This window comes from Rouxiella sp. T17 (assembly GCF_036663475.1).
Classification (GTDB): domain Bacteria; phylum Pseudomonadota; class Gammaproteobacteria; order Enterobacterales; family Enterobacteriaceae; genus Rouxiella.
This window is the reverse complement of record NZ_JAWUEA010000031.1, coordinates 1-57,671: the sequence shown is the minus strand read 5'-3', so window position 1 is coordinate 57,671 and position 57,671 is coordinate 1. Positions and strand designations below refer to the sequence as shown.

The window sequence follows — 57,671 nt, the reverse complement described above, 5'->3', positions numbered from 1 at the left end:
AGCCAAGGTGCAGGCCCATGTCATCGACAAATATTGATCAAGTAATGCCGGCCAAGCTGGCACAGGCGTTGGCAAATTCTCTGTTCCCGGCACTCGACAGCCAGCTGCGTGCTGGTCGTCATATCGGCATCGAAGAGTTGGATAACCACGCTTTCCTGATGGATTATCAGGATGAAATCGAACTATTTTACTCTCGCTACAGCGTAGAATTGATCCGCGCGCCCGAAGGTTTCTTCTATCTTCGTCCGCGATCCACCACGCTTATCCCGCGCTCGGTATTGTCCGAGCTGGACATGATGGTCGGTAAAATCCTTTGCTATCTGTATCTTAGCCCTGAACGTCTGGCCCATGAAGGCATCTTCACCCAGCAGGAGCTGTATGACGAGCTGCTGAGCCTCGCCGATGAAAACAAACTGCTGAAGTTTGTGAATCAGCGCTCGACCGGCTCGGATCTCGACCGGCAAAAATTGCAGGAAAAAGTCAGAACCTCGCTGAATAGACTGCGCCGTCTCGGCATGGTCTATTTTATGGGGCCTGACAGCACCAAATTCAGAATAACCGAAGCCGTATTTCGCTTCGGGGCCGACGTGCGTAGCGGCGATGACGTGCGCGAAGCACAGCTGCGCATGATCCGCGACGGCGAAGCGATGCCAATTGAAAGCAGCCTGTCCCTCAACGACGAAAGCGATGAGAGCGACCCGCAGGCGGGCAATGGGCCAGAAGCTGTAGAGGATGAACAGGAATGATTGAACGCGGTAAATTTCGCTCACTGACGCTGGTTAACTGGAACGGCTTTTTTGCCCGCACCTTTGACCTCGATGCGCTGGTGACTACGCTTTCCGGCGGTAACGGGGCGGGTAAATCCACCACTATGGCTGCCTTCGTGACGGCGCTTATCCCCGATCTGACGTTACTGCATTTCCGTAACACCACCGAAGCGGGCGCCACCTCTGGCTCGCGCGACAAAGGTCTGCACGGCAAGCTGCGCGCCGGGGTCTGTTATTCGACCCTCGACGTGGTCAACTCACGCCATCAGCGCGTGATTGTCGGCGTGCGTTTGCAGCAGGTTGCCGGTCGCGATCGCAAGGTCGACATCAAACCCTTCACCATTCAGGGTCTGCCAACCTCGATGCAACCGACGGAAATTCTTACCGAAACCGTGGGTGAACGTCAGGCGCGCGTGCTCTCCTTGGAGGAGCTGAAAGACCGCGTCGAAGCGATGGAAGGCGTGCAGTTCAAGCAGTTTAACTCCATCACCGACTATCACTCGCTGATGTTCGATTTGGGGATTATCCCGCGCCGTCTGCGCTCAGCCTCCGATCGCAGCAAGTTTTATCGCCTGATCGAAGCCTCGCTCTACGGCGGGATTTCGAGCGCGATCACCCGCTCCTTGCGCGACTATTTGCTGCCGGAAAACAGCGGCGTGCGCAAAGCGTTCCAGGATATGGAAGCCGCGCTGCGTGAAAACCGCATGACGCTGGAGGCGATTCGCGTTACCCAGTCCGATCGCGACCTGTTTAAGCATCTGATTTCAGAAGCCACCTCTTACGTGGCTGCCGACTACATGCGCCACGCCAACGATCGTCGTATTCATCTCGACGGTGCGCTGGTGCTGCGTAACGAGCTGCTGACCAGCCGTAAACAGCTGTCCAGCGAGCAGTATCGCCACGTTGAAATGGCGCGCGAACTGGCCGAGCAGGGCGGTTCTCAAAGCGACCTCGAAACCGATTATCAGGCCGCCAGCGATCACCTGAATCTGGTGCAGACCGCAATGCGCCAGCAGGAGAAAATCGAGCGCTATCAGGTTGATATCGAAGAGTTAACCTATCGCCTCGAAGAGCAGAACGAAGTGGTTGCCGAAGCCAGCGAGCTGCACGCCGAGCACGAAGCGCGCGCCGAAGCCGCCGAGCTGGAAGTCGACGAACTTAAAAGCCAGCTGGCCGATTATCAGCAGGCGCTGGACGTGCAGCAAACCCGCGCAATCCAGTACCAGCAGGCGTTACAGGCCATCGAGCGCGCACGCGAGCTTTGCCAGTTGCCCGATCTAGCACTGGAAAACAGCGAAGAGTGGCTCGAAACCTTCCACGGCCGCGAGCTTGAAGCCACCGACGTGCTGTTGATGCTCGAACAGAAAATGAGCGTCGCGCAGGCGGCGCACAGCCAGTTTGAAAACGCCTATCAGCTGGTGGTGAAAATCGCCGGTGAAGTGAGCCGCAGCGAAGCGTGGCAAACCGCGCGCGACCTGCTGCGCGACTGGTCTTCCCAGCGCCATCAGGCCGATCGCGTCGAGCCGCTGCGCATGCGCCTTTCCGAGCTGGAAAGTCGTCTGCGTGAACAGCAGGATGCCGAGCGCCAGCTGAGTGATTTCTGCAAACGCACTAATCAGGACGTGCAGCCCGAGCAGCTCGACGAACTCCAGCGCGAGCTCGACGTGCAAATCGAAGAGCTGTACGCCGTGGTATCGCAGGCCAGCGAGCGCCGCATGGAAATGCGTCAGGAACTGGAGCAGATTCAGGCGCGTATCCGCGAGCTGACTGCCCGCGCGCCGGTGTGGTTAGGTGCGCAAGACGCGCTGAGCCAGCTGAGCGAGCAGACTAAAGAGCCGCTGGAAACCAGCCAGCAGGTCACCGAGTACATGCAGCAGCTGCTCGAAAGCGAACGCGAGACAACAGTCGAACGTGATGACGTCGCCGCGCGCAAACGCAAAATCGAGAAGCAGATCACCCGACTGAGCCAGCCGAGCGGCGCAGAAGATTCGCGAATGATCGCGCTGGCCGAACGTTTTGGCGGCGTGCTGCTGTCTGAAATTTACGACGACGTCACCCTCGACGACGCGCCGTACTTCTCCGCGCTTTACGGCCCGTCGCGCCATGCCATCGTGGTGCCCGACCTTTCGCTTATCCGTGACCAGCTCGACGGCCTCGACGATTGCCCTGAAGATCTCTACTTAATCGAAGGCGATCCTCAGTCCTTCGATGACAGCGTTTTCGCCGTCGAAGAGATGCAAAACGCGGTGCTGGTGAAAACCGGCGACCGTCAGTGGCGTTACTCGCACTATCCGCAAGTGCCGCTGTTTGGCCGCGCCGCGCGTGAAAATCGCCTTGAAGTGTTGCACAAAGAGCGCGAAACGCTCTCCGAACGCTTTGCGACGCTCTCCTTCGACGTGCAAAAAATTCAGCGTCTGCATCAGGCGTTCAGCCGCTTTATCGGCAGCCATCTTGCCGTCGCTTTCGAAGCCGATCCAGAAGCAGAAATCCGCTCATTGAGCGCCCGTCGTGGCGAGCTTGAGCGTGCGTTGAACGCGCACGAAGGGCAAAATCAGCAGCAGCGCCAGCAGTACGATCAGGCGAAAGAAGCCGCCGCGCTGCTCAATAAATTGCAACCGCGCGTAGGTTTGCTGTGCGATGAAACGCTTCTAGATCGCGTCGAAGAGATTCGTGAAGAGTTCGAAGAAGCTCAGGACGCGGCGCGCTTTATCCAGCAGCACGGCATTTCGCTGGGCAAGCTGGAGCCGCTGGTTTCCGTATTGCAGAGCGACCCCGAGCAGCACGAGCAGCTGAAAGAAGATTACGCGCAGGCGCAGCATGCGCAGCGTCTGGCGAAACAGCAGGCGTTCGCGCTGACCGAAGTGGTACAGCGTCGCGCGCACTTCAGCTATACCGACTCTGCCGGCATGCTGAACGAGAATTCTGACCTCAACGACAAGCTGCGTCATCGTCTTGAAAACGCCGAGGCAGAACGCAGCCGCGCGCGTGAACAAGTGCGCCAGCATCAAACCCAGCTCACCCAGTACAGTCAGGTTTTGGCCTCGCTGAAAAGTTCGTATGAAGCCAAGCGCGACATGCTGAAAGAGCTGAGTCAGGAGCTGCAAGATATCGGCGTGCAGGCTGACCCGAATGCCGAAGCCCGCGCCCGCACCCGTCGCGACGAGCTGCACCAGCTGCTGAGCACCAACCGCAGCCGCTGCAACCAGCTTGAAAAGCAGATCACCTTCTGCGAAGCCGAGATGGACAACTTGCAAAAACGCCTGCGCAAGCTGGAGCGCGATTACCACCAGAGCCGCGAGCAGGTTGTGACGGCCAAGGCTGGTTGGTGCGCGGTGATGCGACTGGTGAAAGACAATGGCGTCGAGCGTCGTCTGCATCGTCGTGAAATGGCCTATTTGAGTGGCGACGAGCTGCGTTCGATGTCGGATAAATCGCTGGGTGCGTTGCGCCTCGCGGTGGCCGATAACGAACATCTGCGCGACGTGCTGCGCCTGTCGGAAGATGCCAAGCGTCCTGAACGTAAAATTCAATTTTATATCGCGGTGTATCAGCATCTGCGCGAACGTATCCGTCAGGATATTATCCGCACCGACGATCCGGTCGAAGCCATCGAACAGATGGAAATCGAGCTCGGACGTCTGACCGAAGAGCTGACCGCGCGCGAACAGCAGCTGGCGATCAGCTCGAAAAGCGCGGCGAATATTATTCGCAAAACCATTCAGCGCGAGCAAAACCGTATTCGCATGCTGAACCAGGGGCTGCAGGCCGTGGCCTTTGGTCAGGTGAAAAGCGTGCGTCTGAACGTTAACGTGCGTGAGGCGCATGCCGGCCTGCTCGACGTGCTTTCCGAGCAGCACGAGCAGCATCAGGACCTGTTTACCAGCAATCGTCTGACCTTCTCCGAAGCGTTGGCGAAGCTCTATCAGCGCCTGAATCCGCAAATTGACATGGGCCAGCGCACGCCGCAAACCATCGGCGAAGAGCTGCTCGATTACCGCAACTATCTCGAGATGGAAGTGGAGGTCAACCGCGGCTCCGACGGCTGGCTGCGTGCCGAAAGTGGCGCGCTGTCGACCGGTGAAGCGATCGGTACCGGCATGTCGATTCTGGTGATGGTGGTGCAGAGTTGGGAAGATGAGTCGAGCCGTCTGCGCGGCAAGGATATTTCGCCTTGTCGTCTGCTGTTCCTCGATGAAGCCGCGCGTCTGGATGCTAAATCTATCGCTACGCTGTTCGAGCTGTGCGACAGATTACAGATGCAGCTGATTATCGCCGCGCCGGAAAATATCAGTCCGGAGAAAGGCACCACCTATAAACTAGTGCGTAAAGTGTTCCAGAATACCGAGCACGTTCACGTCGTGGGCCTGCGCGGTTTTGCGGCGGAACTGCCGGTGGCGGAAAACACTGAAGCAGACAGCGTCGCGGAAGGCTAGACTTGATGCAAGACGCCGATAAGTAATGATCCCGCCCTTTTTTTGCAACATTTATACGCAAAAGAAAGGGCCGGAAAACATTGCTCAATCAAAAGCCTCGACCAAATAATAGTGGTCGGGGTTTTTTTATTGTTACTCGCCGGACAATTATAGAGTCGGGCTGAGCAAACTTAAGATTATGTTTATATAATTAATATATGGGCAGTGTGCTTAGGTCATTATTAATAAAATTTTGTTAGCGATGTCGCTATTTTGGTATTTAAGTGAGGCACGGGATGATGCTTAAGCGTAATGAGTCTCTCAGGGTTTTGATGGCCGGAAGTTTGCTGGCGATCAGTTTTGCGCCCTTCACCCAGAGCTATGCGGCGATGCCGACAATGCCGGTCAAGACCACGACGCTCTCCAGCGTGCAAAGCCTGAACCATTTGCAGGCCGAGCTGCCGAGCCGCGTCAAACCGCTGTTTATGTCTACGCTGGCCTCGCTTTATGCGGCGAATCACATGCAGCCCATGTGGCAGGACAGAGACGCTGTTCATCAGTTCCAGCAGCAACTGGCCGAGGTGGCGATTTCCGGCGTGCAGCCGCAGTTTACCCAATGGGTAAAATGGTTGACCGATCCGGGCATCACCGGAATGGCGCGCGACGTAGTGCTGTCTGACGCGATGCTGGGTTATCTGCAATTTACCAGCGGCGTGGAAGTGAACGGCAGCAACTGGTTGTACAGTTCGACTCCTTATAAAATGAGCACGCCGCCGCTGACCGTGATTAATCAGTGGCAGCTTGCCGTGCGCCGCGGCTCAACCGCGCATTATCTCACTACGCTTGAACCGCAGCATCCGCAGTATAAAAAGATGCACGCCGCGCTGAAAACGTTGCTGGCCGATTCGCAGGCATGGCCGCAGATGAGCAGCCCAATCAGTTTACGTCCGGGGCAGGTGAGTGACGACGTGCCCGCGCTACGACAGATTCTGGCGCGCAGTGCCTCGATGGTTGACGTCGTAGATAATTCGCCGCCTACGCCAACCGCCGAAACCATCGCCCAGAATACCACCAGCAATAACGTTGAAGATTTCTCTGTCGATGAAACCGCAGATAAAACCCAAAAGCCGTCGCCTGCCGTAAGCCCGTCGGCGACCTCCGTGCAAGACGTTTTGCCAACCCCGACGCCTGATAACGCCTCGCCGCCTGCAACCCAGCCGGATCGTATGCTGCCGGTGGCCGTCGCCGATAATATCTACACTCCGCAGCTGGTGGAGGCGGTAAAACGCTTCCAGAAATGGCAGGGTCTTGAGGCCGACGGCGTAATAGGGCCGAGCACGCGTCAGTGGCTTAATGCCTCGCCGCGCACCCGCGCCACGCTGCTGGCGCTTAACATCCAGCGTCTGCGCATTCTGCCGGGCGATGTGAATACCGGCATTATGGTTAACATCCCGAACTATTCGCTGAAATACTATCTCAACGGCAATGAAGTGCTGTCATCGCGCGTAATTGTAGGCCGTCCAAGCCGTAAAACGCCGCTGATGAGCAGCGTGTTAAGCAACGTGGTGCTGAATCCGCCGTGGAACGTGCCGACAACGCTGGTTCGTCAGGACATCGTGCCGAAGGTGATTCGCGACCCGGGTTATTTGCAGAAACACGGCTTTACTCTGCTTTCCGGCTGGAGCAACGACGCGGAGGTTATTGATCCGTCAACGATTAACTGGAGCATGGTGTCGCCGAACAACTTCCCGTATCGCGTGCGTCAACAGGCGGGTGCAATGAGCGCGCTGGGCCGCTATAAATTTAATATGCCAAGCTCGGACGCCATTTATCTGCACGATACGCCGAACCACAATCTGTTCCAGCGCGACGTGCGTGCGCTTAGCTCAGGTTGTGTGCGGGTTAACAAGGCGTCAGAGTTGGCCAACATGCTGTTGAATAATACGGGTTGGAACGATGCGCGAATTTCCTTGACCGTGCAGGGCGGCAGTACCACCTTCGTGCCGATTCGCCATCATATACCGGTAAAATTGTTCTATTTAACAGCATGGGTCGCTGACGATGGTAAGCCGCAGTTCCGCACAGATATTTACAATTATGATTCGACCGTGAGATCGGGTGCACAAATTCTGCCACAGGCAGAAAAACTGCTCTGATAAATGCAGCAATTTTAAGCTGATAAGTGTCTGAAACAGCAAACCGAAAGGGGATCGACAGAGGAATATTGGCACCTTAAGTCCAATTTCGCTCTGTTGACTCCCCCTATCAAGGCGGTTAAGGTTGCGAGGGGTCAAATTCTGGCCTTTATCAAGACCTTCTTTTCAGAATTCGCTATCAGGTAATTGACTGTTCATGGATCAAATAGATAAACATCGTCGTAAATGGCTGACACTGGGCGGTGCAGCTATGGGCGTGGCGCTTCTCCCTAACCGGGCTTTCGCTACGCTGTCGACACCAAGACCCCGCGTTTTGGTGATTAACAACCTCCACACTGGTGAAACCCTCAAAACCGAATTTTTTGACGGCAAGAAATACAACAGGGATGAGTTGGCGCGATTGAATCATTTGTTCCGCGACTATCGTGCCGAACAGGTCAAAAATATCGATCCTCAGCTTTTCGATCACATTTACCGCCTGCAAATTATGCTGGGCACCAACAAGCCGGTTCAGCTGATTTCAGGCTACCGCACGCTGGGGACCAACAATAAGCTGCGCGAGCGCGGTAGCGGCGTCGCGAAACACAGTTACCACACGCTGGGCCAGGCCATGGATTTCCACATTCAAGGCGTTGATTTGGCAAATATCCGCAAAGCGGCATTAAAAATGCGGATGGGTGGTGTAGGATATTATCCACGTAGTGACTTTGTTCACATCGATACCGGACCCGTCAGAAGCTGGGCGTGATCCTGTTGTCGACAGACAATAAATAGCCTGCAACTTTAGCCGTTGCAGGCGCGTGGAGAGTAACTTACATGAAGTATCACATCATTCCGGTGACGGCGTTCGGCCAGAACTGTTCAGTAATCTATTGTTCTAAAACCAATCAGGCAGCCATTGTCGATCCCGGCGGTGAAGCGGAAAAAATTCAGCGTGAAGTCAGCGCGCTTGGCGTTCAGGTGACGCAGGTCTTATTGACCCACGGCCATCTTGATCACGTCGGTGCCGCCGCTGAAATTGCCGCTCACTATCAGGTGCCGATTATTGGCCCGCATAAAGAAGATCAATTTTTGCTGGACGGCCTGCCCGAGCAAAGTCAGCGTTTTGGGTTGGATTACTGCGCGGCGTTTCTGCCAGATACCTGGCTGGAAGAGGGCGATGTGGTGCAGGTCGGAGAAGAGAAATTCTCCGTGCTGGAATGCCCTGGACATACGCCCGGACACATTATCTTTTTCAACGACGCAGCGCGTTTTGCGGTGTCTGGCGATGTGCTATTTAAAGGCGGCGTTGGGCGCAGCGACTTCCCGCGCGGCAGTCATCAAGACTTGATAGCCTCGATTAAAACCAAAATGCTGCCATTAGGCGATGACGTGGTCTTCCTGCCGGGGCACGGGCCAATGTCTACAATCGGCTCTGAAAAACAGTCCAATCCTTTCCTCCTGTCGTAGCTGCGTTAGCGTCAATGCCTTTGGGGAGTCTAGACTCTTCACACAATAAAAAAGCCAGCGATAAGCTGGCTTTTTGTTTTCTTTATAAGGCAAATAACTGACTGGAAATCACAGCACCGCGACGATGGCTTCGCACAGTGGCGTCATATTGTCTAACGTGATGCCTGCCACGTTGATGCGTCCTGAATTCACAGCATAAACGCCAAATTCTGAACGCAGGCGCAGCACCTGCTCTTTGCTCAGGCCGCTGAACGAGAACATGCCGTTTTGCTCAATGATGAAGGAGAAGTCCTGCTTTGCTCCTTTCTCTTTCAGCGTGGTCACAAACAGCTCACGCATCTGGTGGATACGCTGGCGCATGTCGCTGAGTTCCTGTTCCCACAACGCACGCAGCGCTGGATTACCCAGAATAGTCGCAACGACCGCCGCGCCGTGTGCCGGCGGGTTGGAGTAGTTGGTGCGAATCACCGATTTAACCTGGCTAAAGGCGCGATCGGCGGTTTCGGCATCTGCAGTGACCAGCGTGAAGGCCCCGACGCGCTCGTTATACAGGCCGAAGTTCTTGGAGTAAGAGCTGGCGACCAGCAGTTCGTCATGCAGCGCGGCGAAAATACGCAGGCCCTGCGCGTCTTCTTCCAGACCTTTGGCGAAGCCCTGATAGGCGAAATCGAACAGCGGCAGCCAGCCGTTGGCAACGGAAAGATCCGCCAGCTGTTGCCATTGTTCAACGGTAGGATCGATGCCGGTCGGGTTATGGCAGCAGCCGTGGAACAGCACGATGTCACCGGCCTGCGCCTCGCTCAGGCTTTGCAGCATGCCGTCGAAATCCAGCGCGTGCTTTTCGGCGTCGTAGTAGTTGTACTCTTTGACTTCCAGACCGGCGGAGGAGAACACGCCGATGTGATTTGGCCAGCTCGGATTACTCACCCATACGCGCTTGGCGCTGGTTTGCGTGGCGACGAAATCGGCAGCAATGCGCAGCGCACCGGTCCCGCCCGGCGTTTGTGCCGTGCGCGCACGTTTGGCGGCAATAAGGGCATTCTCTGCGCCAAACAGTAGGCCCTGAGTGCAGGCGGCGAAATCAGGCAAACCGTCGATGCTCAGATAGGTTTTGGTGGTTTCATTTTCAAGCAGATAAAGCTCGGCTTTCTTAACACTGGCCAGAACCGGCGTCTTACCTGAAGCGTCTTTGTAAACACCAATTCCGAGATTGATTTTGTCCTGACGATCGTCGGCGCGGAAAAGATCGGTTAGACCCAGGATAGGATCGGCGGGTGCGGCAGTGATTTTTTCAAACATTGAGAAACTTCCATGGCCTGTGAATAACAGAATAGGCACTCAGGTTACCGCCAGAATCCAGCTTTGCCAACCGTTTGCGGAAAAAAGAAAACAGAGTTGTGAGCGGGGCGCCAGCATTAGCCAATCTGATAAATAATGGCGAAAAAATGACGAAAAAGCCGATAAAAAGGCGAAAAAAAAAGCAGAGCCGAAGCCCTGCCTTTTTCATCTTCCCGAGTTGCTCCCGAAGGCGCTAACTCAAGCGGATTAGAACTGGTATACCAGACCCAGTGCAACAACGTCGTCGGTCGCCAGACCCAGTGCGTTGTTGTCGTCCAGACGGTTGATTTTGTAGTCAACGTAGGTGGACATGTTTTTGTTGAAGTAGTAAGTTGCGCCAACTTCATAGTATTTGTACAGGTATGCGTCGCCGATACCTTCGATATCTTTGCCTTTAGACTGCACGTAAGCAACAGAAGGACGCAGACCGAAATCGAACTGGTACTGAGCAATGATTTCTTCGGTGACCGCTTTGTTAGCGAAGCCGCTTTCAGCAACGCCATCAACGTCGCCGGAGATGCGAGCTGCATCGCGGGTTTCAGAGTAGAGTGCAGCAACGTAAACGTTGTTTGCATCATACTTGATGGCGGTGCCCCAGCTGCGTGCCTTGTTCTCGCCGTTGCCGAATGCCAGCTCTTTCTGACCGTCGGTACGGTTGGATTCAGCCCATGAACCTACGATTCCCAGACCAATTGAAGAGGTGTAAGAGGTAGACAGCGCGTAGCCATCACCGTTACCGCGCAGGATTTCGCCATCATCACGGTCGTTTTTGCCTTGGTACTGAACAGCGAAGTCCCAGCCGTCAACCAGACCAAAGAAGTTGGTGTTACGGTAAGTTGCTACGCCAGTAGAACGACCCGCCAGGTAGCCATCGGAGTAACCAGAGTCGCCGCCGTATTCAGGCATCATATCGGTCCAGCCGATAGTGTCGTACATCAGACCGTAGTTACGACCGTAGTCAAATGAACCCCATTGGCCGAATTTCAGACCAGCAAAGCCCAGACGGGTTTTGTTGCCGTCTTGTGCGTCAGAGCCTTCAGAGTTGTTGGCCTGAACGTTGTATTCCCACTGGCCGTAACCGGTGATGTTGTCATTAATCTTGGTTTCGCCTTTGAAGCCGAAACGAACGTAAGACTGGTCGCCATCGCTACCGTCGTCTTTAGAGAAGTAATGCAGGCCGTCGACTTTACCGTAAAGATCCAGCTTGTTGCCGTCTTTGTTATAAATTTCAGCTGCGTTTGCTGCGCCAGCAGCTAACAAGGCTGGGATAACCACTGCAAGAATGTTGCGCTTCATCATTTATTATTACCCTCATTGGTGTTATTTGGACACCTTGCCACTGCCTACAATACTTTACGGAACTATTGTTGAAAGTTTGGTGTCTCCTGTGTCTGAACGCACTATTCCATTGAGGGTGCTCTTAATCTACATCGAAAATGCTACTAAACCCCTAAACTTGTTTCAGTGGGAAAGAATGTGTTACAGGATGTAAAACTTACGGAACTTTGTGACAGGGATCTACGTTTAAAAATGCTAAAGGCCAGCATCGCTGGCCTTTAGTTGTATCTACTAATGTTAAATTAATAACTTTTAATTAATTAGAAGGTTGCACTGCGAGGTGTTCTTGGGAATGGGATAACGTCACGCACGTTTTGCACGCCGGTCACATAGGCGACTAAACGCTCAAAGCCAAGACCGAAACCTGAATGCGGCACGGTGCCGTAACGACGCAGGTCGCGGTACCACCAGTAATCTTCTTTATTCAGGCCCATCTCTTCCAGACGCGCGTCCAGTGCATCAAGGCGCTCTTCACGCTGAGAACCCCCGATAATCTCGCCGATACCCGGCGCCAAAACGTCCATCGCCGCAACGGTTTTTCCGTCATCATTCATACGCATATAGAAAGCTTTGATGTCTTTCGGGTAGTTTTTAACCACTACCGGCGCTTTGAAGTGTTGCTCGGCCAGATAACGCTCATGCTCGGAAGAAAGGTCAACGCCCCATGAAACTTCATTTTCGAATTTCACGCCGCAATTGATAAGGATTTCTACTGCATCGGTATAATCGACCTGCGCGAAATCAGATGTTACAAAACGTTCCAGGCGAGAAACAGCATCTTTGTCTACGCGTTCGGCGAAGAAGGCCATATCATCGGCACGTTCGTTCAAAACAGCCTGGAAGACATACTTAAGCATATTTTCTGCAAGTGAGGCGATGTCATCCAGCGTGGCGAAGGCAACTTCAGGCTCAACCATCCAGAATTCAGCCAGATGGCGGCTGGTGTTTGAGTTTTCAGCGCGGAAAGTCGGGCCGAAGGTGTAAACCTTGGACAGCGCACAGGCGTAAGTTTCGCCGTTCAGCTGGCCCGAAACGGTCAGGAACGCCTCTTTGCCGAAGAAATCTTCGCTGTAATCCACGGCGCCCTTGTCAGTACGCGGCAGGTTTTCCATGTCCAGCGTAGAAACGCGGAACATCTCGCCAGCGCCTTCGGTATCGGAAGCGGTGATCAGCGGGGTAGAGACCCAGAAATAACCGTTTTCGTGATAGAAACGGTGAATCGCCTGCGACAGAGTATTACGCACGCGCGCTACGGCACCAATCAGGTTGGTACGCGGACGCAGGTGAGCCACTTCACGCAAATATTCGATGCTGTGACGTTTTGCCGCCATCGGATAAGTATCAGGATCATCAACCCAGCCCACGACTTTCACGTGCGTTGCCTGAAGTTCAAAGCTCTGGCCTTCGCCCGGCGAAGCCACCACGGTGCCGGTGATTTCAACCGAACAGCCGGTGGTCAGGCGCAGCACGTCTTCCTGATAATTAGGCAGAGAATTATTTACGACGGCCTGTAACGGATTAAAGCAGGAACCGTCATAAACGGCGACGAAGGAGATGCCAGCTTTTGAATCTCTCCGGGTACGCACCCAACCACGCACGGTGACTTCACTGTCAACCGCAGCACGGCCTTGCAGTACGTCGACTACAGGCACAACGCTCATAGATTTCTCTCTTAAATAGTTCTAATGATACCGATGGTTTTAAATTCGAATTAAAAACCTGTTTGAACAGCCACACACCTTTTAAAAGGGTTTTGCTATGTTACTTAGGCTTTTTCAGGACACAAGCAGAAATCGCCCGCTAATCGCAACATTTATCCGCGCGTTGGCAAAACTTTAAGCAGAAAGCAGGAGAGGGCGTGCTAAGAGGGAATTTTTCTTCTTTATAGAGAGAATTTTCTCGTGGCGGGTTCTTGCTGCGACAAAGTCATCTTCGCGTGAGATAGAAAGAGAAAAAGGAAAGAACAGTGGCTCTTTCCTTTTTATTACCGATTATTTTTATTACCGATCACTGCCGCAATTCTGACGTGCGGCGAAAAGCTAGGAGGCTTTCTTCACCAGCGGCAGGTCAAACGCTTTGCGCAGGGCTTTCACGAACGCCTTGTCCTGACAGATGGTTTTGCCCGGGCTGTCCGACAGTTTCGCCACCGGTTTGCCGTTACATTGCACCAGCTTGATCACGATATTCAGCGGTTTGACGCCCGGAATGTTACAGGTCAGACGCGTACCGATACCAAACACCAGATTAATGCGGCTGTGGAAACGACGATATAAATCCAGCGCCTTGTCGAGATCCAGGTTGTCGGAGAACACCAGCGTTTTGCTCATCGGATCAATCTCGAGCTTCTCGAAATGGGCGATAGCTTTTTCGCCCCATTCAAACGGGTCGCCCGAGTCGTGGCGCAGCCCCTGATAGGCGTTGGCAAATTTACTGCCGAAGTCGCGCAGGAAAGCGTCCATGGTGATGCAGTCGGTTAATGCAATGCCGAGCTGGTCAGGATATTCATCGAGCCACGATTGCAGCGCCGCCCGCTGGCTATTTGCCAGCACCGGACTCAGCTGCTGGTGCGCCTGAAACCACTCGTGCGCCTGCGTGCCGACCGGATTAAGCTGCAACTGGTGCGCCAAATCATAGTTGCTGGTGCCGACCAAATACGGGAATTCGGCCTTAAGCGTGCTGACAATCGCCCGCTGCACCGCGCCCGAGAAACGCCGACGCGTACCGAAATCCATCAGCTTGAACGCAGAGAGATCGATATTCTCGGCATCCTGCTTGAACTTCTGCAAATTCTTGCGCAGCTGTTCAACCGCCATCTCTGGCGTGACGTCCGGCGAGCGATGCTGATGCACCACTTCGCTAATGACCGCCAACAGCGGCACTTCCCACATGATCACTTCACGCCACGGACCCGCAATACGAATATGCAGATGACCGTGACGATCGGAAATTTCGACGTGACGCGGGTTATAGCGAAAATCGCGCAGCCATTGCAGGTAGTCCTGACTGAAGAAGGGCAGACCCGAGAGATAGGAAAACTCGTCGTCGGTCAGCGCCAGCTCACTCATCAATGCTACCTGATGGCGGATTTCATCCGCGTATTCGCCCAACAGCTCGTCGCCACGGCAACGGAACTCGGCAACCACATGACTGGTGTTATAACGATGAAAAACGGCCTGCTGCATGTGCAGCTTGTAGGCATCAGTGTCCAGCATCGAACTCAAAATCGGGGAGGCGTATGAAGTCATAGCGCGCGGCATCCTCGTCATATCCTTCGTCCTTGAAATAACAGCGTTAAAGTGGGAAAAGCTGTGATTCAAATGACTTTGAATAGTATTTTTATGGTCTTGATAAAGCGCAAAGTTTGAGAAGTATATCGCATTATCGGGCCAATGAACCCTCATCTGAGCATATTTGCGCGTGCAGGGTCGAGGGCCAAATGTGCCTTCCATAAGAGAGTGGGCCATGGTTTCCGATAAATCTTAACAATTAAATAACCCGTTAAAAATTAATGTCTTTCCTAATATTTGCAGCGAATACAGGAGGTTGATCACGTTTTACAGCGTAATGGGTTTACCCGATAGTTTGAAAGTTGAATAACCAACCGCCGAAATTATTTAGAAACGATGTTAAGAGCGATCGCACAAAATAGTTAAAAAAAGGTGAAAAATTAGGCGTGAATTTTTTTATCTTTGTGCAGCATCGCGGAGAGATAGCCTAAAAGCTCGCCGCTTGACGCTACAGGCCGGTAACAATCTGGGAATTTCTTTCTTCTGTGATAGAGTTTATTTATTCCCGTCACGCGTATTCCATGCACACGCCAAAAGGTTCTTCTATGACTGATCAGTTGCAAACCGAACAACAGAGCGACGCACTCGCGCAGCCGCAAATTAAATATCGCCACGATTATCGTGCTCCTGATTACACCATCACCGACATTGACCTGGATTTCGACCTTGATGCGCAGCTGACCACCGTTACCGCCGTCAGTCAAATCAAGCGTTTAGGTGCCGAAGGTGCCGCGCTGGTGTTAAATGGCGAAGACCTGACGCTTATCAGTATCAAGGTCAATAATCAGGACTGGCCGAACTATCAGGTTCGCGAAAACACACTGGTTATCAACGGCGTGCCCGAAGCTTTCGAGCTGAAAATCGTCAACCAAATTCATCCTGCGAAAAATACCGCGCTGGAAGGACTTTATCTTTCTGGCGACGCGCTATGTACCCAATGTGAAGCCGAAGGTTTCCGCCACATTACCTATTATCTCGACCGACCTGACGTGCTGGCGCGTTTTACCACCCGCATTGTGGCCGATAAAGCGCTCTATCCTTATCTGCTTTCAAACGGCAACAAGGTCGATCAGGGCGAGCTGGACGGCGGACGTCACTGGATCAAATGGGAAGATCCGTTCCCGAAACCGTGCTACCTGTTTGCCGTCGTTGCCGGTGATTTCGACGTATTACGCGACAAATTCATTACTCGTTCAGGCCGTGATATCGCGCTGGAGATCTTCGTCGATCGCGGTAATCTCGATCGCGCCGACTGGGCGATGGAGTCCCTGAAGCAGTCGATGAAATGGGACGAAAGCCGTTTCAATCTCGAATACGACCTCGACATCTTTATGATTGTCGCCGTCGACTTCTTCAACATGGGCGCGATGGAAAATAAAGGCCTCAACGTCTTTAACTCCAAATTTGTGCTGGCGAAAGCCGAAACCGCGACCGATAAAGACTATCTCGGCATTGAAGCCGTGATTGGCCACGAATATTTCCACAACTGGACCGGCAACCGCGTGACCTGCCGCGACTGGTTCCAGCTGAGCCTGAAAGAAGGCCTGACGGTGTTCCGCGATCAGGAGTTCAGCTCCGATTTAGGCTCGCGTTCGGTTAATCGAATCGACAACGTGCGCATCATGCGCGGCGCGCAGTTTGCCGAAGATGCCAGCCCGATGGCGCACCCAATACGCCCTGAGAAAGTCATCGAAATGAACAACTTCTACACCTTAACGGTGTATGAAAAAGGTTCAGAAGTGATCCGCATGCTGCACACGTTGCTGGGCGAGCAGCAGTTCCAGGCCGGAATTAAGCTTTACTTCGAACGCCACGACGGCAGCGCGGCAACCTGCGACGATTTCGTGCAGGCGATGGAAGATGCCTCCAACGTTGACCTTTCACTGTTCCGCCGCTGGTACAGTCAGTCGGGTACGCCGGTTCTGACCGTGCGCGATGATTATGACGTCGAGAAGCAGACCTACACGCTGACGGTAAGCCAGAAAACGCCGCCAACGCCTGACCAGACTGAAAAGCTGCCGCTGCATATTCCGCTGGATATCGAGCTTTATGACCCGCAGGGTGGCGTTATCGAGCTGAAACAGCACGGTGAAAAAGTCAGTAACGTGCTGAACGTGGTTGAAGCCGAACAGACGTTTATCTTTGAAGAAGTGGCCTATCAGCCAACGCCGTCGCTGCTGCGCGAATTCTCCTCGCCGGTGAAGCTCGATTACACCTACGGCGACCACCAGCTGACCTTCCTGATGAAACATGCGACCAACGATTTCTCGCGCTGGGACTCGGCGCAAAGCTTGCTGGCGATTTATATCAAACTGAACGTAGCGCGCCATCAGCAGAAACAGCCGCTGTCGCTGCCACTGCACGTTGCCGACGCCTTCCGCGCCGTGCTGCTTGATGAAACCATCGATCCCGCGCTGGCGGCGCAGATTCTGACGCTGCCGTCTGAAAATGAAATTGCCGAGCTGTTCGAGACTATCGATCCGGAAGCGATTCACGCCGTACACGAGTCCATTACTCGCTGTCTGGCGGTCGAAATGGCCGACGAATTCCTGGCGGTTTATCACGCCAACGCGCTGCCGTCGTATCGCGTGGTGCATGACGATATTGGCAAGCGTTCGCTGCGCAACGTTTGTCTACGCTATCTGGCGTTCGCCGACGCGACGCAGGCCGATCGTCTGGTCAGCGCGCAGTTTGATAAAGCTGACAACATGACTGATTCGCTGGCCGCGATGTCGGCGGCGGTGGCGGCTAATTTGCCAAGTCGCGATCGCCTGCTGGCGGCCTTTGATGAACGCTGGCATCAGGATGGTTTGGTGATGGACAAGTGGTTTATGCTGCAATCCACCAGCCCGGCCGCTGACGTGCTGTCGCAGGTGCGTGCCTTGCTGTCGCATCGCTCGTTCAGCATGGGCAATCCGAACCGGATTCGTTCACTGATTGGCGCGTTTGCGCAGGGTAATCCGTCAGCCTTCCACGCGGCCGACGGCAGCGGTTATGCCTTCCTGACGGAAATGCTGACCGATTTGAACACCCGCAATCCGCAGGTTGCTGCACGAATGATTGAGCCGCTGATTCGTTTGAAACGTTATGACGAAAGCCGTCAGGGCATGATGCGACAGGCGCTGCTGAAACTGAAAGGGCTGGAAAACCTCTCGGGCGACCTGTACGAGAAAATCTCCAAGGCGCTGGATGCCTAATTAGCCGCAAACGCTATGGAATTAAGGTAAACGCCTTAAATCAACACTAACCATCAGCAAGCAAAAGGGCGACAGAGATGTCGCCCTTATTTATGGGGAGATTTTTAACGTGATCTATTTTATTCAAAAAGTAATGGCAGGAATGTTTAACGCTGCGCGACTTTAGCTTCAGTATTGGCAAACTGCGGGCGTAAAACGCGGTCCAGCACCTGTTCTTCCAGCTCGGCAAGGCGCGCTGAGCCACGACGGCGAGGGCGCGGGAGATCGACAATCAGGTCCAGCCCGATTTCGCCTTGTTCAATCAAAATTACCCGGTCGGCGACGGTTACGGCTTCGCTGACGTCATGGGTAACCAGCAAAACGGTAAATCCGTGCTGCTGCCACAGGCGTTCAATCAGCGCCTGCATTTCGATGCGGGTTAAGGCATCCAGCGCGCCGAGAGGTTCGTCAAGCAGCAGCAGGCGAGGGCGGTGGATCAGTGCCCGCGCCAGCGCCACGCGCTGTTTTTGTCCGCCAGACAGCGCGGCCGGCCATTCGTTGGCTCGATCCGCTAAACCCACTTCTTCCAGCGCGGCCTGCGCCGCCGGACGCCAGTTACCTTTCAAGCCAAGCCCGACGTTATCAATCACCTTTTTCCACGGCAGCAGGCGATCGTCCTGAAACATCAGTCTTGTGTCATCTTGGACCTTACTCAGAGGCGCGCTGCCGCTCAGCAGTTCGCCATCGGTGTTTTTTTCCAGACCGGCGAGCAGGCGCAGCAGAGTACTTTTGCCACAGCCGCTGCGGCCAACCACCGCAACAAACTGGCCCGGCGCGATGCGCAGATTAATGTCTTTTAATACCGTACGAGCACCATATTTTTTGACGATATTTGCCAGCGTCACCGGCGTGCCTTGAGGAATTCGAGTCGGTTCACTCATGCGGTTTCTCCGTGTTTTTTCTGATACGCCGGATGCCAGCGCAGCCAGACGCTTTCAAGGCCGCGCGCCAGCATATCGGCCAGCTTGCCGAGAATGGCGTAGAGCACGATGGCGACCACCACGACGTCAGTTTGCAGGAATTCGCGGGCGTTCATGGCTAAATAACCAATGCCTGAATTGGCGGAAATCGTTTCGGCCACGATTAACGTCAACCACATAAAGCCCAGTGCAAAGCGCACGCCGACCATAATCGACGGCAGCGCGCCCGGCAGCACCACCTGAATAAACAGCGGGAAGCCCGACAAACCGTAGCTGCGCGACATCTCCAGCAGCCCGCGGTCAATGTTGCGAATGCCGTGATAAGTATTGAGATAAATCGGGAATAGGGTGCCCAGCGCCACCAGAAAAATCTTGGCGGATTCATCGATACCAAACCATAAAATAACCAGCGGAATCAGCGCCAGATGCGGAATATTGCGCAGCATCTGCATCGAGCTGTCGAGCAGCCGCTCACCCCAGCGCGACAGGCCGGTGATAAAACCGAGCAGCAAACCGATGCTGCCGCCAATCACAAAGCCGGTCAGCGCCCTGAAGGTACTGATTTTTAGGTTCGCCCACAGGTCGCCGGATTTCGCCAGCGTCCAGAATGCCTCAACCACCGCGCTCGGCGCAGGCAGAATGCGGTTCGACAGCAGGCCCGCCTCAACCGCCAGCTGCCAGCCGCCAATCAGCACGACCGGCAGCACCCACGGGCTTAAACGATTTAACCAGCGCTCGGTTCGCGTATTGCTGTGAATTCTCGTGCTCATGCGTCATCCTTAACTTTCAGCGGCAATGCGCTGTGGCGCAAATCCGTGGGCCACCAACTCGCCGCGCGCTTCGATAGGACGATGATTGGCAGGCGATTGGCCCTCATCTTTCGCCAGATCCAGATGCGGGAACAGCAGCTCGCCGACGCGATAAGCTTCTTCAAGATGCGGATAACCCGACAGCACGAAGGTGTCGATGCCGAGGTCGGCGTATTCCTGCATTCTGGCCGCCACGGTTGGACCGTCGCCCACCAGCGCCGTGCCCGCACCGCCGCGCACCAGACCGACACCGGCCCAGAGGTTTGGCGCAATTTCCAGCTTGTCGCGATTACCACCGTGCAGCGCGGCCATGCGATGCTGGCCGACAGAGTCGGTTTTGGCGAATTTTGCCTGCGCTTTGGCGATAGTTTCATCGTCGAGATTGGCAATTAAACGATCCGCCGCCTTCCACGCTTCTTCGGTGGTCTCACGCACAATCACGTGCAGACGAATGCCGAAACGCACGCTACGACCATGCTTGGCAGCTTTGGCGCGCACCTGTTCAATCTTCTCTTTGACCTGTGCCAGCGGCTCGCCCCACGTTAAATAAAGTTCAACCTGTTCACCGGCCAGCTCCTGCGCGGCTTCTGAAGAGCCGCCAAAATAGAGCGGCGGGCGAGGGGTTTGCACCGGAGGATGCAGCAAACTGGCGTTTTTCACGCTGATATGTTTGCCCTCGAAGGTCACGGTTTCTCCTTCCAGCACGCGACGCCAGATGTGGGTAAATTCGGCAGAAGCTTCGTAACGCTCCTCATGATTCAGAAACAGACCTTCGGCCGCCAGCTCGTCAGGATCACCGCCCGTGACCAGATTAAACAGCGCACGGCCATTTGACAGGCGATCCAGCGTTGCCGCCTGACGCGCCGCCAGCGTTGGAGAAATTATCCCGGGGCGCAGCGCGACCAGAAATTTCAGACGCTGCGTGGCCGGAATCAGTGACGCCGCCACCAGCCAGGAGTCCTCGCATGAACGCCCGGTCGGGATCAGTACGCCGCCAAAACCCAGGCGATCGACTGCCTGAGCAATCTGCGTCAGATAACCGTGATCGACGGCGCGTGCGCCTTCGTCGGTGCCGAGATAGTGACCGTCACCGTGAGTCGGTAAAAACCAGAAAACGTTCAAGCTCATGGAATATTCCTTTTATTTCTTCGCGTACCAAGGGGTGCGCGGGAGTTCGTTGAAATTCGATTTACTTCAATTTGTCGGTCACTGTCTTAAAGCGCCGGCGCGTGCCAAATGCGATCTTTTATCTCGACCGGTTTTGGCAGCAGATGATTGGCGTAGAAGAGATCGGCAGTCGCCTGCTGTAATTTTTCGGTGCGCGCGTCGACCGGCGTAATCGGTTCATCCGGCAGATGCGAGAAATAGGTGGTGATAACGGCTTCCGGCAGGCCGGTGGATTTCGCCAGCGCCTGAATACTTTGCTGCGGCTCGGTTTTGATCAGGCTGTTGGCCTTCGACAGCACTTGCAGCACGGCAGAAATAAATTCTGGATTCGCTTGCGTGAATTTTTTCGGTGCGAGATAGAAGGAGCCGGTCTGGTTCAGCGTGGTGCCATCAATCAGCACGCGAGTTCCGCCGTGGCTGGCGGCCGCAGAGTAGTAAGGGTCCCAAATCGCCCACGCGTCGACGTCATGCTGCTGGAAAGCGGCAAGCGCATCGGACGGTGCAAGGTTCACAGGTTTAATATCAGTAAACTTCAGGCCCGCCTGTTCAAGCGCGCGCAGTAAAAGATTGTTGGAACTGGAGCCTTTTTGGAAAGCCACGGTGTGACCTTTCAGGTCGGCAACCGTTTTAATCGGACTGTTTTCCGGCACCAAAATAACTTCGGCTTTTGGCTGTGGCGGCTGGTAGCCCACATAAAGTAGGTCCGCGCCTGCCGCCTGCGCAAACAGCGGCGGCAGGTCACCCGTGCCGCCAAAGTCGATGCTGCCGACATTCAGCGCTTCAAGAATTTGCGGTCCGGCAGGGAATTCCACCCAGCTGATTTTGGTATGCGGGAAACGCTGCTCCAGCAGATGATGGTTTTTCGCCAGAATCAGCCCGATCGAGCCTTTTTGAATCGCCACGCGAAACGCGGCCGGATCTTTCTCCTGCGCCTGTACGGCCTGAATCGCTGAAAGGCCCAGGGTCAGCGCCAGCAAAGGCAGCCAATGTTTAAAAGGGGAGCGGAAACGGAAAAGCGTCTTGTTCATGGTTCGGTCTCCCTGTTAGGCGTGAGCGTGCTGGCGTTTTGCTCGTGCAATGGCGAGCGAATGACGATGGCCCAGAGCCGCGTGGAAGGTTTCCAGCGAATCGTCAAGGCGCGCCTGCAAGCCCGCCTCCAGCTCGGCCGGGAAGCTCTGATATTGTCCAACCAGCTTGTCATCGGCGAACACGCCATAAAGAATTTCTTGTGCTTTCAGCGCGTTAAGTACGGGCTTGAGGGCGTAATCAATCGCCAGCATGTGGCCGGTCGAACCCGCTGTCACAATCGGCAGCACTACTTTATGTTCCAGCGCGCGCTCTGGCAGCAGGTCCAGCAGCGTTTTCAAGGCACCTGAAAACGAGGCTTTATAAACGGGGGTCGCAATCAACAGGCCATCGGCGGTTTCAAGCTGGGCAATCAGTTCTTTAAGCTGCGGGCTGTTAAAATTGGCAAACAGCAAATCGTCGGCGTTAAAATCTTGCAGGCTGTAAGAAACGACTTCGACACCGCGCGCGGCGAGCCACTGGTGGCCCAAAGCGAGCAGGGCGGAAGAACGTGATGGCTGACGAGGACTACCTGCGAGTGATATGACTTTCATTGCGATCCCTTATAACTGTAAGTTATATAACTAACAAATTTGCGTAGAATTTGATTTAAACTAACAGCCCATGCCTTATGTCCGGAAATCACAATTTTAGGATTTAATAGTTCAAAAGTTGATAACGCGGCAAATAACGAGGAATTTTGGGGTTTTTATGTCGATAAGCTGTTTAAAGGAGGAAAATAAAAAGTAAACGTTTGCGTCGGCAGGGGATTTTTCGCGGGAATCCATTCCAATTACCTTTCGCTTAGCCGATAATACCGCCCCGACTGGCCACCAGCCTTTAGCCACCGGGACCCTCAGGAGAATCCATGTATTATCCCTTCGTTAAGAAAGCACTCTTTCAGCTCGATGCAGAACGCGCGCACGAATTAACTTTCCGCCAACTTGGCCGCCTTTCCGGCTCGCCTTTCGAGTTTCTGATCCGCCAATCGGTGCCTTCACGACCTGTAACCTGCATGGGGCTGACTTTTAAAAATCCGCTGGGTTTGGCCGCTGGACTGGATAAAAACGGCGAATGTATTGATGCCTTTGGCGCCATGGGATTTGGATTCGTTGAAGTTGGCACCGTTACGCCGCGCGCGCAGGACGGCAATCCGAAGCCGAGAATGTTTCGTGTCGTAGAAGCGGAAGGGATTATTAATCGCATGGGCTTTAATAATCACGGCGTCGATTACCTGGTCAACAACGTTAAAAATTCACATTTCAACGGCGTGCTGGGTATTAATATCGGCAAGAATAAAGATACGTCGGTTGAAAATGGTAAGGATGACTATTTAATCTGCATGGAAAAGGTGTACGCCTACGCGGGCTATATCACGATTAATATCTCCTCGCCAAACACCCCCGGACTTCGTAGCCTGCAATATGGCGAAGCTCTCGACGACCTGCTGGGTTCTATCAAAAATAAACAGCTCGAGCTTCAGCAGCGTCATCAAAAATATGTGCCTGTCGCGGTAAAAATTGCGCCTGATCTTTCGCAGGAAGAGCTGATTCAAATAGCCGACAGTCTGGTAAGACATAATATGGATGGCGTGATTGCCACCAATACGACCCTTGACCGCACGCTGGTTACCGGTTTGAATCACGGCGACGAGGCGGGTGGATTAAGTGGCCGTCCGGTGCAGCTGCAAAGCACGCAGATAGTTCGCATGCTGGCGGAAGAACTGAAAGGTAAAATCCCGATTGTTGGCGTAGGTGGTATTGATTCATTAACGTCAGCGCGGGAAAAAATGGCGGCGGGCGCCTCTTTAATCCAGATCTATTCCGGCTTTATTTACCGTGGACCGCAATTAATTAAAGATATTCTGATGCATATCTGACGAATATTGACGGCTGTTTTGTAAACATCCTCCGCAAGGGGGTTTATTTTTACATTAGGGTCGTTTATATTTCGTTCAGTGAGTGCAAAGTGTACAACATGACATTATTACTTTTTCAGCCTGTTTATCGAATGACTTGTTTACCGAATGATTGGTTTATCAAGACAAGCCTGCGATTTGTCCTATTTTAATTTGGCCGCTGAAAGTGATAACGTTAGGTGATAATTTTTGTGCATCCCCTTATAATGCGCACCCCTTATTAGTGCCGTTAATAGATAAAGCGGGCGAAGAAATAGGACACCCTCATGCAAATCAAACCAGATGATAATTGGCGTTGGTACTTTGATGCCGAACACGACCGACTTATGTTGGACCTCGCCAATGGCATGATTTTCCGTTCCCGCTTTCCTGCCAAAATGCTCACGCCCGACGCTTTTTGCGAAAACGGTTTCTGCGTCGATGACGCGGCGCTCTATTTCGATTTTGAAGAGCAGTGCAAGAAAACCAGCCTGACGCCAGAACAGCGCGCCGAGCTGGTGCTTAATGCGCTGGTCGCCGAACGTTTTCTCAAGCCGTTGATGCCGAAAAGCTGGCACTTCACGCAGCAGCATCGGCCTTTCCATCCTGAACGCGGCCAGCTGGCAAGCGTGCGGGTGATGGATTCCGGCCAGCAGGCGACGCTGCTGGTGGTTGAATCGGGCGACAACGCGAGCCTTTGCCTGTTGGCGCAGGAGCGGTTAACCGTCGCCGGTCGCGGCATGGTGCTGGGCGACGCCATCAAGGTGATGCACGATCGCCTGATGCCCGTCGCTATCTCTCTCGAAGATATGTACGATCAGGCGATGTAATTTCCAGCATCCTACTCTTTTTACGGTGCTGGCTTTTGCGGCGCTGAGTGTCAAGTTACTGGTTATCGAATTAAACGTTTTACTCTAGAATCAGATCCGACGCGGGCACGCAGCTACAGGTGAGGATCTTCCCCTGTTTGCCGATCGCGCTGGCTTTGAGCGCGTTAACCTCTCCCTCTTTCATCGTCAATTTGCAGCTGCCACAGATTCCGGCGCGGCACGAGTAGGGGATGCGAAAACCCTGCTGCTCCAGCTGTTCTAGTAAAATCTGCTGATTATTACCCGTGAACGTTTTTCCCTGATAGCTGATAGCAACGTCCTGCGCCTGCGTGTCGGGCAGCGCGACGTTTTCTACCACTACGCCGGAAGAGTAGGGCCGCGCGGGTTTGGTAGCGAGCACTTCAACGCTGTCACCGGCGCGAATAATGCCGGTATTGCGCGCAATCATGTTTTGCCCGAAATCGACGTCGCCATCATCGGCGGTTCGGTAGCTTTGCAGCGTTTTTAACGGTTCGCCCGACGGATGCTTTCTGCCGCGTTCGGTGCTGACGGTAGTGAGTACGCAGCGACTGCAAGGTTTTACCAAATCAAAAATAACGCTGCCGACGCGAATCGTCTGCCAGGTATCTTCGGCATAGGCCTGCGCGCCGGTGACCACGAGATTTGGCCGGAACTGTTCCAGCTTGACGCTGGCGGGACAGCGCTGCTTGAGGTCAAACATCGAGGCTTCGTTGAGTAGTAAATAAGGAAAGCCGTCGGCAAAAGAGAGCGGAATTTCAGGCTTATTTTTGACGCGGCGGGTAAGCTCGGGCCCGACCCAGCGCAGCTGCACCTCGCGGTTGAGCAAACCGCTTAGCCAGTCGTTGATCGCTTTCGGCGCAATCAGCGCGGTAAATTGATTGCCCCATACTTCGGTGGGCGCGGGCTGCGGGGCGAAATCGGTGAATTTTACCGCCACGCTCTCGGCGCCGTCAGGACGCGTTAAAATTAAACCATCAGGTAATAAAGAAGGCGTAAACTGAACCAGCTGCGGATACTGACGGGCGGTAAGAAACAGGCCCTGCGGATCGGTCAGCATAAACAGGCGATCAAAAGCCAGCCCGCTCGGGGTGACTTGGGCATGCGACAGTTGCAGGCCGCGCATGGATTTGACGGGGTGAACGTATAATCTCGACAGAGTAACCACTGTGTATTGCCTCCAATGCGGACTTTTTAGGCCACGACGTCGGTTATCCGAGTCCGGCTCTTTTTATAAGAACCAGAGACTTTATGACAAAGCTCTCAACTTAGCTATAATGCGCGACTGATTTGCTCGTCGTTCTTGAAGCTGTAGCTGCGTTGGCTGCGCGCGTGCACCCCAGTCACTTACTTAATGTAAGCTCCTGGGGATACTCTTGCTTGCCGCCTTGCCACAACTTCAATAACTTAGAGCAAACGCTCGTCGGACTGGAACTCCAACGCGATGAGCAAAATTTTTACTTTTACGAAAAGTAAGATGTTTTTTAATGCAAGAAATAACTTCTAGGTGATTACGTCAATATGAACTCTTTGTTTGCCAGCACGGCGCGTGGATTGGAAGAACTATTAAAAAGCGAACTTGAAACGCTGGGTGCACAGGGCTGCAAAGTGGTGCAGGGAGGAGTGCATTTCGAAGGCGACGATCGTCTGATGTATAAAAGTCTGCTCTGGAGCCGACTCGCATCACGCATCCTTCTTCCACTGAATGAATTTAAGGTTCATAGCGATCTCGACCTCTATCTGGGCGTGATGGCGATTGACTGGCCGTCCATTTTTGGGGTTGAAAAAACCTTTGCCGTGCATTTTAGCGGCCTGAACGACGAGATCCGCAACAGCCAATACGGCGCGCTGAAAGTGAAAGATGCGATCGTCGACAGCTTTACCCGCAAAATGGACGAGCGTCCGAACGTGGCGAAGCAGCAGCCGGACATTCGCGTTAACGTGTTCCTGCAACGCGATACCGCCAGCGTCGCGCTCGACCTGAGCGGCGAAGGCCTGCATCAGCGCGGCTACCGTGACCTCGCGGGTCAGGCTCCGTTGAAAGAGAATCTGGCAGCGGCGATCGTGATGCGATCCGGCTGGCAGGCGGGCACGCCGATGGTCGATCCGATGTGTGGTTCAGGCACGCTGCTGATTGAAGCCGCGATGATCGCAGGCGATCGCGCGCCGGGTCTGCATCGTCAGCACTGGGGCTTTACCGCCTGGGAAAAATTCGACGAAGCGCTGTGGCGTGAACTGACGACCGAAGCGCAGGTGCGTACCCGTCGCGCGGTGCAGGAAACTACGTCGCGCTTCTTTGGTTCAGACATCGATCGTCGCGTTATCGAGATGGCGAAATCCAACGCCCGTCGCGCCGGTGTGGCTGAGCTGATTAGCTTTGACGCGTCTGAAGTGGGCAAACTGAAGAATCCGCTGCCGGAAGGTCCGGTCGGTACGATTCTGAGCAACCCACCTTACGGCGAGCGTCTTGAAAGCGAACCGGCGCTGATTGCGCTGCACAATTTGCTCGGTCGCATTGCCAAAACGCAGTTTGGCGGCTGGCAGCTTTCACTGTTCAGCGGCTCGCCGGAATTGCTGAGCTGCCTGCAACTGCGCGCCGAGCGTCAGTTCAAGGCGAAAAACGGTCCGCTGGAATGCGTGCAGAAAAACTATCAGCTGGCTGAAAATCCGCAGGGCGCGGGTGGCGCACAGATTGCCGAAGATTTCGCCAACCGCCTGCGTAAAAACGTTAAGAAATTGGAAAAGTGGGCGAAACAGCAGGGCATTGAATGCTACCGTCTGTATGACGCCGATTTGCCGGAATATAACGTAGCCGTCGACCGCTACGGCAGCAAAATCGTGGTGCAGGAATACGCGCCGCCTAAAACTATCGACGCGCAGAAAGCCCGTCAGCGCCTGTTTGATGTGATCAACGCCACGTTGTCGGTGCTGGATATCTCTTCCAGCCAGCTGATTCTGAAAACCCGTGAACGTCAGAAAGGCACCAGCCAGTATGAGAAGCTGGCGCAGAAGGGCGAGTTCCTGATGGTTGAAGAGTTTAACGCCAAGTTCTGGGTTAACCTGACCGATTATCTCGACACCGGCCTGTTCCTCGACCACCGTATTGCCCGCAAAATGCTGGGCGAGATGAGTCAGGGCAAAGATTTCCTTAATCTGTTTGCCTATACCGGCACAGCAAGCGTTCACGCCGGTCTCGGCGGCGCGCGCAGCACCACCACGGTAGATATGTCGCGTACCTATCTTGAGTGGGCAGAGAAAAACCTGCGGGTTAACGGCCTGACCGGTCGTCAGCATCGCCTGATTCAGGCCGATTGCCTGTCGTGGCTGAGCAACGCCGACGAGCAGTTCGACGTGATCTTTATCGATCCGCCAACCTTCTCCAACTCGAAGCGCATGGCCGAAAGCTTCGACGTTCAGCGTGATCACTTAGCGCTGATGAAAGATTTGAAACGCATTTTGCGCCGTAACGGCACCATTATGTTCTCGAACAACAAACGCGGTTTCCAGATGGATGCAGAAGGCCTGAGCAAACTCGGCCTGAGCGCCAAGGAAATTACCAGCCAAACCCTGTCGCAGGATTTTGCCCGTAACCGCCAAATTCACAACTGCTGGCTGATCACTCACGCTAGCGAGGAAAAATAAAGTCTATGTCGTTAATTAGCATGTCGGGTGCCTGGCTGTCGTACAGCGATGCACCGATTTTAGACAACACCGAATTACATATCGAACCTAACGAGCGCGTCTGTCTGGTGGGCCGTAACGGCGCGGGCAAATCGACGTTGATGAAAATTATCAACCGCGAAGTGCCGCTGGATGATGGTCGAATCGTTTACGAGCAGGACCTGATTGTGGCGCGTCTGCAACAGGATCCGCCGCGTAACGTCGCTGGCACCGTGTTCGATTTCGTTTCCGAAGGCGTGTCCGAACAGGCCGAGCACCTCAAGGCTTACCACGCGATTTCGCATTTGGTCGAAACCGATCCAAGCGAAAAGAACATGAACAAGCTGGCGCAGGTTATGGAGATCCTCGATCACCAGGGCCTGTGGCAGCTTGATAGCCGCATCAGCGAAGTGCTGCTGCAGCTGGGTCTGGACGGCGATACCGAGCTCTCTTCACTTTCGGGTGGCTGGCTGCGTAAAGCGGCGCTGGGCCGCGCGCTGGTCAGCTCGCCAAAAGTCCTGCTGCTCGACGAACCGACCAACCACCTGGATATCGAAAGTATCGCGTGGCTGGAAGAGTTTCTGAAAGAGTTCACCGGCAGCATTATCTTTATCTCGCACGACCGTTCGTTTATCCGCAACATGGCGACGCGCATTGTCGATCTCGATCGCGGCAAGCTGGTCTCTTATCCGGGCAATTACGAGCTCTATTTGACCAGTAAAGAAGAAGCGCTGCGCGTAGAAGATTTGCAGAACGCCGAATTCGATAAAAAGCTGGCGCAGGAAGAAGTGTGGATCCGTCAGGGCATCAAGGCGCGACGCACGCGTAACGAAGGGCGCGTTCGCGCACTGAAAGCGTTGCGTAAAGAGCGTTCCGATCGCCGTGAAGTGATGGGCACCGCGAAAATGCAGGTTGTCGAGGCAGTCAGCTCCGGCAAAATCGTCTTCGAAATGGAAGACGTTAGCTACAGCGTGGGCGGCAAGCAGCTGGTCAGCCACTTTACTGCGCAGGTTATGCGCGGCGACAAGATTGCGCTGGTGGGGCCAAACGGCTGTGGTAAAACCACGCTGCTGAAACTGATGCTGAGCCAGATTGAAGCCGACAGCGGTCGCGTTCACTGCGGCACCAAGCTGGAAGTCGCCTACTTTGACCAGCACCGCGCCGAGCTCGACCCTGAGCGCACGGTGATGGACAACCTTGCCGAAGGCAAGCAGGAAGTGATGGTCAATGGCCGTTCACGTCACGTGCTGGGCTATCTGCAAGACTTCCTGTTCCACCCGAAACGCGCGATGACCCCGGTCAAGGCGCTGTCGGGCGGTGAGCGTAACCGCCTGCTGCTGGCTAAACTGTTCCTGCGTCCAAGCAACCTGTTGATTCTCGATGAACCAACCAATGACCTGGATGTTGAAACGCTTGAGCTGCTGGAAGAGCTGATCGACAGCTATCAGGGCACCGTCATGCTGGTGAGCCACGACCGTGAATTCGTCGACAACTCTGCGACAGAGTGCTGGATTTATGAAGGCAACGGCGTGATCAACAGCTACGTTGGCGGTTATCACGATGCGCATCATCAGCGTAAAACCCAGCGTATTCTGCGTACCTCAGCGCCGGTAGAAACCAAAGCGGCGGCCCCGGCGAAAGCCGAGCCGGTAAAACGCGCTGCGGGTAAAATGAGCTACAATCAACAGCGTGAACTGGAGCAGTTGCCTCAAAAAATCAGCGGGTTGGAAACCCGAATCGAAGACTTGGGCAAACAGATGAGCGACGCTAACTTCTTTACCCGTCCTCATGATGAAACCCAGCAGGTCTTGAATGCCCTCGCCAGCGCCGAGCTCGAATTAGAGCAGGCGTTTGAGCGTTGGGAAGCGCTTGAAGCCCAGAAGAACGGCTAATCTCGCGTCTAGCCTTTGCCGCTTTCCCGATGATGGGAAGGCGGCAAAGCTGTCGTTTTTCTCCCGTGTTCCGCCATTGAGGAGTTGAATGTGTGTTCACACTCTCATGACCCGCACATCCTGTGTCCCCAATGCGATCTGTTGGTGACGCTGCCCGACCTGCAATTTGGCCAAAAGGCCAACTGTCCTCGCTGTAAAACTACGCTGACCATGCGCTGGCAAGAGCCGCACAAACGCCCGGTCGGTTATGCACTTTCTGCGCTGTTTATGCTGCTGTTGTCCAATCTGTTCCCGTTTGTGAACATGAATGTCAAAGGGCTGAGCAGTGAAGTGATGCTGATTCAAATCCCGCAGGTGTTAGTCGACGAAAACTACGCCAGTCTGGCCTCCCTGTTTATGATAGTGGTGCAGCTGATCCCCGCGCTGTGCATGCTGTCGATTATTTTACTCTGTAAGCCGGTGAAGATGCCGCGCCGCTGGAGCGTTCGCCTCGGCTGGCTGCTGTTCCATCTTAAATCCTGGTGCATGGTCGAGATTTTCCTTGCGGGCGTGCTGGTCAGCTTCGTTAAACTGATCGCCTACGGCGACGTGGGAGTAGGGACCAGTTTCGTGCCGTACGTGCTGTTTTGTCTGCTTCAGGTCAGGGCGTTTCAGTGTACCGACCGGCTGTGGCTGTGGCACCAGCTTGAACCTGCGCCGGCGGTGAATCAGCCGCTGAAGATTGGCCAGAGCGGCCTGTCACAGGGCTTGCGTTCGTGCGCGTGCTGCATGGCGATTCTGCCCGCGACCCAGACGCACTGTTCGCGCTGCGGCAGTAAAGGCCACGCGCGTAAAAAGCACAGCCTGCAATGGACGCTGGCGCTGCTTGTCACCTCTTTCATGCTTTATATCCCGGCCAACATGTTGCCCATCATGATTACTCAGGTGCTGGGTTCCAAGATGCCGTCGACTATTTTGGCGGGCGTCGCGCTGCTGTGGGGTGAAGGTTCATACCCGATTGCGGGGGTGATTTTCATCGCCAGTATTATGGTGCCGTCGCTGAAAATGCTCGCCATCGCCTGGCTGTGCTGGGACGCCAACAGCAAGAAGAAAATCGACCGCGAACGGCTGCACGTGGTTTATGAAGTGGTCGAATTTGTCGGCCGCTGGTCGATGATTGACGTATTCGTGATTGCGGTGCTGTCGGCACTGGTCAGAATGGGCCAATTAATGAGTATTTATCCGGATATCGGCGCGCTGCTTTTTGCCACAGTCGTTATCCTCACCATGTTCGCCGCCAATACATTCGATCCCCGTTTGATTTGGGATCGTTCAGGAACCTTTGAACACAAGGAACAACTCGATGTCGGAAAATAAGTCTGCCCACGAGGAAAATCACTCGGGTGTGGCGGAGGTCGGCAAGATTAAACGCTGGTCTCCTGTGTGGATTATTCCGGTACTGACCGCCTTAATCGGTGCCTGGATCCTGTTTTATCACTTTAGCCATCAGGGTCCCGAAGTGACGCTGATTACCTCCTCGGCCGAAGGCATCGAGGCGGGTAAAACAGCCATTAAAAGCCGTAACGTCAACGTCGGGCAGGTCGAAACCGTGAGCCTGAGCGACGACTTGCAGCAGGTCATCATCAAGGCGCGTCTTGATGCGAACATGGCAAAAATGCTCAAAGATGACTCTGTCTTCTGGGTCGTCAAGCCACAGGTTGGTCGTGAAGGTATTTCAGGGCTTGGCACGCTGCTGTCGGGCGCCTACATTCAGCTGCAGGCCGGTTCAAAAGGGGAAGAGAAAGAGCAATACGATCTGCTCGACTCCCCACCGCTGGCCTCGCCGGATGCCAAAGGGGTGCGCGTGGTACTGACGAGCGATCGCGCCGGTCAGCTTAATCCCGGCGACCCGGTGCTGTTCCGCGGTTTCCAGGTCGGTACTGTCGAAACCAGCCACTTTGACCCACAGTCGCGCAAGATTCAGTATCAGCTGTTTGTCCGCGCGCCTTACGACGGGCTGGTCACCAGCAACGTGCGTTTCTGGAAAGAGAGCGGCGTGAATTTCGACATGTCCTCGGCGGGTATCCGCGTTGAGATGGGCTCGCTGACCACGCTGTTTAGCGGCGGCGTGAGCTTCGACGTGCCGGACGGTTGGGAGCAGGGCACGAAAGTCGATAACAGCACCAGTTTTGCGCTGTTTAACGACCAGCGCAGCATTCAGGATTCGCTGTATACCAACCACACCGATTATGTGCTGTTCTTCAGCGATTCGGTGCGCGGACTTCAGCCTGGTGCGCCCGTCGAGTTCCGAGGCATTCGTTTAGGAACCGTGGGTCAGGTGCCTTATCAGTCGATGGGCATGCAGGGCCAGATTGATAATGACTACCGCATTCCGGTGCTTATCCGTATCGAGCCTGAGCGCTTCAACAAGCTGTTGGGCAAGAACTTCAATATGGATGAACGTTTGAAAGAGGCGCTGCAAGGCGGCCTGCGTGCTTCTCTGAAATCGGCCAACCTGCTGACCGGCTCGCTGTATGTCGATTTGGACTTCTATCCAAACGCCAAACCGTGGAAAGGTCCGTACACGCTCAACGGGCAGACACTGTTGCCGACGGTAAGCGGCGGGCTGGCGCAGATTCAGCAGAAACTGATGGCAACGCTGGATAAAATCAACGCACTGCCGCTGAATCCGATGATCAACGAAGCGACCAAAACGCTGGCGCAGAGTCAGAAAACGCTGCAATCGACGCAGAAAACTATCGATTCGCTTAACGCTATCGTGTCGAGCAAAGAGATGAAAAATCTGCCGCAGGATATGCAGAAAACCCTCACGCAGCTTAACCGCAGCATGAAAGGCTTCCAGCCTGGTTCACCGGCCTACAACAAGATGGTCGGCGACATGCAGCGTCTGGATGAAACGCTGCGCGAACTGCAACCCGTGCTTAAAACTCTGAATCAAAAGAGTAACGCACTGGTATTCGCTGCCCCGGGGCAAACTGATCCTCAGCCGAAGAAGGCCAAATGATGATGAAATGGATACCTGTTGTCTTAACGTTGTTTCTGGCTGCCTGTAGCAGCGACGCGAAAAAGACCTACTACCAATTGCCGACCCTGAACCCGTCGGCAACGGTAAGCGCGCCTGTCGTGACGGGCGGTGGACTGACAAATGCGGGTGGCTTAACGCCCGCGAATCAGCCGCGGAGACTGTGGATTTCGCAGGTTAACGTGGCCGATTTCCTTAACAGTTCCAGCTCGGGTCTGGTTTATCAAACCAATGACGTGCAGTACGTGATGGCGGCCAACAATGTGTGGGCCAGCCCGCTGGATCAACAGCTCCAGCAAACGCTGCAAACCTATTTGAGCCGCGATCTGCCGAATTGGGTGGTGTCGAGCCAGCAGGCTTCTGACGACAATCAGGAAGAGATATCGGTGAATGTGACCGGATTCCATGGTCGTCACGATGGCAGGGCCGTGATAAGCGGCTCATGGACGCTGACTAAAGACGGGCAGGCCAGCCAGCACTATTTCAGCACGGTCTTGAAACAGGATGAAGATGGCTATGATGCGTTGGTCAGAACCTTGGCAACCGGCTGGAAGCAGCAGGTCGATGCGATGGCACTGCAAATCACAGGCTCTGTAAATTAGATAAATTATTTTTATCAATGCGATAAAAAATCCCGCTCCTTGATTCGTCAGGGTGCGGGATTTTTTTATGGCGATCAGTCGCCTGAGGATTTGTCCGCGCGATTAGCTAGCGCACAATCTATAAATATAGCGCGAAATTATGACAATGGCGTGAATTTTGCGCATTGACCTTTGGATCAAATGCGACTAATTCTTAGATGTGGACGTAAGTGTGCGCCACTGTTTTCTTTCCACTTGACCTGAATAACGAGGGACACGAGGCATGAAGAGACAAAAACGCGATCGCCTGGAACGGGCACAATCACGTGGTTATCAAGCAGGAATTGGAGGACGTTCGAAAGAGATTTGTCCTTACCAATCGCTAGATGCGCGATCACACTGGCTTGGAGGTTGGCGAGAGGCCATGGAGGTCAGGGCAGTAAACGCTTAATCGGCTCACCCTGATAGGAAAAGGATAACCTCCGCACTATTTAAATTAGAAGCTTAATTTTAATAGCGCGGAGGTTCTTTTTTAGAAAGCGGCGGTGTCTTTGAACAGGCCTACTTTCAGGTCGGTAGCGGTGTAAATCACTTCGCCATCAACCAATACTTCGCCATCTGCAACGCCCATGATCAGTTTACGATTGATCACACGCTTGAAGTTCAGACGGTAAGTGACTTTCTTGGCGGTCGGCAGAACCTGACCGGTGAATTTCACTTCACCCACACCTAGCGCACGGCCTTTGCCTTCGCCGCCCAGCCAGCCCAGATAGAAACCTACCAGCTGCCACATGGCATCGAGACCCAGACAGCCAGGCATCACCGGATCGCCGATGAAATGGCAACCGAAGAACCACAAATCAGGATGGATATCCAATTCGGCTTCAACGTAGCCCTTGTTATGGCTACCGCCGTCTTCGGTCATTTTGACGACGCGGTCCATCATCAACATATTGCCCGACGGCAATGGTGGGCCACCTGCTCCGAAAAGTTCGCTACGGCCTGAGGCTTCGAGGTCTTCTTTCGTATAGGATTCGCGTTTATCTACCATGTTTTTGTAAGCCTTATTTTATTGAAGCACGCATCTTAGCTAACACCTGTACGCTGAACAAGTCCGATCAGCTGCGAGAGAACCAGTTTAACCAGCGCAGCAGCCACGGATAACGCGGACGCTCGAGGGAATTAACCTGTGCAATCCGCTCCTGAATCAGCGCCAACAGGTTAGGCGATTCGTCATTTTCTTCAATAGAAGTATAGGGTAAGCCGATAAGCAAAGGTAATGCATCGGCAGCGTTATCGACCGACCAGAGGTGGAATTTCCCTTCCCGCACGGCTTCAATGACTTGAGCATGCAGACAAAGATTTCTTACGTTGGCGGTCGGAATTATCACGCCTTGCTTACCTGTTAGCTCACGGCGCTGGCAAACTTCAAAGAAACCTTCGATTTTTTCATTCACGCCGCCGATAGGCTGCACGTTACCAAACTGGTCGACAGAACCGGTCACGGCAATTTGCTGGGTGATCGGCTGTTGAGAAAGGGCGCTAATCAGCGCGCTGAGCTCGGCCAGCGAGGCGCTGTCGCCATCAACCTCGCCATAGGATTGCTCAAACACCGTCGAGGCAGAGAAGGGCAGGGGTTGATCCAGCTCCAGCTCGGAGACCAGGAAGGCCTGCAAAATCATCATGCCTTTAGCATGCAGATTGCCACCCAGCTCGGCCTTTCTCTCAACGTCGTTGAATTCGCCGTCGCCGGTGTGCACCACGCAGGTAATACGCGAAGGTTCACCAAAGGCGCGTGGATGGCCCGGATATTCCAGCACGGACAGCGCATTAATCTGACCGATGACTTCACCTTCGGTCTCAATCATGATTTGGCCGAGCTCGATTTCGTCCTGCATGCGCTCCTGCAAATAGCTTTCACGCCATGCACGGGTTGAAATCGCGGCGTCGAAGGCCTTGGCAGTCAGGGCCGGTTCGTCATTATAAAGCTCGGCTTCAACCAGTTGGGCAGAAATCCAGGAAGGATCCAGCGGCAGGCAGCCCTGATCGCTGCTAAAGCGTACGGCGGCTCTCAGCAGTTCAGGCCACGCATCAACCGAAAGACGAGGGATTTCAAGCTCATCAGCCAAAGTATTGACATAGGCACACCACTTTTCCATGTCTTCGGTGTCGGTCAGCGGCAGGTCGGCTTCGAATTCGCCATAGAAGGCGGTATCGAGCAGTTCTGGCTCCATCTCGTTTAATTCACCGAGAGACACGCGATCGCCTACCAGAATCAGTTTGACGTCCAGCGGCATGGAAGGAATGCTGACCGGCAGCGGGCGACTTTCATCGGGAGAAACCCAGTGATAACGCTCGCTGGTGATCATTTGCTTGAGACGCAGCCACAGCAGCGGCTGTGCCAGCAAAGCGCGCACTGACAGCAGCAGCACGCCGCCATTGACCTGATGAATCAATCCGGGTTGCAGTTCAATCTGATCTTTGAAGATGCGCACGCAGCCAAACAGCTGTTCGGCTTCGATCCATTCTTGATACAAACCGCTCGATGTACCACTGAAAGGCGCGTCGGCGTCCTGTGCAGGAAACACCTGAACGTTGCGACCTTCAATCTGATACTGACAGCCAGCCAGCTCGTCGGTTTCGGGCAGCAGCGCATTGACGGCATCGGCCAGACGCTGGAGGTAATCACGGCTCTCCTGGCCTTTGATGGTCATAAAACGCTGACGCGAATTAGGGTGACAAAACAGGGACAGTCCATTCTCGAGACGAGGCTGAATCACGGAAAAATCGACCGGGGCCAACTGATCCGCTGTAGCAAAAATTGTCTGGTATGGCGTGGAATCCGGCAGTAAGAGCTGCCAATCGAGTCGGTTATTGGTCAATGTGTTAGCTGTAGTCTTCAAAAGGGAAAGGGCGATTATACAAGAATAAGCCGCGCTGGATACAAGCAGAGTGGTTCATTATATCGAGAGTTGTGACATTATTGAGTGTCTGGGTAAAAAATAAGCGCTGAAATCCTAAGCACGTAGTGAGATTAGTAGAGTAAAAAGTGACATAAAGCTGTTATGCTTATTAACGTTACGTGGTCACAGAAGAGCTTGCGATGAAATATCAGCAACTGGAAAACCTTGAGAGCGGTTGGAAATGGAAGTATCTGGTAAAAAAACACCGCGAAGGTGAAAAAATTACCCGCCATATCGAGAATAGTGCAGCGCAGGATGCCGTTGACCAACTGCTAAAACTCGAAAACGAGCCCGTAAAAGTCCTCGACTGGATTGATAAGCACTTAAGCAAGACTTTGGATAATCGTCTGAAGCAGACTATTCGTGCGCGACGTAAACGTCACTTTAATTCAGAGCACCAGCACACGCGCAAAAAATCGATCGACCTTGAATTTTTAGTCTGGCAACGTCTGGCCGCTCTGGCGCAGCGTCGCGGATCAACACTTTCCGATACGATCGTTCAATTGCTGGAAGATGCCGAGCGTAAAGAAAAATACGCCAGCCAAATGTCTTCCCTGAAACAAGATCTCCAGCAGATCCTTGATAATAAAGAAAGTTAACACCTCTTCTTTTCAGGCAGGCGGCAACGCCTGTTTTGTCATACCACGCTTGTTTTACCCCACCTGTATTTTTATCAGCCAAAAAAAAACCCCGCAAAGCGGGGTTTTTGAAGTCAGGTCTATCAAAAGATAGTGGTATTACTTAGCCCTGTGGCTGAGTAACAACGTCTTTGATACCTTTAACTTCGATTTCTACGCGACGGTTAGGTGCGAAGTTTTCGATCTGAGCTTTAGTAGCACGGCCTGATTTGTAACCGAAGTTACCGGTAATCAGGTTAGTTTCACCGCGACCCTGTGCAGAGATCTTGTTAGAAGGGATACCTTTAGATACCAGGTAATCCACTACTGATTGAGCGCGTTGCTCAGACAGTTTCTGGTTAGATGCTTCTGAACCGACTGGGTCAGTGTAGCCCAGAACAACAACTGAACCGTCTTTCGGATCCAGTGAGCTCAGTTGGGTGTACAGCTGATCCAGAGCCTGACGGCCTTCTGGTTTCAGTGAAGCTTTGCCGAAGGTGAACAGAACGTCAGATTTCAGAGTGAACTTGTGAGTCTGTACAACTGGGGCTGGAGCTGGGGTCGGTGCCATAGGTGCTGGAGCATCGTCTTGACCGAAACGGTAAGAAACACCCACAGACAGCATTGCGTTATCAGGACGTGCGCCAACAGTAGCAGCGTCACCGATGTTGTTAACCCACTGGTAATCCAAACGGGTTGCCCAGTTTTTGGTTACTGCGTATTCGAAACCAACTGCAGCCAGTGGAGAAACACCGTTGTCGTTGTCGCTTACGCGGTTGCCGTTGCCAAAGTTGCCTTTAGCATCTGCACGCCAAACCATACCACCCAGACGAGTGTAGATGTCCAGATCGTCAGTCAGTGGGTAGCTCAGTTTAGCAGCCAGCTGGATGCCTTGTGCTTTGAATGCGCCATTGTTTACGCTGCCTTTATAAGGCATACGGCCGAGCCAGTCGTAACCGCCTTCGAAGCCCAGGAATGGATTTACCTGATAACCTACGAACGCACCAGCGCCCAGTTGGCTTTCATGGGTAGGGCCATTACCAATACCGTCGTAAGCATTAGCAAAACCAGTATCGTGATACTGGGACCAGCCCAATTTCGCACCGGTGTACCAGGTGTTATCTTTCGGGGCGGCTTGCGCTACGGTAGCGAAACCTGCCAGTGCCACTGCTAATGCGATAGCTGTCTTTTTCATTTATGCGCCTCGTTATCATCCAAATAGGCAATTGAGCTTTAAGCTTTAAGCCCTTGGTTAAATTCCTTCGTCCAAGTTATTGCTTCACTTAGGTACTTGCCACTTTTCGTAGGCATTATAAGAGCAACCTTGGCGAACTAAAGTCTACAACGTGGCGAGAAACTTACAAGCTTGAAGTGATAAGGCAACGGAAAAAAAGGGAAAAATGTACACATTTTTTAACATCAAAGCCAAAAAGTTGACGAAACTATGTGTTTTTTCACCTCCAAAAGACCCAGTTTTACTGGGTAAATTGGGTTTTTCAGCACAAAAAACTAAAAAGGCCCAATAATTCGTCGGATTACTCCTAAATTGATTTAATGGTACACAGAGGAGTGAATTTTTACGGCAGGGGGTTGTCCGTCGACACAAAAGGGGCTGATCTGGGGCTTCATGATGAAGCCGTAAGAGCCACCCACTTCGGCTGCAACCTGCAATCTTTTACGGTCTGTATCATTCAATTCAGGCAGCCATCCGAGCACCACACTGTAATTTCCGGTCAATAAGGCGCGTTCCATAGCGTCGACGGAAGCAATGCCTTGAAGCTGACTCACCTGAACTATTTTATCAACCGGCAGTCCGGACTGCGCTAACCAGCGACGGCTCAACTTTTGGGTGGGAGTGAGCCACAGCAGCCAGCGAGACTGCTCACCCAAATGGTGCAGCAGCGGCAAAAGCAACTGAGTTAATGCAGGCTGATTTTCACTATAGACGAACTCGCTGAGTAAGCCACTGTTAGCGGTGGAATTTTGGCACTTTGGGCCCGCATTAGGGGTTATGGAGTGCTGGCTAAAATGAGGGTGCTGACGATGATGAGTTCGCATAGTGTTGTTCCACCAGTGAGTTACTGTATGGATATACAGTACTGCTACTGTGGTGAGAGATCAACCTAAATTTTCCAAGACGTCTCGCAATTCTCACTGTAACTCGACAGCAAACGGACTTTACGTTAGGTGGCTTCCCCCGCTTTGCGTATTTTGCTGGTAGCGTTTCACGTTACTTCTCTTCGGCAGTTTATGCGCATAAGCGATAAGGAAATCAACATGTTAAAAGATACTCAAGAAATGGTCGATCAGACGACAGAACTTCTCCTGCCATTGGGGCCTGTTCACAGCCGACCTCAGTTTGGCGGCTACAGCCTCTCTTCGCGCGGGGCAATGTTTGCCATCGTTTCCGAAGGGGAACTCTATCTGCGGGCGACGCAGGACAACGAAAATAGGATGAGAGCGCTGTCGATGCAGCAGTTCGTTTATTACAAACGGGGAATGGATATTTTGTTGCGCTATTTTCGAGTGAACGAGGCGTTGTGGCAAGAACCAGATCAGCTCATCGCGTTGGCCGATGAATCAATCAGGGGAATGGAAAATGAAAAGGCGGCCCGTAACGATCAGCCGCGCAGATTGAAAGACCTGCCGAACATTAATCTGACGCTGGAGCGCATACTGTGGCAAATCGGGGTGAAAGACTCGGCCGAGCTGCGCAATCAGGGGGCGATTAGTACCTACGTGAAGATCTGCACGTTAAAGAAGGAGCTGGGTCTCGGGACGCTGCTGGCGCTTGAAGGAGCGATTCTAGGCTTTCACAAATCTGTTTTACCTCCTCAGTCGCACACCCAGCTGCTTACTTGGTTCAATAATTTTCAGCAGGATGAGAGAGGGATAATCGTGTAACGCGGGGCCAGCAGGAAATATCTCCCGCTGGCCCAACGAAAATTAGACCGCGAGTGGAGCCTCTGAAGGCGCAATTTTGCTGTTGAGGCTGGTAAGTTCCGGCAGATGCTCCATTAATAGCCTGATCTGCTGTAAAACCAGCTGCTCTTTAGTATCGGAAGCCGAGGTTTTGGCCTCGATTTGTGCAGAAAGCGTCGGCAGCGTGATATGAAGGTGCGCAGGCTGGTGGTGATTCAGCGCATTATCAATGAAGTGCGTCGCGTCACTGAGCAGGCCGAGCATTTCCGTATCTTCAAGCTTTTCACGATGCGCGCCGAGCGCCGAAATATAGCTGAGCATGGTGTGATTCAGACACAGCAGGCGGAAGGCGGCATCAAGCGTCTCGGCATCGTTATCTTTTTCGGAGGTCATGTTTGAAACCACCGAAGCCAGCTCGGCATCGCAATTATGCGCATCGCGGCGTGCTATCCGATAAGTCAGCCCATTATCTTTGCCGAAATGATACTGCTGCACCACGGCGTCAAGATAGCGGCAGTTAGCTTGAAACGTTTTATCAACCACCACCGGCAATTGGCGAAAGCGCCAGTCTGGCCAGAGATAACTTACGGCAAACCAGGCAATCAAACAGCCAATCAGCGTGTCGATAATGCGCGGCAGTGCGACCTCGAAGCCTTGTCCCATCAGGTTAAACAGCAGCAGCGCCAACAGCGTGATAAACATGGTGGCCTGCGCGTACTGAATATTACGAAAGGCAAAGAACAACATGCCGCAGATAACAATCAAGATCAGCTGGCCTTCGAGCGAAGGAATGAAATAAAGGATTGGAATGCCGAGCGCCACGCCAGCCAGCGTGCCCACGACTCGCAATGCCAAACGTCGCCGCGTGGCGCTGTAATTAGGCTGGCAGACAAACAGGCTAGTCAGCAAAATCCAGTATCCGTGGTCCAATCCGCTGAATTTAATGAACATATAGCCCGTTAACAGCACGGCCGACATGCGCACGGCATGGCGAAACAGCGCCGATTTCGGCGTGATATGGCGGGAAATTCGCAGCCAGATATCCTGAAACCCGTTGATTTTATCATCGGCAAAAGTGTTTGGACCTGCGTCTTCCGACAACGCCTGTTCCGATTCGATATTTGACAGCTGGGCATCGATAGCCCGCAGATTTTTGAGCAGATGACGCAGAGCTTTTATCAGACTGCTTTCCGGTTCAAGCGCCGTTTCGCGCTCGATAGCTTCGCCGAGCCGGAGAAATGCGCGTTCAAACAGCGGGTTATGTTGGTAACTCTGGCGATAAAGAATACATTGCGAAAGCTGCTGGCAGGCCGTCGATTGCATACTCATCAGTCGTTGCAAGCGAAACAGGATATCCGTCTGATGAAAACGGGCGTGCAGTTTTTGGTATTGCACGTGAATCGAGCTGGCCCGCTCGTGAATATCCTGCGCGACAAAGTAATATTGCAGCGTTCTGCGGGTGCCTTTTTGGCCGCGATCCCCTTTTAAGCGGCTTTGCAACGCCGTTTTGGTTTCGTTTAGCGTCGTTACCAACTGGCCGTTAGCCATCGCTAAGTTAATGAGCTGCCTGGAATTATTGTCTTCCTGATCGGGATCGAACATGTTGGATTTGGCATCAAGATAGGTTGCCAAACGCTGATAGCAGCGGGAAATATGTTCCTGCAATGGCTGAATCGGCAGCACCAGATGGCCAACCAAGGTCAGCAGGTAGTACCACAGCGCGCCAACAATCAGTAATACCGACTGTTCGTACCACACCTGATAAACATTATTAATGCCGAGCATGGTATAGATGGCAATCAGCAGCGCGCCGAAGGCAATCGTGGCGTAGCGCTGCCCCAACGCGCCCAATAAAATAAAGCCGCAGCTCGACAGGGTAAGGCCCACGGCAAACAGCCACGGATACGGGAACAGCAGCACCACCGAAACCGAGGCGATGAAAAAAGAAACCAGCGTAATCAGCAGATTACGCAGTCTTCCGGCCAGGCGATCGTCAAGGTCGCTCAGTCCCGCGGCCACCACGCCCAAGGTGAGCGGGATGGTCAGCTTAGGTTCGGAAAGCAACCATGGCGCGACAACGGTCCCCGCAAGGGCGATAAAAATGCGCATGCTGTACAGCAGATTGCTGTTATAGGCATAGCGCCGTAGGCCGGTTGCAATTGAGAGCACGTAAAAACTCCAGCAATAAAGTGAACAATATTATTCAATCAGATAAATAATCAAATCAGGCTATTAGCGAATTCGCCCACCGTTTCTCAGACGTGCTGCACTCGCTTCGCGCGCCTGCTTTGCCAGCTCGACCGAAACCACGCGGCGTCCAACGGGCCACAGGGCAATCGCGGCAATTTTAAAATTGGCAATGCCAACGGGAATACCAATAATGCTGATACATTGCACAATACCCGTGGCAATATGCGAAAGACACAGCCACCAGCCGAAAAACACCAGCCAGAAAATATTCAGCAGCGTTCCGCCGCCAGAGAGCACGGCATTGCGTCTTTCAGGATAAAGTTCATCGACGTGGATGGCCTCGTTGCCAAAAGGCAGAAACGACAGGCGGGTAATCTCCCAGCAGGAGCGGGTCAGAGGCAGGGTAAAAATCAGCACGATGCTCACCAGCGTGGCAAATAGCCAGGCCAGCGTAGTGAAAAATCCGCCCAGAACGAAATTTAGAATATTCAAGATAGTACGCATAAAAAGTCCCGTCTTTGATTTAAGCTTTCCAACGCCATTGCGTTACGTTAATCCTACTCTCCTGTATTCTACCTTGTTTTTGATACTGGAGCGCCACTGCCGATCGCAGGTAAACTGCATTGGGCTCTCGCTCATAAAATTAAAAAATATGGCGCATTAACATGGAACTGAAATCGACATCAATTGGCAAACATCTGGCACAGCATCCTTACAATCGGGTGCGGCTTCTTAACGCAGGCGTCGAAGTCAGTGGCAGTAAGCATCAATACCTTATTCCTTTTAACCAGCTTATGCAGATTCGCTGCAAACGAGGCATCGTCTGGGGCGAGCTGGAGTTTGAGCTGCCTGACCAGAAAGTGGTGCGTCTTCACGGCACCGAATGGCAGGAAACGCAGCAATTTTATCAGCACCTGCTGAAAATATGGCAAAGCTGGAGCCTTGAAATGAGTGAGGTCAGCGCCGGCGTTTTACAGCAGCAGATTGAAAAAATCACCCGAATTGAACAGCAGGATCAGTGGTTTAAGCGTAGCCGTCTCGCCGACGTACAACAGCAGATCCAGACCGCTTTTGAGGCGATTCCGGTGCCCGTTGAACGTTTAAGCGAATTTGAAAACTGCCGTGATGATTACGCGATCTGCCTGCGCTGGTTAAAGCAGGGCGCGCAAAGCGTGGTGCAGCGTAATCAGGAGTGGACCGATAACGTCATCGCCGACAACCGTGATTTCTTTGATAGCGTTGAAACGACGCCGCTCAACAGCAGCCAATGTCGCGCCGTAGTTAATGGTGAAGATTCGGTGCTGGTGCTCGCGGGCGCGGGCAGCGGCAAAACCTCCGTGCTGGTGGCGCGCGCAGGCTGGCTGTTACGGCGTCAGGAAGCGTTGCCGGAGCAGATTTTACTGCTGGCTTTTGGTCGTCAGGCCGCCGATGAAATGAACCTGCGCATTAAATCCCGCCTGCAGGTTGAAGGTATCAAAGCCAAGACTTTTCACGCTCTGGCGCTGCACATTATTCAGGAAGGCAGCAAGAAAACGCCAAAAATCAGCAAGCTGGAAACCGACAGCAAGGCGCGTCGACAACTGTTGGTGAAAGCCTGGCAGCAGCAGTGTGCCGAGAAAAAAGCGCAGGCCAGCGGCTGGCGGCAGTGGCTCACCGATGAGCTTGAGTGGGAAGTGCCGGAAGGTGATTTTTGGAAAAACAAGGCGTTGGCCGAAAGGCTTGGCGGGCGACTGGAACGCTGGTTGGGATTAATGCGCAGTCACGGCGGCAGTCAGGCCGAAATGATTGAGCAGGCGACGGATGAGACGCGTGAGCTCTTTCAAAAACGCGTTCGTTTGATGGCGCCTTTACTCAAAGCGTGGAAAGCCAAACTCAAAGAAGAGGACGCCGTCGACTTTTCCGGTTTGATCCATCAAGCGATTAATATTCTTGATAAAGGCCGCTTTATCAGCCCGTGGAAACACATTCTGGTTGATGAATTCCAAGACATTTCGCCACAGCGCGCCCAGCTACTCGCGGCGCTGCGCAAGCAAAATAGCCAAACCTGCCTGTTTGCCGTCGGCGATGACTGGCAGGCCATTTACCGGTTTAGCGGCGCTGAACTGCAATTAACCACCGCGTTTGCCGAGAATTTTGGTGAAGGCGCACAGTGCGCGCTCGACACGACCTATCGTTTTAACGATCGCATCGGCGAGATTGCCAACCGTTTTATTCTGCAAAATCCGCATCAGTTAACTAAGCCGTTGAACAGCCTGACTAAGGGCAATAAAAAGAACGTGGTGATTCTGCCCGACGATCAGCTCGAAAAATTACTCGATAAGTTAAGCGGTTTTGCCGAGGATGACGACAAGATTCTGGTGTTATCGCGCTATCATCATCTTCGCCCCGACGCGCTGCAAAAAGCCGCCACGCGCTGGCCTAAACTGAACCTTGAATTTATGACCATTCATGCCAGCAAAGGTCAGCAGGCAGAATATGTAATAATTGTCGGGCTACACGAGGGTAACGACGGATTCCCGGCCGCCGCGCGTGAATCGGTAATGGAGGATGTTTTATTGCCCGAGCCGGAAGATTTTGCCGACGCCGAAGAGCGCCGCCTGCTGTATGTCGCGATGACCCGCGCGCGACATCAGGTATGGTTGATGCAAGATAAATCCCGACCGTCGATTTTTGTAGAACAGCTCGAAGCTCTCGGCGTGCCTTCCCAGCGCAAGCCCTGATCTTTCGCTAAGCCCATCATGTAGCAAAAGATTTGCACGGCTAATCCCGCGGCGTCTTTAAACCCCCGCGAGATTAGCCGTGCAAAACTTACTTCAAACGCTCTTGCAGATAACGCTGATAGTCAGGAATGCTGACCTCGACATCCTGTTTAAACAGCGGCGACTGAATCAAAAAGTCGGCGGTAGAACGATTATTAGCCACCGGAATATTCCACACCGTCGCCAGTCTTAGCAACGCTTTAACGTCCGGGTCGTGCGGCACGGCGTTTAACGGATCCCAGAAGAAGATCAGCACGTCAATTTTCCCTTCAGAAATCAACGCGCCCACCTGCTGGTCGCCGCCCATCGGCCCGCTGAGCATGCTAATCACCGGCAGGCCGGTATTTCTTTGCACCAGATTTCCGGTAGTGCCCGTCGCGTAAAGCGTATGTTCGCCAAGCTGCGCCTTGTTGGCCTCGACCCAGCTCAGTAAATTGCTTTTACAGTGGTCGTGAGCAACCAACGCAATATGTTTTAGTTTTTTGATTGTGCGGGTGGTGTATTCCATCAGCCTGACCTTTAAAAAGAGGAGGCTAATAGATTACTTAAACTCGGATTTTGTGGAAAGCGTTTCAACGATAAACGGCGCGGTCAGTGAGAGAAGAGTGATGGCGGTCAGTTTACTGGGCGAGTATTTCACGCGGCGCGACGTTGGAAGAGGCGCTGGGCTGCAAAATTGACCAGAGAGAAAGCGACAGCGAGGCGCTGGTGTCATCACCTAAACTCGCCTGCGCTGAACCACCGTGCGCAAAACTCGACAGCACGGCACTTTTTTTGCTCAGCGCAAAAGCGGGAATTGATGCAGCGTGGCCCGAAAGATTGTAGCGCGTCATCGCGGCTTCAAAATTTTGCGGATGACTGACTTTAATTTCCGACAGCCAGTCCTGGCGATAGCTCACCTGATGACCTTTTTCATCCAGCAGGGTGATGTTCATTTTCTTGCTGAATTCGCGGCCGTCTTGAAAAGTCGCTAGCGCGGGCAGGCTGATACTGACGGCGTGCATATTTTGTGCATTAAACGCGACGATAATTGCGGGCGAATGATAAGCCTCATTTCCGCTGTTCTCGGCAGGCAGATTTTTACTGATTTGAAACAGCAGCTGATGCTGACCGGCATCAAGCTCGAGGCTGTCCGCGCCTTTTAAAATAGGGCCTGAAACTTGGCGGCCGTCGACCACCAGCAGATCGATCTCTGGCGATAGCTTCAGGCTTAACGCGTAAGCAGGGGCTATCAGGCTTGCCATTAAAATACCGGCAAGCATAAAACCAAGATTCATCATTCGCTCCAGACCTCCATTACTGACTGGCTCATTATTCAATAATGCTAAAGGTGTGTCAAAGTTTTACAAAATGTATTTTATCGCTCGCGATTGAAACACCTGTGAGTTTGAGAAGCGCATTTAAAATCGGTTGGATTAGGCAGACTGAATTACACTTAACGTGAACTCTACAAAAGGGGATAACACCGTGCACGATAGCGAAATTTCTCAAATACTAAAAAAAATCAAAACGATAGCGTTAGTAGGGGCCAGCGATAATCCTTCACGGCCAAGTTATGGCGTAATGAAATATCTCTTGGATGAGGGTTACGAGGTGACGCCGGTAAGCCCAAAATTGGCGGGGCAAACGTTGTTAGGTCAAAAGGTCGTCGCGACGTTGGCGGATATTAACCATCCTGTGGATATGGTCGACGTTTTCCGAAATCCTGAGGCAGCTTACGGCGTAGCGCAGGAGGCTATCGCTATCGGCGCAAAAGTGTTGTGGCTGCAAATTGGCGTGATCAATGAACAGGCCGCCGTGCTGGCGAAAAATGCGGGGATGCAGGTGGTGATGGACCGATGTCCGAAAATCGAAATTCCAAGGCTTGGATTAAGCGCGTAGCGCTGGACGGGGTAATTCAAATTTAACGATACGTAGTTAACGTAGTTAAAATTCAGCCAAACGTCGCGAACCAAAATAGTGAAAGACAGTGAAGTTCAGACGAAAAAAAACCGGTCTGCGAGGACCGGTTTTAAAACGCTTGAGCGGGCGATTAGTTTCGCAGGCGTGGCGCCTGCAATTGGCTGCGAACGGATTCTGCCAGTTCGTCCATCGAGCTCTGCTCGGGATGCGGCACGCGGGCTTCATGATCAATCTGAATTTCGGCCAAATAAGTATGAACCGGTTCGCCGTCATCATCTTCCATGACGACGTGATACCACGGCGCGGCGCGCATCTGATCGTCTGCATCAATTTCGGTGGCGGCAGGCTTGTCGAGTGAATATTCTGCATCCACATCAATTACGACCCCAAGAGAACCTAGCATCCGATGGCGAACTTGCTGACCAATGCCGAATTTACTGGTGACCCCATATTTGCTTGCAAGCATTATGACCTCCTCAAAATTGCTACTTAATAGAGGATATGGGGTCAAACGGTCACTTTTCAAGCCCTATCGCTTTCAATTTACTGAATCAAGCCGTCACTAAACAGGCAAAGCCTTTCAAATACAGGCCTTCCGGATAAGCACCGGTCACCGGGTGATCGGCGGCCTGACGGAACTGCTCGACGAACTGAATTTCGCGATGGGCGTCGAGCGCGGCGTCAGCCAGGATCTTTTGGAACAGATCGGTCGACAGCAGGCCAGAGCATGAGAAGCTCAGCAAAATCCCGCCCGGACGCAGCAGCTGCAATGCCAACATGTTGATATCTTTATAGCCACGGCAGGCGCTCGCCAGCTGACTTTTATTTTCGATGAACTTCGGCGGGTCCATGACAATCATGTCGAACTGTTCGCCTTCGGCACGATATTTACGCAGCAGCTGGAACACGTCGTCACGCACGAAATCGACTTTCGACAAATCAAGCTTGTTAAGCTCGACGTTCTTTTTAGCGATATCCAGCGCATCCTGCGAAGTATCGACGTTGGTCACTTTTTCACAGCCACCCATCAGCGCGGAAATCGCAAAAGCGCCGGTATAAGAGAAGCAGTTCAACACTTTACGACCCGCAGCGTAATTACGCGCGGCGAGACGGCTGTCGCGCTGGTCTAGGTAGAAACCTGTTTTATGGCCACCTTTGATATCCACCAGCAGACTCATGCCGTGCTCTTGAATCGGCAGCAAATCCGGTGGCGTTTCGCCCACGATCAGACCCTGCGTCAGCTCGAGGCCCTCTTTTTTACGCACGGCAACGTCTGAACGATCGTAAATTGCGCATTCTGGATAGCAATGTTGCAGGGCGGTCAGCAGCGCGGCACGCTGATATTCAGCACCGGCAGAGAGCAGCTGAAGCACCAGGAAATTCTGGAAGCGGTCGATGGTGATACCCGGTAAACCGTCGGATTCACCGGCAATCAGGCGATAACCATCCAGGCCGTCGCGCTCGGCAACATAGTCACGCCAAAGCTGTGCCTGCTGCAAACGACGAATGAAGAATTCGATATTAATGTCTTCATCTTGCTTGAAGGTCCAGACGCGGGCGCGGATTTGCGACTCAGGTGAATACGCGGCGCGAGCCAGCCATTTTCCCTGATTGTCTACAATATCAATAGTCTCGCCGGAATGTGCCTTTCCTTCGACGCGAAGAACCGCCCCGGAAAATACCCACGGGTGGCGACGAAGAAGAGATTTTTCACGGCCTTTGGCCAGATACAAACGTGCAGTCATATAATTAGGTTCTGTCGGTGTGGAGACAAAAAAGAGCGACATTGTCCGAGCAAGAGAGTGAGATTGCAACGTATCAAATCGCTATGAGGAGATAATTATGCCAAAAACCAGTATAGCCGCGTATGTTTACGGACGCGTACAGGGCGTAGGCTTTCGCTATGCCACGCAGCAAAAGGCCAAACAGCTCGGATTAACGGGTTATACCCGAAATCTTGACGATGGCAGCGTCGAAGTCGTGGCCTGCGGCGAGCAAAACGTTATTGATAATTTGCTCGACTGGCTCAAGCAAGGCGGGCCGCAACATGCCAAAGTCGACAAAGTGCTGAGCGAGCCGAAAGCCGCGGCAGAATATGACGGTTTCAGCATCCGCCATTAATCGTCATATTTAAAACGGGCTATTAATGGGGACGAGCCGGTTAAATACACTTAACCGGCTTCGGCAAACCGGCAATTTTGGTCGCCTGCTTAGCGGGACCTTCCGGGAACAGGCGATAGAGATAGCGGCTATTGCCTTTCTCTTCGCCATATTTCTGTGCCATCGCCTTTACCAGCATGCGAATAGCAGGCGAGGTATTGAACTCCAGATAGAAGGCGCGGACAAAATTCACGACCTCCCAATGGGCATCGCTCAAGGTTATCCCTTCTTCGGCGGCAAGAATCGGCGCTAGCGCTTCATGCCAGTCGGCGCTGTTTTTGAGATAACCTTTGGCGTCGGTTTCAATAACCTGGCCGTTGAACTGCAACATATAACCTCTGAAATCTTGAAAGCAGGGGGCAAGTTTAGCAAAAAAGCGTCTTCAGCCAAATAAAAAGCCCCGCCAATGGCAGGGCTTCGAATTTTCTATAGAGGCAATTAATTACTGCGTGACAGGCCTAAGATGCTAAGCAGGCTGACGAAAACGTTGTACAGCGACACGTAAAGGCTGACCGTTGCGCGGATATAGTTGGTTTCGCCACCGTGAATAATATTGCTGGTCTCCCACAAAATTGCGCCCGCCGAGAACAGAATAAACAGGCAGCTAATTGCCAGCGACAGCGCCGGTATTTGCAGGAACAGGTTAGCAATAACCGCGACCAGCAGCACCACAAAGCCCGCCATCATCATACCCGACAGGAATGACATGTCTTTGCGTGTCGTTAAGACATAGGCCGAACAGCAGAAGAACACCAGCGCCGTGCCGCCGAGGGCCAGCATAATGATGTCACCCGCGCCGGCAGCCAGTAGAGAGCTTAGCATCGGACCCAGCGTGTATCCCATAAAACCGGTCAGTGCGAAGGCGCATAAAATACCGGCAGGGCGATCGGCCATGCGAAACGTCAGGAACATCAAGCCGTAAAAACTAACAATCGTCAGTAACATGCCCGGAGAAGGCAGCATTAACACGGTACTGGCGGCGGCGGTAATAGCAGAAACGCCCAACGTCAGCGCCAGCATGAAATAAGTGTTACGCAGCACGCGGTGGGTGCTCAGTAGCGAGCCTGCACGTGAAGCGGAAGAGGCAACGGTACGGTTCATTTTTTATAATCTCGCTTGTCGACAAAAGTGAAGTCGGTGAAAAAGCATTCAGAGTAGGATAATAGATAGTTGCCACGGGTGATTAAAGTGGGTTTACCCATCTTTACCACTACAGCCTGTTCTTTACCGAAAATGAATAAGTAGAATCGAGATAAGATGATTTTTGATGAACCGGAGGCTATAAGACTCCCTTTTTGGCGACAAAAACGGCAATTAATCGCTGAAAGGCTACTTTTACAGCAAATGAATAAAATCCGGCTTTACAACCGGATCGCCTATGTTTATAGTGCGTTCCGTTGCGGAGGGGTGGCCGAGCGGCTGAAGGCACCGGTCTTGAAAACCGGCGATGGGAAACCATTCGAGAGTTCGAATCTCTCCTCCTCCGCCATAAACAACACAAGAAAGCTGCTAAGCAATTAGCGGCTTTTTTTGTATCTGCAATTTGGGAGTCGCTCATTTTTTGACGCCATAAAATGAAAAGCCAGCCCTAAGGCTGGCTTAGTGATAATACGGGTGCGCCTGTATCCTTGCCTCGCAACATCTAGGTTTCATAACAAAATAGCGGGAGCGAACCCCCGCCATTGAGTTTGCTTCTTACTGTTAAGAATTGCAGGTCATCAACGCTATGACCTTCATTGTTGGACTTGTGATGTGTAATTCACAAAGCGTATCCCTTGTCATCCACGTAAACAGTAAAACGGTTACGAAGAAACCCATCACAATGATAACAGTGAGTTTTGATAGCATAGTCTGACCTCTTGGTTCTTGCCTTTCGGCAGGTAAGAGGCTAACCTGACGTTGTCTGGCGTCAAGAAGGCCTCGATTTGAATAACTTCATTTCGGGGCTTTTCTCTTTCTGCCGTCACATCTCTTCTACAACATTTACCTTGCTGAACTACCTAATCACTTCGATAAAACACTCAGGTAAAACACCTCGGTAAAAAGCGTCGCGCTCGGACAAAAAGATCCAGAGCACCCAGACGCAGTCTACCCTCCTTCGCTTTCTCGGCCTATAAAATAATCATTTAATTCATACGTTTAATGATTTAAAACGCTGTGGATTTATTCTGTTATTCGTCTAATTTCAGCTTAATTTCAAGAGGCGCGAGGCATTTTGCCACGCGACGGCGTTACGTTCGGCATCAGTAATCTGCGCCGTTTTGATCCATTGCGTGGCTATCTCGGTTTTCTCAAACGGATAATCGATTGAGAACATCACGTTTTGTTCGCCTAATGAATCCAAAGCACAGCGCAACGCGGGATCTGAACAGACGCCCGAGGTGGTAATGACGATATTTTTGCGCGCGTAATAGGAGGGCGGATGCTGAAGCGTATATTTCAGATTTGCAGTTTCAATTCGGCTGTCGAGGCGCCACAGCTGAATCGGCAAGGTTTCGCCCATGTGCCCAAGAATAATTTTTGCACCCGGGAATCGATCAAAGGTGCCGCTAAAGATAAGCCTCAATGCATGGCTACAGGTCTCAACCGCCCAGCTCCAGACGGGCCCCCACATTTCGGGGTGATTGGCGTACATGTGTGAATAGTCGGGCGGATTGCCAGGATGAATATAAATCGGCACGTCGAGCGCCTGCACTCTTTCCCAAAACACGTCATAACGGCGATCGTCGAGATAGAGCCCGTCCGTTTCGCCATTAATCATCGCGCCCTGCATCTTAAGATGTTTTACACAGCGCTCTAGTTCGTCCGCGGCGGCTTTAGGATCTTGCATCGCGAGATGCGCAAATCCACCGTAACGTTTCGGGTTATGCTGCATCTCTTTGCCAAGCCGATCGTTCGCGTATCTCGCCAAACGAACCGCTTTCGCCACGTCAGGCTCAACCTGAACGCCCGGGCCTGACAGCGACAGCACGGCAAAATCGACGCCGTTTTTATCCATCACGTCTAAACGACCCTGCCCGAAATCCGACAAAATTGGCACGACTTTATCGAAGAGAGAAGGGCGGATATTCTGTCGCGTCTCGCCGAGATAGCCGACAAATTCCGGCAGCATAAAATGTTCTTCCAACGCGACAATTCGCTTTGGTGGCAATATCGCCGCCTCTTTGGCGTCAAGCATCGCGGCCTGAGCCACGCCGGAAACGGCCATCATCGCGCTTCCTCCCGTGGCAGCGGCCGTAGCGGCCACGGCGGCGTGGCGTAGAAAATCTCTTCTGTTGGTCATGAGGCATTCCTGTTTAAGACGTTAAATTTTATTCGGAAACGCTATTTAAGAAACGATATGTGTTTCTTAAATAAATATACGCCGCCTTAGGCAAGGTGCGAGGATCAATAAGTAAACGGATGTAAACGATACAGGGGAGGATTTTAGCGAGGCAGGCCAAGCAAAGGCGTCATGAGTGTCAGAACTTCTATTACGCGAGGGCGGATATCCAGTTCGGGAACCACAGGCAGCAGGCCAAGTGCAATGTCACGCAGCGTCGGCGCGATGATCAGCGCTTGCAGGTGTTTGGCGCCATTATCCGGCCAGCTTGCAATAATAAATCCGCGTGAGCGCTGGGCGATGAGCCACGAATCCAGCAGCTTGCCCGCGTTATCGATGCCGCTTTCGCGATACAAGGTGAGAAAATGGGTTTTATTTGCCGAATCGCTTTGTAGAAATTTAAACAACGCGATAGCGCGGTCGGAAAGCGCGCGCGCGGCCAAATCCACAAAAAATTGTTCAAGAATCGGTGCTACTTCGGCGGCGTGCTGCGGCGTGGGTAAGGTATATAACGTAAACGTCGAAGACCAGGCGAGAATGATGCTTTCGAGCAGCGCATTCCGATTGCTGTAGAAACGATAAAAGGTTTTTTTGGCCACGCCGGCAGTGCGCGAGATTTCATCTACCGAAAGCGTATCGAAATCTTTTTCTTGCAGCAGCAGAAAAGCGGCATTGTGGATTTTATCGATTAATTCTTCTTCCGGAACGGCAGGGCGGCCACGACCGGCAGGCAAAGTGCCTGATATTTTTGACGAAGCGTTCACAACACCTCCTTTTGGCTTGAGCCGCCATTGTAAGTTCCGTGGGCAACGTTAGGCAATGTTGTTTAACTGTCTCAATAGGTTGACGATTTTTTTTACAGCCTTTGACTGCAAAAGCGTCAATTTTTATGCCAAGTAAAATAAATCGCAAAAAAATTGAATTTACGCCTGTTTTTCAAGCAAATGAACAACACGATGCTTTACAACCGGATCGCCTAAGTTTATAGTGCGTTCCGTTGCGGAGGGGTGGCCGAGCGGCTGAAGGCACCGGTCTTGAAAACCGGCGATGGGAAACCATTCGAGAGTTCGAATCTCTCCTCCTCCGCCATAAACAACACAAGAAAGCTGCTAAGCAATTAGCGGCTTTTTTTGTGTCTGTAATTTGGGAATCATCAAGTCAACTCAACTCTTCTCTCTAGTCGCGCTTATTTCTTTTTAGCTGGCATGGCTTGTGAATTGAGGGTTGGTGAATTGATAGCTTGCGAATGTTGCGCGGCCTGATGCCATAGCACGACGCTGCCTTCCGAATGTCCCGTTACCGGATCGGTTTCAGGCAAAGGTACTTTCGCCACCGCCGCCGCGCGTTCTTTCAGCTTTGCCGGCTCGTCGTGACACAAATCTGCCTTCACGTTTGGCGGATAAGCGCCCACCATCATAAAGTTTTCATCGGCTGAGATCTGTTTGTGGCCCACGCCTGCAGGCAGCAGGATCACATCCCCCACATTGACCTCCAGGATCACCCCTTTTTCTCCGCCCAGTTGAATTTTGGCCGCGCCCGCAAACACGCCCAGCGCTTCGGGGGTGTTACTGTGAAAATGGGTAAACGTGTACACGCCGTAGCGCCACTGTGGCGGCCAGCCGTTGGTAGTAAACAGATGTTCCAGATAATCGGCGTTATCGACCGCATCGGGTGGAATAACGCGATGGTAAATCAATACCGGCAGCGGGCTGTTCGGCACACCGCCCTGCGCTTTATCAATTCGCATGACTTCCATCGCTACCTCTCTTGGCTCGGCAAAACTCCATCGCGATAACGCCATCAGCGGAACACAACCGAGCAGGGTACAAAAGCGACGTCTATCCAGCTGCATGGGCACTGCTCCTTGTCCACGGGGGAGTTTGGCGTGGTGAGATACTCGATGCGCAAGGCACCAAAGTGGAATAAACCTGAGCGATCGGCAAATCTCTCAATGGTTTACCTTCATCAGGTATAGATCATAAAACGAGTAATATCACGTAAAAAAGCGTGCGGGCTGGTGGGTTTTTAGGCGTTATCAGGTTGAGAACGCTAGGAAAATCCCTAATTTGTGGCTCAACCTACAAATAAAAGTTATATAAAGTTGATTAATGACCATTTTCTTCTAGCCTTAGAAGGACATAAAGCACTTCGGGAGGAGAAGTCATGAATAAGAAAATGTTGGTTATAGTTGCTACAGCGGTATCAGTTCTTGCAGGTTGTCAGACTTACGATCGCGCCGCCAGCTACGTTAAAGAGCCGGTAGTCAGCGACGTTAAAGTCGGCATGACGCGTGCACAGGTTCGCGCCGTTGCAGGTCCACCATCTACCGAAGCAACCCTTATCCACGCGAAAGGGACTTGCCAGACTTATGCCGTTGCCCCACGTGATGGCAAAGCACAGACCTATTTCGTAAGCTACAACGATATGGGTAAAGTGATGAACAAAGGTTACCAGACCTGTTCAGATTACGATAAAGATCCACAGGCCGGTAGCTAATCTGCCTGTTCTGTAAGCCATTGTTTATAAATGAATAGCTTATAAATGATTGGCTTTATAGATGAAAAAAACCTGCTCATGTGGCAGGTTTTTTTATGGCTGATAATGGCTCATTGCAGCTTTATCAGGCCGCTTTGGTCACGATACGCACGCCGACTTTACTGACCCGCTTGCCGTCCATTTCGGCGATGGTCCAGGTTAGGCCGTCCCATTCAATATGGTCACCAATAACCGGCTCGCCGCCAAGTAGCTGAATCACAAAGTTACCTAAGGTCAGTGACTTATCAATGCTTTCGTCGAGATTCAGGCCATAGACCTGCGAAATAGCTTCGAGCGGCGCATCGGCTTCGAGAATAAAGTCACCGAAGAAGCGATCGTCCATCACCACGGCATTTGAATCGCTAAACAGCTTGCCTAGCTCCGGTAAATCTTTCTCCTGCCCGATAACGCAGAGAATGTCGCCCTCTTTCAAGCGCGTGCTGCCCGTCGGATGCAGCATGACCGTGCCGCGAAACAGCGCCGCAATCCGCGTTTCTTTAGGCATTTGCAGGTCACGTAGCGCCGCACCCACGCACCATTTCTCTGATCCTAGCTGATAAATAAAGTGTTCCCATTGGGTATAAATGTCGATATCCAGCCCAACGCGAGAGATTGGCGTTGGCGCGGGCGGAATAATCACCTTGGCTTTTTTCGCCGCGAAACCCAGCGAGGTGCCTTGCAGCAGCAGGGAAACCAGCACGATAAAGAACGCGACGTTAAAGTAAAGATGCGCCTGAGGAAGCCCGGCCATCATGGGGAACACGGCCAGAATAATCGGCACGGCACCACGCAGGCCGACCCACGAGATAAAGAAGCGTTCGCGCAGGGTAAAGTTGCGGAAGGGCAGCAGGCCGACGAACACGGAAAGCGGGCGGGCAAACAGAATCATCCACAGCGACAGCGCCAACGCCGAGAGTGCGATAGGCAGCAGATCGCTGGGCGTGAGCAGCAGTCCGAGCACCAAAAACATCGCAATCTGGGCAAGCCACGCCAAACCGTCGAAGGTCTGCATAATGCCGTGTTTATTGCGCACCGGCAGGTTACCCAGCATCAGTCCACAGAGATAAACCGCCAGAATGCCGCTGCCGTCGAGGCCTACGGTGGCCGCGTAAACGAGCAGGCCGCCGCTGAATGCCAGCAGCGGATAAAGCCCCGTCGGCAGCGTGACGCGATTGATCATCTGCTGCAACAGCCAGCCGCCGCCCAAGCCAAACGCAATGCCCAGACCAAATTGGCGAATAACGTCGATCAGGAACATCCAGCTGAGGCCGTGCTCGCCTTTGGCAATCATGTCGATCAGGGTAATGGTCAGGAAGACTGCCATCGGGTCATTGCTGCCCGATTCGATTTCCAGCGTCGCACTGACGCGTTCGTTTAAACCTTTGCCACCTATTAGCGAGAACACGGCGGCGGCGTCGGTGGAGCCGATAATCGCGCCTATCAGTAATCCCTGCATCAGATTGATGTGAAACAGCCATGCGGCGGCTAAACCGGTAAGGCCCGCCGTGATTAATACGCCGACGGTTGCCAGCGACAGCGCGGGCCACAGGGCAACGCGGAAAGAGGAGGCGCGGGTGCGCATTCCGCCGTCGAGCAAAATAACGGCGAGCGCAAGGTTACTGACCAGATAGGCGGCGGGATAGTTATCGAAGGCGATGCCACCGATACCATCTACGCCCGCCAGCATGCCGATGGCAAGAAAGATAACCAGAATGGGGATGCCAAGGCGTGAAGAGAGCGAGCTAAGTAGAATACTTGCTGCTACCAACAGAGCGCCGATAAAAAAAAGTGTGTTGATAGTACTCGCATCCAAGGGGGCGTTCTCCTGTCTAAACTACGGCTGTAATGCAGTAACTGTGCCAATTACTATAATGCTAATTTAACAGGAAATAGTGAAAGGCGCTGGCGAAACTGCGGATTTTTATTGACCCATAACCCAAGCTAATCAGTTGAAGCTTTTTTAAAGCTAAATCTGATTGATAGGGACAATCTGACGGATAAAATCCTTAGAAACGCTATGCTTATTAGTCATGAGTAGAATGACATTTATTCAACGACAACCGCGTCACGAAAGGAGAATGACTATGGCCGAATTCACCGGGATCCACCGTGAAGTCTTGCAGGACGGCACTATCAAGCACGTATTGGTGCGCGACGAGCAGGGCAACGAGATTATGAAAGCCGCGAAGGACTACATTTCAGAGGGGATCCGCCCACAACTGGAGGACCTACCCGAGGTGGAGACGGGATCGGAATACCCGCAGGATGCCAAAAACTAGTTTTTGAATTTTTAGATTTTGAAAATCTGAAGGCAAACTTTTTAAGTCTTTAAATTCAATTTTATATTCAAGTTCAAGTTCAAGTTCAACTGCATGCGCTTCGCTTACTGCGCGGCGGCGCAGACCGCCCAAAAGGTATGCCAAGGTGCACTGAACCCCAAAACTTGGACACCTGTTT

49 protein-coding genes and 2 tRNA genes (1 of these 51 running past the window's edge) are annotated in these 57,671 nt (G+C 52.9%); 24 read left to right on the top strand and 27 right to left on the bottom strand.

Going from position 1 to position 57,671, the window contains the following annotated elements; all coding sequences use genetic code 11:
* The 6 genes from mukF to SC206_RS11325 all read left to right on the top strand — a co-directional run.
* Positions 1 to 37, top strand: partial view of a chromosome partition protein MukF gene (gene mukF, locus SC206_RS11350; RefSeq protein ID WP_332737248.1) — the 3' portion only. Its footprint begins 1,289 nt before the window's first position; 37 of the gene's 1,326 nt are visible here — the last part of the coding sequence; the start codon falls outside the window, past its left edge; it ends in the stop codon at positions 35 to 37.
* Entirely contained in the window at positions 18 to 746 is a 729-nt protein-coding gene (gene mukE, locus SC206_RS11345; RefSeq protein WP_332737246.1) for a chromosome partition protein MukE, read from the top strand. The genes mukF and mukE overlap by 20 nt, the downstream gene beginning before the upstream one ends.
* A complete protein-coding gene (gene mukB / locus SC206_RS11340; RefSeq protein ID WP_332737244.1) occupies positions 743 to 5,200 on the top strand; it encodes a chromosome partition protein MukB in 4,458 nt (1,485 codons plus the stop codon). Before mukE ends, mukB begins: the two co-directional genes overlap by 4 nt.
* A gap of 275 nt (positions 5,201 to 5,475) precedes the next feature.
* Entirely contained in the window at positions 5,476 to 7,335 is a 1,860-nt protein-coding gene (ldtD, locus tag SC206_RS11335) for a L,D-transpeptidase (protein WP_332737242.1), read from the top strand.
* Positions 7,336 to 7,531: 196 nt separating this feature from the next.
* Complete coding sequence (locus SC206_RS11330; protein ID WP_332737239.1) at positions 7,532 to 8,083, top strand: YcbK family protein; 552 nt, start codon at positions 7,532 to 7,534, stop codon at positions 8,081 to 8,083.
* A 68-nt stretch (positions 8,084 to 8,151) separates the two neighbouring features.
* Positions 8,152 to 8,784, top strand: a complete 633-nt coding sequence (locus SC206_RS11325) for an MBL fold metallo-hydrolase (RefSeq protein WP_332737237.1) — start codon at positions 8,152 to 8,154, stop codon at positions 8,782 to 8,784.
* 108 nt (positions 8,785 to 8,892) lie between these two features.
* On the opposite strand, the gene SC206_RS11320 is transcribed toward SC206_RS11325, so the two are convergent.
* The 4 genes from SC206_RS11320 to pncB form a co-directional block, all read right to left on the bottom strand.
* Positions 8,893 to 10,083: an amino acid aminotransferase gene (locus SC206_RS11320; protein ID WP_332737235.1), complete on the bottom strand. Its 1,191-nt coding sequence runs from the start codon at positions 10,081 to 10,083 to the stop codon at positions 8,893 to 8,895.
* A 246-nt stretch (positions 10,084 to 10,329) separates the two neighbouring features.
* Positions 10,330 to 11,421: a porin gene (locus SC206_RS11315; RefSeq protein WP_332737233.1), complete on the bottom strand. Its 1,092-nt coding sequence runs from the start codon at positions 11,419 to 11,421 to the stop codon at positions 10,330 to 10,332.
* A 299-nt stretch (positions 11,422 to 11,720) separates the two neighbouring features.
* Positions 11,721 to 13,121 (bottom strand): asparagine--tRNA ligase, encoded by a 1,401-nt coding sequence (asnS, locus tag SC206_RS11310; protein ID WP_332737231.1) that lies wholly within the window; start codon positions 13,119 to 13,121, stop codon positions 11,721 to 11,723.
* Positions 13,122 to 13,499: 378 nt separating this feature from the next.
* Positions 13,500 to 14,705: a nicotinate phosphoribosyltransferase gene (gene pncB, locus SC206_RS11305; RefSeq protein WP_332737229.1), complete on the bottom strand. Its 1,206-nt coding sequence runs from the start codon at positions 14,703 to 14,705 to the stop codon at positions 13,500 to 13,502.
* 587 nt (positions 14,706 to 15,292) lie between these two features.
* On the opposite strand from pncB, the gene pepN reads away from it, so the two are divergent.
* Positions 15,293 to 17,944: an aminopeptidase N gene (gene pepN / locus SC206_RS11300; RefSeq protein WP_332737227.1), complete on the top strand. Its 2,652-nt coding sequence runs from the start codon at positions 15,293 to 15,295 to the stop codon at positions 17,942 to 17,944.
* A gap of 146 nt (positions 17,945 to 18,090) precedes the next feature.
* Here the strand turns inward: pepN and ssuB are convergent, their stop codons facing one another.
* From ssuB to ssuE, 5 genes are all read right to left on the bottom strand, one after another.
* On the bottom strand, positions 18,091 to 18,864 hold the full coding sequence (gene ssuB / locus SC206_RS11295; protein ID WP_332737224.1) for an aliphatic sulfonates ABC transporter ATP-binding protein: 774 nt from the start codon (positions 18,862 to 18,864) through the stop codon (positions 18,091 to 18,093).
* Positions 18,861 to 19,673, bottom strand: coding sequence for an aliphatic sulfonate ABC transporter permease SsuC (ssuC, locus tag SC206_RS11290; RefSeq protein WP_332737222.1), 813 nt, complete (start codon positions 19,671 to 19,673; stop codon positions 18,861 to 18,863). The genes ssuB and ssuC overlap by 4 nt, the downstream gene beginning before the upstream one ends.
* 9 nt (positions 19,674 to 19,682) lie before the next feature.
* Complete coding sequence (gene ssuD / locus SC206_RS11285; protein ID WP_332737220.1) at positions 19,683 to 20,840, bottom strand: FMNH2-dependent alkanesulfonate monooxygenase; 1,158 nt, start codon at positions 20,838 to 20,840, stop codon at positions 19,683 to 19,685.
* An 86-nt stretch (positions 20,841 to 20,926) separates the two neighbouring features.
* On the bottom strand, positions 20,927 to 21,907 hold the full coding sequence (locus tag SC206_RS11280) for an aliphatic sulfonate ABC transporter substrate-binding protein (protein ID WP_332737218.1): 981 nt from the start codon (positions 21,905 to 21,907) through the stop codon (positions 20,927 to 20,929).
* Between the two features lie 15 nt (positions 21,908 to 21,922).
* A complete protein-coding gene (gene ssuE, locus SC206_RS11275; RefSeq protein ID WP_332737216.1) occupies positions 21,923 to 22,498 on the bottom strand; it encodes an NADPH-dependent FMN reductase in 576 nt (191 codons plus the stop codon).
* Between the two features lie 314 nt (positions 22,499 to 22,812).
* On the opposite strand from ssuE, the gene pyrD reads away from it, so the two are divergent.
* On the top strand, positions 22,813 to 23,823 hold the full coding sequence (gene pyrD / locus SC206_RS11270) for a quinone-dependent dihydroorotate dehydrogenase (protein ID WP_332737214.1): 1,011 nt from the start codon (positions 22,813 to 22,815) through the stop codon (positions 23,821 to 23,823).
* A 305-nt stretch (positions 23,824 to 24,128) separates the two neighbouring features.
* Positions 24,129 to 24,671 carry a cell division protein ZapC gene (locus SC206_RS11265; protein WP_332737212.1) on the top strand — a complete coding sequence of 181 codons (543 nt, stop codon included), beginning with the start codon at positions 24,129 to 24,131 and terminating at the stop codon, positions 24,669 to 24,671.
* Positions 24,672 to 24,750: 79 nt separating this feature from the next.
* On the opposite strand, the gene SC206_RS11260 is transcribed toward SC206_RS11265, so the two are convergent.
* Positions 24,751 to 25,857 carry a YcbX family protein gene (locus SC206_RS11260; protein WP_332737210.1) on the bottom strand — a complete coding sequence of 369 codons (1,107 nt, stop codon included), beginning with the start codon at positions 25,855 to 25,857 and terminating at the stop codon, positions 24,751 to 24,753.
* Positions 25,858 to 26,210: 353 nt separating this feature from the next.
* Between SC206_RS11260 and rlmKL the strand changes: the two genes are divergently transcribed.
* From rlmKL to rmf, 6 genes are all read left to right on the top strand, one after another.
* Complete coding sequence (rlmKL, locus tag SC206_RS11255) at positions 26,211 to 28,331, top strand: bifunctional 23S rRNA (guanine(2069)-N(7))-methyltransferase RlmK/23S rRNA (guanine(2445)-N(2))-methyltransferase RlmL (protein ID WP_332737209.1); 2,121 nt, start codon at positions 26,211 to 26,213, stop codon at positions 28,329 to 28,331.
* Between the two features lie 5 nt (positions 28,332 to 28,336).
* Complete coding sequence (locus SC206_RS11250; RefSeq protein ID WP_332737207.1) at positions 28,337 to 30,241, top strand: ABC transporter ATP-binding protein; 1,905 nt, start codon at positions 28,337 to 28,339, stop codon at positions 30,239 to 30,241.
* Between the two features lie 90 nt (positions 30,242 to 30,331).
* Positions 30,332 to 31,597, top strand: coding sequence for a membrane integrity-associated transporter subunit PqiA (pqiA, locus tag SC206_RS11245; protein ID WP_332737205.1), 1,266 nt, complete (start codon positions 30,332 to 30,334; stop codon positions 31,595 to 31,597).
* Entirely contained in the window at positions 31,584 to 33,245 is a 1,662-nt protein-coding gene (gene pqiB, locus SC206_RS11240) for an intermembrane transport protein PqiB (protein WP_332737203.1), read from the top strand. Before pqiA ends, pqiB begins: the two co-directional genes overlap by 14 nt.
* Positions 33,245 to 33,865, top strand: coding sequence for a membrane integrity-associated transporter subunit PqiC (gene pqiC, locus SC206_RS11235; protein ID WP_332737373.1), 621 nt, complete (start codon positions 33,245 to 33,247; stop codon positions 33,863 to 33,865). Before pqiB ends, pqiC begins: the two co-directional genes overlap by 1 nt.
* Positions 33,866 to 34,127: 262 nt before the next feature.
* Entirely contained in the window at positions 34,128 to 34,295 is a 168-nt protein-coding gene (gene rmf, locus SC206_RS11230; protein ID WP_072045040.1) for a ribosome modulation factor, read from the top strand.
* Between the two features lie 81 nt (positions 34,296 to 34,376).
* Here the strand turns inward: rmf and fabA are convergent, their stop codons facing one another.
* Together fabA and SC206_RS11220 are read right to left on the bottom strand one after the other, a co-directional pair.
* Entirely contained in the window at positions 34,377 to 34,895 is a 519-nt protein-coding gene (fabA, locus tag SC206_RS11225; protein WP_332737200.1) for a bifunctional 3-hydroxydecanoyl-ACP dehydratase/trans-2-decenoyl-ACP isomerase, read from the bottom strand.
* Between the two features lie 67 nt (positions 34,896 to 34,962).
* Entirely contained in the window at positions 34,963 to 36,726 is a 1,764-nt protein-coding gene (locus tag SC206_RS11220) for a Lon protease family protein (protein ID WP_332737198.1), read from the bottom strand.
* 221 nt (positions 36,727 to 36,947) lie between these two features.
* On the opposite strand from SC206_RS11220, the gene matP reads away from it, so the two are divergent.
* Entirely contained in the window at positions 36,948 to 37,406 is a 459-nt protein-coding gene (matP, locus tag SC206_RS11215; protein WP_332737196.1) for a macrodomain Ter protein MatP, read from the top strand.
* Positions 37,407 to 37,548: 142 nt separating this feature from the next.
* Here matP and ompA read toward each other — a convergent pair whose 3' ends face one another.
* Positions 37,549 to 38,619 carry a porin OmpA gene (gene ompA / locus SC206_RS11210; RefSeq protein WP_332737194.1) on the bottom strand — a complete coding sequence of 357 codons (1,071 nt, stop codon included), beginning with the start codon at positions 38,617 to 38,619 and terminating at the stop codon, positions 37,549 to 37,551.
* A 356-nt stretch (positions 38,620 to 38,975) separates the two neighbouring features.
* Positions 38,976 to 39,482: an SOS-induced cell division inhibitor SulA gene (sulA, locus tag SC206_RS11205; protein ID WP_332737192.1), complete on the bottom strand. Its 507-nt coding sequence runs from the start codon at positions 39,480 to 39,482 to the stop codon at positions 38,976 to 38,978.
* Positions 39,483 to 39,701: 219 nt separating this feature from the next.
* Here sulA and SC206_RS11200 point away from each other — a divergent pair, with 219 nt between their 5' ends.
* Positions 39,702 to 40,328 (top strand): TfoX/Sxy family DNA transformation protein, encoded by a 627-nt coding sequence (locus tag SC206_RS11200; RefSeq protein WP_332737190.1) that lies wholly within the window; start codon positions 39,702 to 39,704, stop codon positions 40,326 to 40,328.
* 42 nt (positions 40,329 to 40,370) lie between these two features.
* Here SC206_RS11200 and yccS read toward each other — a convergent pair whose 3' ends face one another.
* A complete protein-coding gene (yccS, locus tag SC206_RS11195) occupies positions 40,371 to 42,515 on the bottom strand; it encodes a YccS family putative transporter (RefSeq protein ID WP_332737188.1) in 2,145 nt (714 codons plus the stop codon).
* A 63-nt stretch (positions 42,516 to 42,578) separates the two neighbouring features.
* Positions 42,579 to 43,040: a YccF domain-containing protein gene (locus tag SC206_RS11190; RefSeq protein ID WP_332737187.1), complete on the bottom strand. Its 462-nt coding sequence runs from the start codon at positions 43,038 to 43,040 to the stop codon at positions 42,579 to 42,581.
* Between the two features lie 161 nt (positions 43,041 to 43,201).
* On the opposite strand from SC206_RS11190, the gene helD reads away from it, so the two are divergent.
* Positions 43,202 to 45,256 carry a DNA helicase IV gene (gene helD / locus SC206_RS11185; protein ID WP_332737185.1) on the top strand — a complete coding sequence of 685 codons (2,055 nt, stop codon included), beginning with the start codon at positions 43,202 to 43,204 and terminating at the stop codon, positions 45,254 to 45,256.
* A gap of 88 nt (positions 45,257 to 45,344) precedes the next feature.
* Here the strand turns inward: helD and SC206_RS11180 are convergent, their stop codons facing one another.
* On the bottom strand, positions 45,345 to 45,803 hold the full coding sequence (locus SC206_RS11180) for a methylglyoxal synthase (protein WP_332737183.1): 459 nt from the start codon (positions 45,801 to 45,803) through the stop codon (positions 45,345 to 45,347).
* 112 nt (positions 45,804 to 45,915) lie between these two features.
* Positions 45,916 to 46,575, bottom strand: a complete 660-nt coding sequence (locus tag SC206_RS11175) for a YccT family protein (RefSeq protein WP_332737181.1) — start codon at positions 46,573 to 46,575, stop codon at positions 45,916 to 45,918.
* Between the two features lie 187 nt (positions 46,576 to 46,762).
* Here SC206_RS11175 and SC206_RS11170 point away from each other — a divergent pair, with 187 nt between their 5' ends.
* A complete protein-coding gene (locus SC206_RS11170) occupies positions 46,763 to 47,176 on the top strand; it encodes a CoA-binding protein (RefSeq protein WP_332737179.1) in 414 nt (137 codons plus the stop codon).
* A gap of 151 nt (positions 47,177 to 47,327) precedes the next feature.
* Here SC206_RS11170 and hspQ read toward each other — a convergent pair whose 3' ends face one another.
* A complete protein-coding gene (gene hspQ / locus SC206_RS11165; protein ID WP_332737177.1) occupies positions 47,328 to 47,663 on the bottom strand; it encodes a heat shock protein HspQ in 336 nt (111 codons plus the stop codon).
* Between the two features lie 85 nt (positions 47,664 to 47,748).
* Positions 47,749 to 48,942 (bottom strand): 23S rRNA (cytosine(1962)-C(5))-methyltransferase RlmI, encoded by a 1,194-nt coding sequence (gene rlmI / locus SC206_RS11160; RefSeq protein ID WP_332737175.1) that lies wholly within the window; start codon positions 48,940 to 48,942, stop codon positions 47,749 to 47,751.
* A 97-nt stretch (positions 48,943 to 49,039) separates the two neighbouring features.
* Between rlmI and yccX the strand changes: the two genes are divergently transcribed.
* A complete protein-coding gene (yccX, locus tag SC206_RS11155; protein ID WP_332737173.1) occupies positions 49,040 to 49,318 on the top strand; it encodes an acylphosphatase in 279 nt (92 codons plus the stop codon).
* 40 nt (positions 49,319 to 49,358) lie between these two features.
* Here the strand turns inward: yccX and tusE are convergent, their stop codons facing one another.
* Together tusE and yccA are read right to left on the bottom strand one after the other, a co-directional pair.
* Positions 49,359 to 49,688 (bottom strand): sulfurtransferase TusE, encoded by a 330-nt coding sequence (gene tusE, locus SC206_RS11150; RefSeq protein ID WP_332737170.1) that lies wholly within the window; start codon positions 49,686 to 49,688, stop codon positions 49,359 to 49,361.
* Positions 49,689 to 49,795: 107 nt separating this feature from the next.
* Entirely contained in the window at positions 49,796 to 50,458 is a 663-nt protein-coding gene (yccA, locus tag SC206_RS11145) for an FtsH protease modulator YccA (RefSeq protein WP_332737168.1), read from the bottom strand.
* Between the two features lie 300 nt (positions 50,459 to 50,758).
* Between yccA and SC206_RS11140 the strand changes: the two genes are divergently transcribed.
* A tRNA-Ser gene (locus SC206_RS11140) sits at positions 50,759 to 50,846 on the top strand.
* Positions 50,847 to 51,058: 212 nt separating this feature from the next.
* Here the strand turns inward: SC206_RS11140 and SC206_RS11135 are convergent.
* The 3 genes from SC206_RS11135 to SC206_RS11125 all read right to left on the bottom strand — a co-directional run bounded on the left by SC206_RS11135 (position 51,059) and on the right by SC206_RS11125 (position 53,443).
* Positions 51,059 to 51,175, bottom strand: coding sequence for a Hok/Gef family protein (locus tag SC206_RS11135; protein WP_332737371.1), 117 nt, complete (start codon positions 51,173 to 51,175; stop codon positions 51,059 to 51,061).
* Between the two features lie 367 nt (positions 51,176 to 51,542).
* On the bottom strand, positions 51,543 to 52,640 hold the full coding sequence (locus tag SC206_RS11130; protein ID WP_332737166.1) for an amidohydrolase family protein: 1,098 nt from the start codon (positions 52,638 to 52,640) through the stop codon (positions 51,543 to 51,545).
* 143 nt (positions 52,641 to 52,783) lie between these two features.
* A complete protein-coding gene (locus tag SC206_RS11125) occupies positions 52,784 to 53,443 on the bottom strand; it encodes a TetR/AcrR family transcriptional regulator (protein WP_332737164.1) in 660 nt (219 codons plus the stop codon).
* 237 nt (positions 53,444 to 53,680) lie between these two features.
* Here SC206_RS11125 and SC206_RS11120 point away from each other — a divergent pair.
* A tRNA-Ser gene (locus SC206_RS11120) sits at positions 53,681 to 53,768 on the top strand.
* Between the two features lie 97 nt (positions 53,769 to 53,865).
* On the opposite strand, the gene SC206_RS11115 is transcribed toward SC206_RS11120, so the two are convergent.
* Complete coding sequence (locus SC206_RS11115; RefSeq protein ID WP_332737162.1) at positions 53,866 to 54,531, bottom strand: cupin; 666 nt, start codon at positions 54,529 to 54,531, stop codon at positions 53,866 to 53,868.
* Positions 54,532 to 54,842: 311 nt separating this feature from the next.
* Here SC206_RS11115 and osmE point away from each other — a divergent pair, with 311 nt between their 5' ends.
* On the top strand, positions 54,843 to 55,175 hold the full coding sequence (gene osmE / locus SC206_RS11110) for an osmotically-inducible lipoprotein OsmE (RefSeq protein WP_332737160.1): 333 nt from the start codon (positions 54,843 to 54,845) through the stop codon (positions 55,173 to 55,175).
* 124 nt (positions 55,176 to 55,299) lie between these two features.
* Here osmE and SC206_RS11105 read toward each other — a convergent pair whose 3' ends face one another.
* Positions 55,300 to 57,027 carry a potassium/proton antiporter gene (locus SC206_RS11105; RefSeq protein ID WP_332737158.1) on the bottom strand — a complete coding sequence of 576 codons (1,728 nt, stop codon included), beginning with the start codon at positions 57,025 to 57,027 and terminating at the stop codon, positions 55,300 to 55,302.
* A 217-nt stretch (positions 57,028 to 57,244) separates the two neighbouring features.
* Between SC206_RS11105 and SC206_RS11100 the strand changes: the two genes are divergently transcribed.
* Positions 57,245 to 57,493 (top strand): hypothetical protein, encoded by a 249-nt coding sequence (locus tag SC206_RS11100; RefSeq protein WP_332737156.1) that lies wholly within the window; start codon positions 57,245 to 57,247, stop codon positions 57,491 to 57,493.
* The last annotated feature ends 178 nt before the right edge of the window (positions 57,494 to 57,671 follow it).

Excerpts from the sequence above, each read along its gene's own strand:
- rlmKL (WP_332737209.1), top strand. The coding sequence starts at position 26,211 with ATGAACTCTTTGTTTGCCAGCACGGCGCGTGGATTGGAAGAACTATTA.
- mukB (WP_332737244.1), top strand. The coding sequence starts at position 743 with ATGATTGAACGCGGTAAATTTCGCTCACTGACGCTGGTTAACTGGAAC.
- SC206_RS11315 (WP_332737233.1), bottom strand. The coding sequence starts at position 11,421 with ATGATGAAGCGCAACATTCTTGCAGTGGTTATCCCAGCCTTGTTAGCT.
- SC206_RS11325 (WP_332737237.1), top strand. The coding sequence starts at position 8,152 with ATGAAGTATCACATCATTCCGGTGACGGCGTTCGGCCAGAACTGTTCA.
- osmE (WP_332737160.1), top strand. The coding sequence starts at position 54,843 with ATGAATAAGAAAATGTTGGTTATAGTTGCTACAGCGGTATCAGTTCTT.
- SC206_RS11130 (WP_332737166.1), bottom strand. The coding sequence starts at position 52,640 with ATGACCAACAGAAGAGATTTTCTACGCCACGCCGCCGTGGCCGCTACG.
- pqiB (WP_332737203.1), top strand. The coding sequence starts at position 31,584 with ATGTCGGAAAATAAGTCTGCCCACGAGGAAAATCACTCGGGTGTGGCG.
- SC206_RS11180 (WP_332737183.1), bottom strand. The coding sequence starts at position 45,803 with ATGGAATACACCACCCGCACAATCAAAAAACTAAAACATATTGCGTTG.
- sulA (WP_332737192.1), bottom strand. The coding sequence starts at position 39,482 with ATGCGAACTCATCATCGTCAGCACCCTCATTTTAGCCAGCACTCCATA.
- SC206_RS11115 (WP_332737162.1), bottom strand. The coding sequence starts at position 54,531 with ATGCAGCTGGATAGACGTCGCTTTTGTACCCTGCTCGGTTGTGTTCCG.
- SC206_RS11190 (WP_332737187.1), bottom strand. The coding sequence starts at position 43,040 with ATGCGTACTATCTTGAATATTCTAAATTTCGTTCTGGGCGGATTTTTC.
- pqiC (WP_332737373.1), top strand. The coding sequence starts at position 33,245 with ATGATGAAATGGATACCTGTTGTCTTAACGTTGTTTCTGGCTGCCTGT.
- SC206_RS11135 (WP_332737371.1), bottom strand. The coding sequence starts at position 51,175 with ATGGGTTTCTTCGTAACCGTTTTACTGTTTACGTGGATGACAAGGGAT.
- SC206_RS11250 (WP_332737207.1), top strand. The coding sequence starts at position 28,337 with ATGTCGTTAATTAGCATGTCGGGTGCCTGGCTGTCGTACAGCGATGCA.
- ldtD (WP_332737242.1), top strand. The coding sequence starts at position 5,476 with ATGATGCTTAAGCGTAATGAGTCTCTCAGGGTTTTGATGGCCGGAAGT.
- yccX (WP_332737173.1), top strand. The coding sequence starts at position 49,040 with ATGCCAAAAACCAGTATAGCCGCGTATGTTTACGGACGCGTACAGGGC.
- asnS (WP_332737231.1), bottom strand. The coding sequence starts at position 13,121 with ATGAGCGTTGTGCCTGTAGTCGACGTACTGCAAGGCCGTGCTGCGGTT.
- SC206_RS11200 (WP_332737190.1), top strand. The coding sequence starts at position 39,702 with ATGTTAAAAGATACTCAAGAAATGGTCGATCAGACGACAGAACTTCTC.
- ssuC (WP_332737222.1), bottom strand. The coding sequence starts at position 19,673 with ATGAGCACGAGAATTCACAGCAATACGCGAACCGAGCGCTGGTTAAAT.
- SC206_RS11175 (WP_332737181.1), bottom strand. The coding sequence starts at position 46,575 with ATGATGAATCTTGGTTTTATGCTTGCCGGTATTTTAATGGCAAGCCTG.
- fabA (WP_332737200.1), bottom strand. The coding sequence starts at position 34,895 with ATGGTAGATAAACGCGAATCCTATACGAAAGAAGACCTCGAAGCCTCA.
- matP (WP_332737196.1), top strand. The coding sequence starts at position 36,948 with ATGAAATATCAGCAACTGGAAAACCTTGAGAGCGGTTGGAAATGGAAG.
- SC206_RS11330 (WP_332737239.1), top strand. The coding sequence starts at position 7,532 with ATGGATCAAATAGATAAACATCGTCGTAAATGGCTGACACTGGGCGGT.
- ompA (WP_332737194.1), bottom strand. The coding sequence starts at position 38,619 with ATGAAAAAGACAGCTATCGCATTAGCAGTGGCACTGGCAGGTTTCGCT.
- ssuD (WP_332737220.1), bottom strand. The coding sequence starts at position 20,840 with ATGAGCTTGAACGTTTTCTGGTTTTTACCGACTCACGGTGACGGTCAC.
- rmf (WP_072045040.1), top strand. The coding sequence starts at position 34,128 with ATGAAGAGACAAAAACGCGATCGCCTGGAACGGGCACAATCACGTGGT.
- pyrD (WP_332737214.1), top strand. The coding sequence starts at position 22,813 with ATGTATTATCCCTTCGTTAAGAAAGCACTCTTTCAGCTCGATGCAGAA.
- SC206_RS11280 (WP_332737218.1), bottom strand. The coding sequence starts at position 21,907 with ATGAACAAGACGCTTTTCCGTTTCCGCTCCCCTTTTAAACATTGGCTG.
- ssuE (WP_332737216.1), bottom strand. The coding sequence starts at position 22,498 with ATGAAAGTCATATCACTCGCAGGTAGTCCTCGTCAGCCATCACGTTCT.
- tusE (WP_332737170.1), bottom strand. The coding sequence starts at position 49,688 with ATGTTGCAGTTCAACGGCCAGGTTATTGAAACCGACGCCAAAGGTTAT.
- ssuB (WP_332737224.1), bottom strand. The coding sequence starts at position 18,864 with ATGAGTGAACCGACTCGAATTCCTCAAGGCACGCCGGTGACGCTGGCA.
- hspQ (WP_332737177.1), bottom strand. The coding sequence starts at position 47,663 with ATGCTTGCAAGCAAATATGGGGTCACCAGTAAATTCGGCATTGGTCAG.
- mukE (WP_332737246.1), top strand. The coding sequence starts at position 18 with ATGTCATCGACAAATATTGATCAAGTAATGCCGGCCAAGCTGGCACAG.
- rlmI (WP_332737175.1), bottom strand. The coding sequence starts at position 48,942 with ATGACTGCACGTTTGTATCTGGCCAAAGGCCGTGAAAAATCTCTTCTT.
- pncB (WP_332737229.1), bottom strand. The coding sequence starts at position 14,705 with ATGACTTCATACGCCTCCCCGATTTTGAGTTCGATGCTGGACACTGAT.
- SC206_RS11100 (WP_332737156.1), top strand. The coding sequence starts at position 57,245 with ATGAGTAGAATGACATTTATTCAACGACAACCGCGTCACGAAAGGAGA.
- SC206_RS11265 (WP_332737212.1), top strand. The coding sequence starts at position 24,129 with ATGCAAATCAAACCAGATGATAATTGGCGTTGGTACTTTGATGCCGAA.
- SC206_RS11320 (WP_332737235.1), bottom strand. The coding sequence starts at position 10,083 with ATGTTTGAAAAAATCACTGCCGCACCCGCCGATCCTATCCTGGGTCTA.
- helD (WP_332737185.1), top strand. The coding sequence starts at position 43,202 with ATGGAACTGAAATCGACATCAATTGGCAAACATCTGGCACAGCATCCT.
- pepN (WP_332737227.1), top strand. The coding sequence starts at position 15,293 with ATGACTGATCAGTTGCAAACCGAACAACAGAGCGACGCACTCGCGCAG.
- yccA (WP_332737168.1), bottom strand. The coding sequence starts at position 50,458 with ATGAACCGTACCGTTGCCTCTTCCGCTTCACGTGCAGGCTCGCTACTG.